Source organism: Mycoplasma paraquilae, assembly GCF_048284415.1.
GTDB lineage: Bacteria > Bacillota_I > Bacilli_A > Mycoplasmatales > Metamycoplasmataceae > Mycoplasmopsis.
This window is the reverse complement of record NZ_JBLVZU010000003.1, coordinates 1-57,671: the sequence shown is the minus strand read 5'-3', so window position 1 is coordinate 57,671 and position 57,671 is coordinate 1. Positions and strand designations below refer to the sequence as shown.

The 57,671-nt window shown below is 29.3% G+C and carries 44 protein-coding genes and 2 rRNA genes (1 of these 46 running past the window's edge); 26 read left to right on the top strand and 20 right to left on the bottom strand.

Annotation, left to right across the window (positions count from 1 at the left end):
- From ACNQ12_RS01945 to ACNQ12_RS01935, 3 genes are all read right to left on the bottom strand, one after another.
- On the bottom strand, positions 1–761 hold the 5' end (the start) of the coding sequence (locus tag ACNQ12_RS01945; RefSeq protein WP_418037117.1) for a lipoprotein 17-related variable surface protein. Its footprint begins 949 nt before the window's first position; the window shows 761 of its 1,710 coding nt (coding positions 1–761); the start codon lies at positions 759–761; the stop codon falls past the left edge of the window.
- Positions 762–845: 84 nt separating this feature from the next.
- Positions 846–2,753, bottom strand: a complete 1,908-nt coding sequence (locus ACNQ12_RS01940) for a M13 family metallopeptidase (protein WP_418037119.1) — start codon at positions 2,751–2,753, stop codon at positions 846–848.
- Positions 2,754–2,884: 131 nt separating this feature from the next.
- Entirely contained in the window at positions 2,885–3,847 is a 963-nt protein-coding gene (locus ACNQ12_RS01935; protein ID WP_418019263.1) for a hypothetical protein, read from the bottom strand.
- A gap of 427 nt (positions 3,848–4,274) precedes the next feature.
- Between ACNQ12_RS01935 and ACNQ12_RS01930 the strand changes: the two genes are divergently transcribed.
- From ACNQ12_RS01930 to eno, 3 genes are all read left to right on the top strand, one after another.
- A complete protein-coding gene (locus tag ACNQ12_RS01930; protein WP_418037121.1) occupies positions 4,275–5,183 on the top strand; it encodes a hypothetical protein in 909 nt (302 codons plus the stop codon).
- Between the two features lie 15 nt (positions 5,184–5,198).
- Positions 5,199–6,014 (top strand): hypothetical protein, encoded by an 816-nt coding sequence (locus ACNQ12_RS01925; RefSeq protein WP_418037122.1) that lies wholly within the window; start codon positions 5,199–5,201, stop codon positions 6,012–6,014.
- Positions 6,015–6,982: 968 nt separating this feature from the next.
- Positions 6,983–8,344 (top strand): phosphopyruvate hydratase, encoded by a 1,362-nt coding sequence (gene eno / locus ACNQ12_RS01920; RefSeq protein WP_418019606.1) that lies wholly within the window; start codon positions 6,983–6,985, stop codon positions 8,342–8,344.
- Positions 8,345–8,539: 195 nt separating this feature from the next.
- Here the strand turns inward: eno and plsY are convergent, their stop codons facing one another.
- The gene (gene plsY, locus ACNQ12_RS01915) at positions 8,540–9,391 is read right to left on the bottom strand and encodes a glycerol-3-phosphate 1-O-acyltransferase PlsY (protein ID WP_418037123.1); all 852 of its coding nucleotides are present in this window, start codon (positions 9,389–9,391) and stop codon (positions 8,540–8,542) included.
- A gap of 63 nt (positions 9,392–9,454) precedes the next feature.
- Here plsY and def point away from each other — a divergent pair, with 63 nt between their 5' ends.
- The 4 genes from def to ACNQ12_RS01895 are packed head-to-tail and all read left to right on the top strand — an operon-like array spanning position 9,455 to position 12,798.
- On the top strand, positions 9,455–10,012 hold the full coding sequence (gene def / locus ACNQ12_RS01910; protein WP_416754564.1) for a peptide deformylase: 558 nt from the start codon (positions 9,455–9,457) through the stop codon (positions 10,010–10,012).
- Positions 10,012–11,331: a hypothetical protein gene (locus ACNQ12_RS01905; RefSeq protein WP_418037124.1), complete on the top strand. Its 1,320-nt coding sequence runs from the start codon at positions 10,012–10,014 to the stop codon at positions 11,329–11,331. Before def ends, ACNQ12_RS01905 begins: the two co-directional genes overlap by 1 nt.
- Positions 11,332–11,344: 13 nt before the next feature.
- Positions 11,345–12,238: an MSC_0882 family membrane protein gene (locus ACNQ12_RS01900; protein ID WP_418037126.1), complete on the top strand. Its 894-nt coding sequence runs from the start codon at positions 11,345–11,347 to the stop codon at positions 12,236–12,238.
- Complete coding sequence (locus ACNQ12_RS01895; protein WP_418019270.1) at positions 12,238–12,798, top strand: DJ-1/PfpI family protein; 561 nt, start codon at positions 12,238–12,240, stop codon at positions 12,796–12,798. The genes ACNQ12_RS01900 and ACNQ12_RS01895 overlap by 1 nt, the downstream gene beginning before the upstream one ends.
- Positions 12,799–12,897: 99 nt before the next feature.
- Here ACNQ12_RS01895 and ACNQ12_RS01890 read toward each other — a convergent pair whose 3' ends face one another.
- The 5 genes from ACNQ12_RS01890 to ACNQ12_RS01870 all read right to left on the bottom strand — a co-directional run bounded on the left by ACNQ12_RS01890 (position 12,898) and on the right by ACNQ12_RS01870 (position 18,579).
- On the bottom strand, positions 12,898–13,704 hold the full coding sequence (locus ACNQ12_RS01890; protein ID WP_416754558.1) for a PQ-loop domain-containing transporter: 807 nt from the start codon (positions 13,702–13,704) through the stop codon (positions 12,898–12,900).
- A 102-nt stretch (positions 13,705–13,806) separates the two neighbouring features.
- Positions 13,807–14,646 (bottom strand): HAD family hydrolase, encoded by an 840-nt coding sequence (locus ACNQ12_RS01885; RefSeq protein ID WP_418019602.1) that lies wholly within the window; start codon positions 14,644–14,646, stop codon positions 13,807–13,809.
- A 104-nt stretch (positions 14,647–14,750) separates the two neighbouring features.
- Positions 14,751–15,083: a histidine triad protein HinT gene (hinT, locus tag ACNQ12_RS01880; protein ID WP_416754554.1), complete on the bottom strand. Its 333-nt coding sequence runs from the start codon at positions 15,081–15,083 to the stop codon at positions 14,751–14,753.
- Entirely contained in the window at positions 15,083–16,357 is a 1,275-nt protein-coding gene (locus ACNQ12_RS01875; protein WP_418027521.1) for a HinT-interacting membrane complex lipoprotein P60, read from the bottom strand. The genes hinT and ACNQ12_RS01875 overlap by 1 nt, the downstream gene beginning before the upstream one ends.
- Positions 16,357–18,579, bottom strand: coding sequence for a HinT-interacting membrane complex protein P80 (locus ACNQ12_RS01870; RefSeq protein WP_416754551.1), 2,223 nt, complete (start codon positions 18,577–18,579; stop codon positions 16,357–16,359). Before ACNQ12_RS01870 ends, ACNQ12_RS01875 begins: the two co-directional genes overlap by 1 nt.
- A 72-nt stretch (positions 18,580–18,651) precedes the next feature.
- On the opposite strand from ACNQ12_RS01870, the gene ACNQ12_RS01865 reads away from it, so the two are divergent.
- Positions 18,652–19,203, top strand: coding sequence for a hypothetical protein (locus tag ACNQ12_RS01865; protein ID WP_416754549.1), 552 nt, complete (start codon positions 18,652–18,654; stop codon positions 19,201–19,203).
- Positions 19,204–19,261: 58 nt separating this feature from the next.
- Here the strand turns inward: ACNQ12_RS01865 and rrf (ACNQ12_RS01860) are convergent.
- The 5 genes from rrf (ACNQ12_RS01860) to rpmH all read right to left on the bottom strand — a co-directional run bounded on the left by rrf (ACNQ12_RS01860) (position 19,262) and on the right by rpmH (position 22,509).
- A 5S ribosomal RNA gene (gene rrf / locus ACNQ12_RS01860) occupies positions 19,262–19,367 on the bottom strand.
- 298 nt (positions 19,368–19,665) lie between these two features.
- Positions 19,666–19,771 (bottom strand): 5S ribosomal RNA (gene rrf, locus ACNQ12_RS01855).
- Positions 19,772–19,950: 179 nt separating this feature from the next.
- On the bottom strand, positions 19,951–22,029 hold the full coding sequence (gene yidC, locus ACNQ12_RS01850; protein WP_416754548.1) for a membrane protein insertase YidC: 2,079 nt from the start codon (positions 22,027–22,029) through the stop codon (positions 19,951–19,953).
- Complete coding sequence (gene rnpA / locus ACNQ12_RS01845; protein WP_416754547.1) at positions 22,010–22,354, bottom strand: ribonuclease P protein component; 345 nt, start codon at positions 22,352–22,354, stop codon at positions 22,010–22,012. Before rnpA ends, yidC begins: the two co-directional genes overlap by 20 nt.
- An 8-nt stretch (positions 22,355–22,362) precedes the next feature.
- The gene (gene rpmH / locus ACNQ12_RS01840; RefSeq protein ID WP_416738532.1) at positions 22,363–22,509 is read right to left on the bottom strand and encodes a 50S ribosomal protein L34; all 147 of its coding nucleotides are present in this window, start codon (positions 22,507–22,509) and stop codon (positions 22,363–22,365) included.
- A gap of 374 nt (positions 22,510–22,883) precedes the next feature.
- On the opposite strand from rpmH, the gene serS reads away from it, so the two are divergent.
- On the top strand, positions 22,884–24,149 hold the full coding sequence (gene serS / locus ACNQ12_RS01835) for a serine--tRNA ligase (RefSeq protein ID WP_418027497.1): 1,266 nt from the start codon (positions 22,884–22,886) through the stop codon (positions 24,147–24,149).
- Between the two features lie 143 nt (positions 24,150–24,292).
- A complete protein-coding gene (locus ACNQ12_RS01830) occupies positions 24,293–25,516 on the top strand; it encodes an HAD family acid phosphatase (RefSeq protein WP_418037129.1) in 1,224 nt (407 codons plus the stop codon).
- A 66-nt stretch (positions 25,517–25,582) separates the two neighbouring features.
- On the opposite strand, the gene ACNQ12_RS01825 is transcribed toward ACNQ12_RS01830, so the two are convergent.
- The 3 genes from ACNQ12_RS01825 to ACNQ12_RS01815 form a co-directional block, all read right to left on the bottom strand.
- A complete protein-coding gene (locus ACNQ12_RS01825; protein WP_416754544.1) occupies positions 25,583–25,807 on the bottom strand; it encodes an RNA-binding S4 domain-containing protein in 225 nt (74 codons plus the stop codon).
- A complete protein-coding gene (locus tag ACNQ12_RS01820) occupies positions 25,807–26,934 on the bottom strand; it encodes a DNA polymerase III subunit beta (RefSeq protein ID WP_416754543.1) in 1,128 nt (375 codons plus the stop codon). Before ACNQ12_RS01820 ends, ACNQ12_RS01825 begins: the two co-directional genes overlap by 1 nt.
- Positions 26,935–27,068: 134 nt before the next feature.
- Positions 27,069–28,466 (bottom strand): DnaA ATPase domain-containing protein, encoded by a 1,398-nt coding sequence (locus tag ACNQ12_RS01815; protein WP_418019279.1) that lies wholly within the window; start codon positions 28,464–28,466, stop codon positions 27,069–27,071.
- A gap of 284 nt (positions 28,467–28,750) precedes the next feature.
- On the opposite strand from ACNQ12_RS01815, the gene ACNQ12_RS01810 reads away from it, so the two are divergent.
- From ACNQ12_RS01810 to ACNQ12_RS01775, 8 genes are all read left to right on the top strand, one after another.
- Positions 28,751–30,976 carry an ATP-dependent DNA helicase gene (locus tag ACNQ12_RS01810; RefSeq protein ID WP_418037132.1) on the top strand — a complete coding sequence of 742 codons (2,226 nt, stop codon included), beginning with the start codon at positions 28,751–28,753 and terminating at the stop codon, positions 30,974–30,976.
- Positions 30,977–31,528, top strand: a complete 552-nt coding sequence (gene pth, locus ACNQ12_RS01805; RefSeq protein WP_416754538.1) for an aminoacyl-tRNA hydrolase — start codon at positions 30,977–30,979, stop codon at positions 31,526–31,528. It begins immediately after the preceding gene.
- Positions 31,515–32,414, top strand: coding sequence for a tRNA lysidine(34) synthetase TilS (gene tilS, locus ACNQ12_RS01800; protein ID WP_418037134.1), 900 nt, complete (start codon positions 31,515–31,517; stop codon positions 32,412–32,414). Before pth ends, tilS begins: the two co-directional genes overlap by 14 nt.
- Before the next feature lie 84 nt (positions 32,415–32,498).
- A complete protein-coding gene (ftsH, locus tag ACNQ12_RS01795; RefSeq protein ID WP_418027490.1) occupies positions 32,499–34,634 on the top strand; it encodes an ATP-dependent zinc metalloprotease FtsH in 2,136 nt (711 codons plus the stop codon).
- Between the two features lie 33 nt (positions 34,635–34,667).
- Positions 34,668–35,318 (top strand): alpha/beta hydrolase, encoded by a 651-nt coding sequence (locus ACNQ12_RS01790; protein WP_418037136.1) that lies wholly within the window; start codon positions 34,668–34,670, stop codon positions 35,316–35,318.
- On the top strand, positions 35,318–35,563 hold the full coding sequence (locus ACNQ12_RS01785) for an alpha/beta hydrolase (RefSeq protein WP_418037138.1): 246 nt from the start codon (positions 35,318–35,320) through the stop codon (positions 35,561–35,563). The genes ACNQ12_RS01790 and ACNQ12_RS01785 overlap by 1 nt, the downstream gene beginning before the upstream one ends.
- Before the next feature lie 367 nt (positions 35,564–35,930).
- Positions 35,931–44,384 (top strand): ABC transporter permease, encoded by an 8,454-nt coding sequence (locus ACNQ12_RS01780; RefSeq protein ID WP_418037140.1) that lies wholly within the window; start codon positions 35,931–35,933, stop codon positions 44,382–44,384.
- The gene (locus ACNQ12_RS01775; RefSeq protein WP_418019285.1) at positions 44,384–45,373 is read left to right on the top strand and encodes an ABC transporter ATP-binding protein; all 990 of its coding nucleotides are present in this window, start codon (positions 44,384–44,386) and stop codon (positions 45,371–45,373) included. The genes ACNQ12_RS01780 and ACNQ12_RS01775 overlap by 1 nt, the downstream gene beginning before the upstream one ends.
- A gap of 93 nt (positions 45,374–45,466) precedes the next feature.
- Here ACNQ12_RS01775 and ACNQ12_RS01770 read toward each other — a convergent pair whose 3' ends face one another.
- Positions 45,467–45,679: a TM2 domain-containing protein gene (locus ACNQ12_RS01770; protein WP_416756208.1), complete on the bottom strand. Its 213-nt coding sequence runs from the start codon at positions 45,677–45,679 to the stop codon at positions 45,467–45,469.
- Positions 45,680–45,771: 92 nt separating this feature from the next.
- On the opposite strand from ACNQ12_RS01770, the gene lysS reads away from it, so the two are divergent.
- The gene (gene lysS, locus ACNQ12_RS01765; RefSeq protein WP_418019593.1) at positions 45,772–47,235 is read left to right on the top strand and encodes a lysine--tRNA ligase; all 1,464 of its coding nucleotides are present in this window, start codon (positions 45,772–45,774) and stop codon (positions 47,233–47,235) included.
- A 237-nt stretch (positions 47,236–47,472) separates the two neighbouring features.
- Complete coding sequence (lepA, locus tag ACNQ12_RS01760; RefSeq protein WP_418037142.1) at positions 47,473–49,281, top strand: translation elongation factor 4; 1,809 nt, start codon at positions 47,473–47,475, stop codon at positions 49,279–49,281.
- A 101-nt stretch (positions 49,282–49,382) separates the two neighbouring features.
- Here the strand turns inward: lepA and ACNQ12_RS01755 are convergent, their stop codons facing one another.
- Complete coding sequence (locus tag ACNQ12_RS01755; RefSeq protein WP_418037143.1) at positions 49,383–50,195, bottom strand: hypothetical protein; 813 nt, start codon at positions 50,193–50,195, stop codon at positions 49,383–49,385.
- An 80-nt stretch (positions 50,196–50,275) separates the two neighbouring features.
- Positions 50,276–50,821, bottom strand: a complete 546-nt coding sequence (locus ACNQ12_RS01750; protein ID WP_418042120.1) for a hypothetical protein — start codon at positions 50,819–50,821, stop codon at positions 50,276–50,278.
- Between the two features lie 513 nt (positions 50,822–51,334).
- Between ACNQ12_RS01750 and rpsL the strand changes: the two genes are divergently transcribed.
- The 6 genes from rpsL (at position 51,335) to rpmB (ending at position 57,504) form a co-directional block, all read left to right on the top strand.
- On the top strand, positions 51,335–51,745 hold the full coding sequence (rpsL, locus tag ACNQ12_RS01745) for a 30S ribosomal protein S12 (protein WP_078747258.1): 411 nt from the start codon (positions 51,335–51,337) through the stop codon (positions 51,743–51,745).
- Between the two features lie 61 nt (positions 51,746–51,806).
- A complete protein-coding gene (rpsG, locus tag ACNQ12_RS01740; RefSeq protein WP_305938017.1) occupies positions 51,807–52,277 on the top strand; it encodes a 30S ribosomal protein S7 in 471 nt (156 codons plus the stop codon).
- Between the two features lie 14 nt (positions 52,278–52,291).
- Positions 52,292–54,382, top strand: coding sequence for an elongation factor G (gene fusA, locus ACNQ12_RS01735; protein WP_416754523.1), 2,091 nt, complete (start codon positions 52,292–52,294; stop codon positions 54,380–54,382).
- Positions 54,383–54,488: 106 nt separating this feature from the next.
- Positions 54,489–55,124 carry a hypothetical protein gene (locus ACNQ12_RS01730; protein ID WP_418037147.1) on the top strand — a complete coding sequence of 212 codons (636 nt, stop codon included), beginning with the start codon at positions 54,489–54,491 and terminating at the stop codon, positions 55,122–55,124.
- Positions 55,125–55,297: 173 nt separating this feature from the next.
- On the top strand, positions 55,298–57,223 hold the full coding sequence (locus ACNQ12_RS01725) for a DNA gyrase/topoisomerase IV subunit B (RefSeq protein WP_418037149.1): 1,926 nt from the start codon (positions 55,298–55,300) through the stop codon (positions 57,221–57,223).
- A gap of 89 nt (positions 57,224–57,312) precedes the next feature.
- A complete protein-coding gene (gene rpmB / locus ACNQ12_RS01720; RefSeq protein ID WP_416738512.1) occupies positions 57,313–57,504 on the top strand; it encodes a 50S ribosomal protein L28 in 192 nt (63 codons plus the stop codon).
- The last annotated feature ends 167 nt before the right edge of the window (positions 57,505–57,671 follow it).

The following is a 57,671-nucleotide window of genomic DNA, read 5'->3' as shown; positions in this document are numbered from 1 at the left end:
GATATTGAAATAAAGGCATTAAATTTTGTGCCACTTTTGCTAATGTTAAAGGTGTCAATTTTGAAACTTGAATTTGTTAAAACATTTATTATTTTATTATTTAATAAAAGTTCTAAATTTTTTAAATAAGGAATAACTTCATCAGGTTTTTTATTTAGTAAAAAGTCAGGATTTTTTTGTTCTGACATTAATTTTTCTAAATTTCATTCAATTTTTAATGAACCAAAATCTGTTCCATTGATCACATACAAATGACTTATATGTAATGTCACATTGTCTAATCTTTTTCCTTTGTATGTTCCTTTTAGAGTAAAATCTAACGTTCCTTTTTTATCATCAAACTGTACAACCTTTACATTTTGTATTTTATAGTCTTCGTTTTCAAATAATTTTCCATTTATTTTTTCAAACACTTGACTAGCAGTCATATTGCTATTAATATCTAATAATGGAATTATAGTTTTATAAGCATCAATACTTATTCCATTAACTGTTCCGCCTAATGTACTGTCATCAATTGTAACAGGTTCCGTTGGTTCTGGTTGAGTTTGAGGATCCGGATTTAGTGGAGTAGGTTTAATTGGTTGTGCAGGTGGCACAATCGGTTTGCTTGAAGTACCTCCAGCGGTGCTGGGTGGTGTATCTGGTTTAGGTTGAGAATTTTTACTCTCTTCTTTTTTCGCCCCACAAGTTGCTGCCATCATAGGCAATGTTGCGACTAAAAGTGACCCTAACAATGTAAATGCTTTTATTCTTTTCATCGAATCTCCTTTTATTGGTTTGTATATTTTATATAAAAAAGTGAATTTCCAAAATAAAAATGTCCCAAAAAGGAACATTTTGTATTATCAAATTTTAATTCTCTTTTCTGGAGCTAAATACATCTTGTCTGATTCTTGAATTTTGTATGTGTCTGCAAATAAATCAAGATTCATCATTAAGACATTACCTCTTTCTTTAGCCGGTGAGTGAACATCTGTTTCAAGTAATCTTCTTGCGTATCCTTCTCCTGCTTTTAGTCTTCAAACTCTAGCTCAGTTTTCAAAGAATTTTTCTGGTGAAAAATCAGGTTCTTTTTGAGCAGCTTCTAGGGCACAGGCAACTCCGCCTATATCAGCTATATTTTCAGATACAGTTAATTTACCATTTACTTTGCCATATGGTGTCATACGTGTATCATATAAATCAATAACTGCTTGAGTTTTTTCAGCAAATTTAGTTCTATCATGATCAGTTCATCAATTTACCATTGATCCATTTTCATCAAATTGAGCACCGTTATTATCAAAAGCATGTGAAATTTCGTGTGCTATAACTGCTCCAATTCCACCAAAGTTTGCTGATGAAGATTGATTTATGTCATAGTATGGGGCTTGCAAGATAGCAGCTGGAAAGACAATATGATTTCCAAATGGGTTAAAGTAAGCATTAATTGTATCAGGTGACATTCCTCAGTATTTAGGATTTACATGTTCTAAATATTGAGACATTTCATATTCATACATTATTTGATCGAATGCAAGGATATTTTCGAACACATTTGAACCTTCTTCATAAGTTTTTACAATAAACTTAGCATAAATTGGTTTGATTTCTTCTGGATATCCAACCATAACACCTAGTTTAGAAAGTTTTAAAATTGCTTTGTCTTTAGTTGCTTGAGTTAATCATGTATTTTCTTCGAGACGTTTTTTATAAACATCAATCATGCTTGAAACCATACGTTCAACATCTTTTTTGGCTTTTTCTCCAAAATATTCTTTAGCATAATACATACCAAGAGGCATGCCAAAGTATTTTGTAGCAACATCATAAGCGTATAATTCTAAATCACGAGGTTTTGCAATTGAGTAAAGAACATTCTTAAAGTGTGAAGCTTTAAATCTTATCTCTTCTGACATAAATCCAGCTGCATATATTAAGTTTTTAATAAATAATAAAGCTTTATATGCTTCAAAGTTAGCATCAGTATAAATTTTGTCTATATTTTCTATAAATCTTGGGTTTGAACATGAAATTTCTTTAACTTCTTTTTTAACTAATTCTTGTGCAATTTCTTGAATATCAAAAGTTTTAACTGTTTCTTTATATCAAGCAATGTCTTTTAAATTGTATAAAGAAGTATAATCAGCTTTTTCTTCATTTGAAAGAACAAATTCTACTAAAAAGTTGTCAAATTCAAGAGCTTGTGCAACTAATTTATTAGCTTCTTCAGTTGTTTTACCGTATGAAACTAATAAGTCAAATGACATTTCTTTTCAGGCTGTTAAAAGTTTTTCTTTTTGTACTGGATTTCCATAAGTTTCTTTAGAACCTAAAATTAGTCTTGGGTCATCCATTCATAAAATATATTTTTTATTATCGATAAAATCTTCACCAATACCAAATGGTAAAGGTAATGAAGAATATTGCTTATCAAATTCAAAATAATTTTTAGCTAAATCTTGAAAACTTGTTAGTTTTTCAATTTTGTCTAAGTGTTTTCTAGCTGGTTCTCACCCTAATTGGGTTCTTTTATCAGTGTTAATTAACATTTGATATAGTTTTACATATTCATGAATCATTTTATCAGCTGGTAGAGCTTTCTTTCCAGCAGCTCATTCTGCTGTTAATCCTTTTAATAATTTTTCAATCTTAATATCTAATTCACCGAAACAAGAAATTGAAGCACGATCTGCTGGAATTTCAGTGTCTCTTAATCATTCAAAGTTGACATATTCATAAAAGTCATCTTGTAATCTAGGTTTATTCATTTTGTCTCCTTGTTTTTAAATAATAATATTTAAATTATACTTTACTTTTGAGTTATGAAAACACAGTATATAAATCATTAGTATCTGCTTCACTTAAATACTTTATCACTTAAAATAAGCATACTCAGTAATTATTGCGATAATAATAGTAATAATTTATGCAGATTAATACAATACTTATTGTTTTTAAATTCAAGGGCTTGCATCGCAAGTAATGATTTACTATTATCACTTATTGTCATGTGTGCGACAATATAACTGAAAATTTGTAGAGTCTTTTCATCAGTTTCAAACCAGTAATAGTAACCATATCTTTTAACATCAATAATCCTCATTTTCGTCATTGACATATCTATATAAACACGAAATTCTTTTTTTAATTGAAAAATATTTTCAATTTGTTTTATTGTTTTGATTATTTCTTCATCATTTTTTAATTTATTAAGTAAATCAAATACTCGACTCAAGGTTTCAACATATTCTTGGTTTGGTAGAATACTAATCAAAAACTTGTGAAAATTTTCATTGATTAAATTACTATAAGGACTATTTTTATATACATACATTTCATATGGAATATTAAAAAACATAGATTCTTTTACTATATTTATGAAATTCATATTTGGCAGTTTTTCTAGAATTTTATTCAAATCCAAAAGGCTATTAATTATTTTTTTAGTTCTTGGTTTTGTTTTATTAATAACATAGCTTGTGAGTAGCTGGCAAACTTTAAAACCAACCATCATATCTAGTTTAATTACTTTAATATCACCAATTTTTTCTATATATGAATCAGGTATAGTTTTGAATTTCATACATTCTAGGTTTAATATTTTATTTTTATTACCGATGATTTTTATAGAATTATAGAATTCGTGATTAATAGATTCTTCAGCTACTTTGTAATTCTTTTTACATATTTCTCAATATTCATTTCTTTTATATAGATCATTATCGTTAAACAATAAAATATCAATATCATTTGGCATTCTTTCTATAACTCCTCTAATATATAAGGAATAGCTTCCTTGAAGAATATAGTTTTTATCTCAATATCTTAAATCCTCGATCAAATTAATTATCTTTTCTTTCATAATTAAATTATATTTTTATTTTAGATAATTGCTAATAAGATAAATAACATATACACGCTTATCCAAATGTATATCTTATATAAATTAAAATTTTTGACATTTTTATCAAATTTTTCACTTATATTCAATTAAAAAGATTTAATTAATAAACGCCTTAAAGAAAGATTTTTTATTAATTAACAAAATAATATAAATTATATTTGCTTGAATTTTTTAAAAGTACTAAGAACTATTTTTACTAAAAATATGAATATAAAAAATTGAGTTTTCTTTTCTCAAGCACTTTTATGTCTATTTATTAGTATAAAAAGTTATGCATAAATATTATCCTTAGAACAGAAACCATTTCCGGAACAATCCCCTTGATATGACATGTAGGCTATATTATTGCTATAATAAAATTGGACAATTGTCCGAAAGGAGTAAGATGAAAAATGAATTAATAAATTTAGTTGTTGCTGTCGCTAATACAACAAATGCGATTAATCCAATCAACACAAAAGCCACTGAATCAGACAATGAGCTAAGTTCAAAATTAAAACAATATATTAGCTCTTTTTCTGAATATGAAAAAAACGTACTATTATCCTACTATGATGAAGTAGATGAATTATCTAAATCTCATTTTTTGAGAAATTTATGAATCTATAAATTTACAGAATCTACGTTGACTACAAAGAGATATAATTTTGCCACTAGAAATCTTCATGAATCTGATTTAAATAATTCAGATAAATTAAAAGAACTCGCAAGTAAGCTAACAAAGATTCTTACCAATAAAGCTAACGAATACCAAGCTGAATCAGATAAAAAATATAAGGATGGTGGAGCTACATTAGGTGCAGGAAACGCTGGCGTAGCACTGCTAGGGGCATTTTTGTGGTTTGCACCATGAATTGCTGCTATTGCTGCCATTCCTGTAAACACAGCTGGTGGAGCTTTACTTTCTGAAGCAAAAGACTTAAAAAATAAAGCTAATCAATTAAATAAAAAAGTTGCTAATATAAATAAGACTTTTTCAGATCTAGGAAACGATTTTGCAATTGTTTCCGCAATGCAAACAACAGCATTTAAAAATATGACAGATTCTGAAAAAAATAAATATAAGACCATACTACAAGAAATCATAAATAATTGTGTGCTTGTTGTCTCACAATTGGAAGGAATTGCTGTAGAAATAGATGACAAAAATGCTAAAAATCAAATTAATGAAGTCAAAAATATTGTTTTTGAATTAAAAAATTCAATTATTAATGAAATTGACTCAATACAGCCAAAAGTCGTCCCATCAACATATTCAACCTCTAATTCAGACGATTACGATGAAGGTTATTAATATTTTAGGAGAAATATGATCGCTTATACATATAACGTAAATAATGATAAAAATAGTGATAGCCCATATATATTGTATTCAATTGCTATGAATGCATTTTTTAGGCTTTCTGACAAAGATAAAAATAAAATATTAAATAGCCTTAATATTACCATTGATAAATTTAATAGTTTGTTTCCAGGATGGTTGCGCATTAAAGAAAAAACTCTCAGTAAAGATGATACTATATCAATTATTGAATTTAATAAGCTGTTAAAATTAATATCAGATAAATTACAACAAATGAATAATGATAATTCTGCAATTCTTAATTCACATACTGACTCTGAATATGCAAAGCTAGGAAATGATCTAATTTCAGCTGCCTCTTCATATTTAGAACATTGTGGAAGTTTAGCTTTAACTCGAGTAGGGGCTAAATGAGTCAATTGATTAAGTTTCATTTTAACATTGAAAGATGCACAAGATTTTAATGCAGATTATCTTAAATTTAAAAACTTAATTGATAATTCTAATAAATTTTATGAGTTAAATTACAATCTATCTATGTCAATAGCAAGATACTTTGTCTATATTAACGATAATAAAGAAAATTCGATTTCCACTTATAGTGAGACTTTAGAAAGAGTAAACAATATTTTGATTAATTTAAATAATTTGTTCTTATTTCTCAAACAAAATGGAATTCCATACGAAAAAAAGTCAGATGTACTTTCAGCACTATTGCAAATTAATGAAATATTTATCAATGAAAAAAAACAATTAGTTACAAAGATAAATGATTTAAAAGAAATAGTTAATGATGATGAAGATTATGGATGAGGATATTAAAATGAAACGTGAAAACTCCTGAATAATATTCAGTTTTTTACTCATAAGCTTTGCCTATATAGCAATATTTACTGGACAATTCGGGGCAATATTTGGACTATCACATTTTAATTGAAAAGACAGAAATAATACAATCGGGAACATTATTTATCTAATCGACCTTGCCTTTGTCTTTGTCACTGAACTTTTATATTTTATATATCGTGTTATCAGCGATTTTAATGTACAAGTTAGATTATCTAGAAAGTTTAGAAATCAAAAATTTTGTTTTAAAAACAAAACGACAAATAAATTTATAGGTTGGATCTATAAATATGTTTATTTCAAAAAAACAGATAATACTGAACAAACAAATTTAAAAGTACCATCACTGAACAAAAGTAAAATTAAGCTACATATTTATTTAGTTTTTTGATGTTCAGTTGTTATCAGTTTATTATCATTGATAATGAATATATCATATACAGCATGATTCTGTAGTACAAATCAAAATGCATATCAATCTATATTTATATATACTATTTGAGTGTATCAAGTAGTTGCAGTATTATGATTATTTTCTTATTTGCGCTTTCGTACTTATTACTATTGTAAGAAATATAATTTACAATATAATATGTTTGATGAAAATAACCATTTAATCAGATGAGTTCTAGACAATTATAGTAAATGACCTTATCTACATTTTTCAACTGTGTACAATGCATTTGGTTGAAATGACGAATACAAGTAAGAAATATAGATACTATATTAAATGAAGCTGGCATAACTGTCAGTTTTTTTCTTAGCCTATAAAAACGATTGAATAAAAGTTACAGTATTAGTATTTTTAATTGTCATTTTATAAAATATTTTTCTAAAAATACAAAATTACCACTTTTATAATAATGCTATAATTCTAATAATCTTTAATAAAGATTAATTATTTGCAAATAAAACAAAATCTTAAATTTAAAAAGGAGACAAAAATGTCAGCAATTACAAAAATTCATGCACGTGAAATTTTAGACTCACGTGGAAACCCAACAGTTGAAGTTGAAGTATTCACAGAATTTGGTGGATATGGAATCGCTAAAGTTCCATCAGGCGCTTCAACAGGTTCACGTGAAGCTCTTGAATTAAGAGACAAAGGATCAGAATTTGAAGGTAACTGATTTGGTGGTAAAGGTGTTATGTTAGCTGTTAACCACGTTAACAACGACATCGTTCCTCACATCTTAGGAATGGAAGTTACAGACCAACGTAAAATCGACATGAAAATGATCGAATTAGATGGTACAGAAAACAAATCTAAATTTGGTGCTAATGCTATCTTAGGAGTTTCTCTTGCTGTTGCTAGAGCTGCTGCTAATGAATTACAAATTCCTCTATACAAATACTTAGGTGGATTCAATGCACACGAATTACCAGTTCCAATGTTAAATGTTATTAACGGTGGAGAACACGCTTCAAACACAATCGACTTCCAAGAATTCATGATTATGCCAGTTGGTGCTAAATCATTTAGAGAAGCTTTACAAATGGCTAACTTTGTATTCCACAACTTAGCTAAATTACTTAAAAAACATGGACACGGTGTTCAAGTTGGTGATGAAGGTGGATTTGCTCCTAACTTCAAATCACACGAAGAAGCTTTAGACTTCTTAGTAGAAGCTATTAAAGCAGCTGGATATACACCAGCCAAAGAAGGTGAAAACGCTGTTGCTATTGCTATGGACTGTGCTTCATCAGAACTATATGAAGATGGTGTTTACACATTCAAGAAATTAAAAGCAGCTATTGAAGCTAAAAAACCAGGATTTGAGCACTTAGAAGATGTTAAATTATCATACACATCAGATGAAATGGCTGAATACTTAAAATCACTTGTTGCTAAATACCCAATCATCTCAATCGAAGATGGATTTGCAGAAAGTGACTGAGCAGGATTCAAGAAATTTACAGCTGAAATGGGTGATAAATTACAAATCGTTGGTGATGACTTAACAGTTACAAACACAGCTATTCTAAAACGTGCTATTGAAGAAAAATCAATGAATTCAATCTTAATTAAGATTAACCAAATTGGTTCAATTACAGAAACTTTTGATGCTATTCAAATGGCTCAAAAAGCAAACATGACAGCAGTTGTTTCACACCGTTCAGGTGAAACAGAAGATACATCAATCGCTGATATTGCTGTTGCTATGAACTCAGGACAAATTAAGACAGGTTCATTATCACGTACAGACAGAATCGCAAAATACAATCGTTTATTAGCTATCGAAGAAGAACTTGGTTCATCAGCTGAATTCAAGGGAATCAAAGCTTTCTACAACATTGTTAAATAATTTATTCAACACAATAATTACGTTCCATTATATGGAGCGTTTTTATTATCTTTATTTCAACATCTTAGGGATAAATGGCATAAAAAGTGAAAAAAACTAAATTTTTTATTTCAATTATTTTATGTTTATTTTTACTTAGATATGATTATAAACTTAGGATAAATATAGTTCAAAAAAATTTAAGTAAAAAATGCACTATTGTGCATCTCTTTGTGTTTTCTTACTTCTGCTTCATTTTCTTTCTTCACCTTTTATTAGGCGTTGGATATTTCCTCTATGGGTAAATAAGATAAGTGCCACAGCACCTAAATATATAAATCCCGTGTAAATAGAAGCATAGTTAACAACATATGTTCCAATATAATGTATTAATCCTCTTTGATCTGGGGCAATTAGTTGTAGGCTTATTGTTTTAGTTCAATTAAGCCATTGATAATTTGTGGCCCATGCAATCACACTATTACTCATTCATGGAACAAATACAAATGGAATTAGCAATACAGCTGCACTCATACTTGCAAGAGAAATGTATTTCTTTCAAAATGCTACTGCAAAGAATATAACAGCCGCAATTGGCAATAGCACAATGTTATAGCTGATTATTAACCCAATGCTGCATGCTACTCCTTTTCCACCTTTAAAACCGAAAAAGACTGGAAAACAGTGACCAAGCACAGCTCCAAGGCCAGCTAACATTGGCACAGCAATAATTGCTTGATATTGTTCAAATGAATATTGGCTTACTGGACCTTTTGAAGAAACCTGTGGTGCAGCATTAACTCAATAAGCAATTCCTGTCGCTATTGCAACTGCTGCTATTGTTTTAAAAACATCTATGAGCAAGATTAAAACACCAACTTTTACACCAAAAACTCTTGACGAATTTGTGGCTCCAGCATTTTGTGAATGCTGTTCACGTACATCTTTCTTTAAAAACTTACTAAATATGATTGAAGTATTTAACGAACCGATTAAATATCCCATTACTAAAAAAGCTATATTTAGGACTACAGTGGTAAAAACTACAATATTATAATTTCCGTTCATATTCACCTTTCTATAATTAATATATTAATTATAGTAATTTTCTATATATATTATAATTTAAATATGAATAAAAAATATGATATTAAAATAGTACAGCTACCAGACCCTGTACTTAGAAAAAGATCACACGATGTTCCAATTCCTCTTACAGATGAGGATATTGATTTAGCAGAGAGAATGATCTACCACATTGATGATTCTCAAACTGAAGGAACTCAATTCCGTCCTGGAGTTGGCGTTGCTGCTGTTCAATACGGAATATTAAAAAATGTATTTTATGTTTTTGTCCAAGACGATAAAGGAAATGTTTTATTTAAAGATGTTTTATTTAACCCACGTATTGTGACAAAAAGTGATAAAAAAATAGCCCTAGATGAAGGAGAGGGTTGTTTATCAGTTGATGAATCATGGCCAAACCAAGAAGGTTATGTACATCGTTCAGAGCGTGTTGTAGTTGATGCTTACAGCTACTACAATAGAAAATGATTACGTTATGAAGTCTCAGGCTACATTGCAATTGTTTTCCAACACGAATTAGATCACTTAGATGGTCATTTATTTATTGATCGCATTTCTCGTAAAGATCCTTGAAAAAAATTACCAAAGGCTAAATATCTATAATGAACTCATTACTTGAAACTACTATTAATACCTCAGCACAATCTAATGCTAATCCCTCAACAGGAATACAGCAATTAGATGACATTGTTAAAACTTTAAAAAACATTACAAACTCAGTTGGTAATGCGGGAATTTGACTGCCAATTGTAATTATTGCATTATTCGCAATAGCATTCTTAATTGGATTTTGGTTTAATTACAAATGGTCAATTTTTAAAGTTGTTGCAATTATTTTAACAATGATTATTTCTGCTGTAATTTATAAATATGGTTCTGAGGCAGTCCACTCTCAATTAAAAGATCAAAAAGAAATGGATCAAATAATTAGGTCAGGCTTACCATTTGCCTTGACTGTTTTAGCGATAATAATTTATTTATCAATTAGAGGATTCTTTTTTGTTATTACTTTTATTATTCACTTATGCAGAATCAAGAAGCGTAAAGATAAGAAAAATAAAAGAATTGCCTCAGGTAAAAGAGGAAATAGAATTTGAACTAGATTTTTATTTGGTACCACAAATGCTGTTTTAACTTTACCTGGAACACTTTTATTAACCAATGTTGTAACCACAGCTATGGTTAATGACACTTCAGCATCTAAAGCCACAACTTTTGGTGTTAAATTAATGACTGCTGGTAAAGGTGCTTCACTTTCAGGAATAGGAGTAGGGGCTGTTTCACTTCTTGAATTATTCCAAAAAGGATCAAAATTATTTGAAACACTTCAAAATCCTGAAAATAAATGAACTAAAGAACAGTTTAATGAAATCATCGATACATTGCACTCTTCAGCTGCTTTATTAAATAATCCAGATGTTAGAAAAGTTATAGCTCAAGCAGCAAAAGAAATAGCTACTGATAAAGCTTCAACAATAGCTCATGAATCAGGCGCTCTTGATTATATTGATAAAATTAAACGTAATCTAAGAGAAGAAAATCCATTATTCGATACATTATCAGCACAAGAACAATCTAAACAAGTTACAGACTATGCTATAAAAGAAATTAAATCAATTGAGAACTATGAAAATTTAGGTGTTAATAAAAATGTTGTTGAATACTTAAATGTATCAAAATATGTGATTTCATCAGTATCTCCTGATACTAGAAAATCACTTGCACATATTCTTGCTGAAACGCTTAATGCAGATAAAGATATTAAATCACAAATCAACACAGAAGCATTTGTTAACGCTTTATTTGACAGCTTATCAAAATTTACAATTTCTAAGAATCAAGATAAAAAAGATGTAGAACCAGAATCTCAACCAACTACAAACCCAAACAATAGTAATCAACCAGCTATAACAAGCAATTAGGAGAATGTGATTTATGAATTATTCACAAAATAACAGTGATTTACAACAAATCACTACTCAAGCACCACAAACGCTTGAAACAACCGTTGAAGCACAAGTTGCTTCTGATCCACAAAGAATCATTGCAACACCTGTTTATAATGTAATTAGAAGAGAAAAACGTTTAACTATAATGCAATTTTTTTTCTGGTTTACTTTATTTCTAGTTTCAATAGCAGGTATATTAACAAACTATTTTTTAAATACTAGAGTAGATAAAAACCAAGGTATTGCTTGATACGTATTAGTTGGTATTGTCTTTTTAGTTTCTTTAAGTTTATTTGCAAAAGCTCTAACTAAGAATAAAGCTTGAAGACGTACTGAACAAATGTGCCGTGATAACTATCGTAACGGAAATTTAGCTGCTGTAACTGTTATTTCAGATACTTATCGTGCTATTCGTTTTAAATTATTAAGATTATCATGACTATTTGCTTTCTTTATGACATACTTTGCTCTTTTCAATGGCGTAATTTTATTACTTCTAAACCTATGAGATGGACATTGAGTAATGAATGTTGATAAAGCTAATTTGAAATTTAATTTAGATTTAGATTGAGAAAAAATTCTTAATGGTGCATTTGGTGATGTTTATGTTTTACTTTATATTGACTTAGCTGTTGCTGTAGGGTTTACATTCCTATTTGTTTTAATGGTTATGTATGATCGTAAACGTTATATGGAAGCTTCAACCTTTCTTGGGACTGATGCTACTGCTATTAAGAATGCAGTTAATGCTGAACTCAAAAACGAAAATAAAGCTTGAATTAAGGCTTATATTATTGTATTCATTATTGTTGTCTTATTGCCTTTAGCCTTGCTATGTTACTTGATTTGAAAAGGTATTTTACGAAGAGGTAAAAAATAATGAAACTTAAATTACTAGTTATAATAGAAGACAAATTTAATGACGTTGAGTTAACTTCAACTTTATCAGTTTTAAAAGTGGCTGATGTAATAGAATCAATAACTTATTATGCTCCAAAAATTTCAAAAGCTTCAGGTCAATTTGACTTAATTCATATAAATGACATAGTTCATGAATATAATTTAGATGACTATAATGCAATTTTTATTCCTGGTGGAAAAGGATGTCAAACATTAAGAAATAATCCTGAGTCACTTGCTGTAATTAAAGAATTTTATCAAGCTAATAAATACTTATTTGCTATCTGTGATGCTCCAAATGTATTAATGGAGGCTAAAATTTTACCACCTTATCTTCATTATTCATCATACCCATCTCAATGAAGCCTACCGACACGCGGAGGAAATCGCTCAGATGAAATGACAAGCTGCGATGGTAAAATTATTACAGGTAAAAATGCCTTTGCTGCGCCAGAATTAGGCCTTAGAATTATTCATGAATTATTTAGCGAAGAATTATCATTACGTACCTACATTAAAATTAATGGAGATCAATACTAAATATAATTTCTGCCTTTGGGCAGATTTTTTATACTTACTGGCAATTATTAAATATAAAAAAATCACTATCGCTAGTGATTTAATTACTATATCAAGCTACTATTTGTTAGCTTGAAGTGAACGATTTACCCCTTTACTTAATAAATGCTTATCATAAAGAGTGAATCCAAGTTGGATGCCGAAGATTGTTAATGAAATTATTTGTCAACATAATCCAGCAATCAATGAACCATAGTTTGGTTTTGCTTCATATGATTGTAATCCCATTCCAAGTCCTCATCAAATAATTCAGATAATGTTGTTTACAACATATAATACATACATTCAGTATGTAACACCTTGTCATTCATTTGTTTTGAATGAGTGATACAATTGTGGTGTAAATGCTAATGTTGTAGCAGCAGGGAAGATAAATCCCATTACTGTAGATGCTGCATCTGGTACTTTAAATAAGTAGTTAGTTGCTTCTCTGTCGTAATCTACAATGTAGAAAGCAATGAATAATGCACCAATTAAATATGTTGCAAGAACACCGATGTATCCTCACATTTTTTTCTTAGCTGAAAATTCTTTTTTATGTTTGTAAAGTAAAATAGTCATAATTCCATTTACATATAAGCTGATTCCGTCAGCAAGCATAACATTAAGCATAGCTTTGTTTAAGTTGTTTGTTGCACCCCAGATAACTCATAATAAGATTCCAACATGGAAAATTCAGAATGAAGTGAAACTTACGTTTCCTGTTCTTTTATCTTTGATAAGTTTAATTAATTGAGGAACACTTAAGGAAATAATTAAAAAAACAGTTAATCAAACAAATACATTAAATGATACATCTAAAGCTTTAGGTGCTTTAGTAACTGCTGTTTGTGCTCCTTCACTAAAAAATTTAACTATATTTTGCATACTGTTATATTTTAACCTATTTTATTTTTTGTATGAATTTATTTTAAACTTATTTCAAAGCAAAATCATCCTTAAAATAAGCTTTAAAAATAAAAAAGATGCTTAGAATAAAGCACCTTCTAATATCTGGTTTAATGTATCCCCAATTGTTCCTGTTTGATGGTCTCCAATAACTAATTTTGCAGCTGCTTTTGCCTCTTGCGTTCCATTACCAACAGCAATTCCATATTTAGCTCCAGCAATCATATTTACATCATTTCCGCTGTCTCCAAAAGCTATTAAGTTTTCTTTGCTTAACCCTAATACTTCTAATACCTTTTCAACACCTGAAAATTTAGAAGCATCTTTTGGGTTAACATCAGTATAAACAGAGTTAGTTAAATAAACAATACATGGTAATCCTTTAGTAGCTTGTCTAATTTCTTCTGTAATTTTTTGTGCTTTATCTGATGGGTTTCTAAGAGCTATTTGGGTAATAACGCTATCTTTTGCTAAAACAACATTTTCTAAGTGTTCTAAAGTAGCAATATTTAAAATATTCATATCCATTATTTGTTCTTGAGACATTCATTTAGGAAAATGATTATTTGGGAGATATGATCCATTATAATCTAAAGTATCTACACTTAAAATTAAGTCGTTTTCTAATGCCTTTTCTTTTAAAATATAGAACACTTTATTAGGTACTGTATTAAGTACATTCACTGTTTTTTTATTAACATCATAAATTAATGCTCCATTTGAGCAAACAATATAATCTACATATTTAATTGTGCCATCTTTTAATATCGGCAATACTTTTTGCAATCCTCTTCCTGTTGCAATTATATTAACATGGCCTTCTTTTTGAACACGTTCTAGTGCCTTCATAGTGTCAGGGTGAATAGTATTATCTTTTCTCAATAATGTTCCATCTAAATCATATGCAAATGCTAATTTCATAAGCCTTCTTTCTATAGTATTTTACTTTATTTTTGCATTTTTAAGCTTCAGCATAAAAAAACCAAAACAACTAGTATATAGGTATTTTGGTTAAAATTATGCAATTATTTATAATCTGATTCACGATATGGTATTACATGGATGTGAGTATGGAAAACAACTTGGCCAGCTGTTTTTCCTGTGTTAATTATTATTTTAAAACCAGGTATTCCTTTTTGAATAATTTCTTTATCAGCCAATTGACGAGCTATTTTCATAGCATATAGAAAATCATCTTCACTATTAGCTAGAATGTTTTCCTCTTGAACTTTAGGTATAACTAGAAAGTGTCCTTCTGTTTGAGGAAAAGCATCATAAATAGCTATTACCTTATCGTCTTCATAAAGAATTTTGCTCGAAATTTCTCTTTTAATAATTTTTGTAAAAATTGAATCCATTATTTAGCAACAATTGCCATTCCTTCTGTTTTTGATTTTAATGCATCATTAACTTTAACGACATATCCTAAAGCTACAAATGCACTTTGTGCTTTCTTGTATAAGTTATCATCACTAACAGCAAGTAATATTCTTAATTGATTTAGATCACTTGCAAATGGTGTATCATCAAATGAAAGAATCTTATTTTCCACTTCTTTTTCTTTGCCATCTTCAGTGGTCTTAGTTTTTACAGTTTTACCAATTGGGGCAATTTGACTCATGTATGCTACATTAATTGTTTTTCCATCAGTAGACGCATGAATTGGACTAGTTAATTGACCTGATTCATTAACTGAAATAATTTTATTATTAATAGCATCATAGAACCCGACAAAGATCTTTTCTTTAGGTGTATTTAATAAATCATCAACTGAATATGATATTTTAAATGAGCTAGGCATAGCCATTAATCCTTTAAATCCACCCATTGTGCTTTGATATGGAGCGGTTTGATTTAGTAATAAAGCACTTGTGGCTATATCACCAGCTGTAGTTGATTTCTTAATTAAATCTTGATATTGGGTGATAGTATTAATTTGGTAATTTCCCATAGTAAAAATGTTGTTTGCATTACTATCTTGATATTGTCATAATTGCACTGTTTTGTTATTTACAACATAGTTAATTAAATTGAATTGATCTAGTTGGAATTTTGTTTTATATAGTGAAGTTGATGAAGAATCAATCTTTTCTAAATCTGCTAAATTGCTGATTTGGAAGTATTTGTTGATTAATAGAATTTTATTAACAGTATATGCTACATTTGTTTGAGGATTGTTATATAACACATTAAATTGGTCTTGATTCAAGTTAGCTTTGTAGTATTTGTTCGCATTTTGTTGAGTATTGGAACTGTCTAAAAAACTGACAAAAGCTTTTTGATCATCACTTGAAAGAATTCCAGCAGCCGCTCAGGTGTTTAATTGTGTTAATAAATAAAATGGATTATGTTTTAAATTCTCATTCGCTACATAAGCTTGATAAGCTGCTAATGCATCAGCTTTATAAGCATCATTTGATGTTAATTCTTTGTCTTGCCCAACTTTATATAAGCTCTTTAAAGTTGCTTGAAGTCATTTTCCTTCAATAATTTGTCCTATAGAATCTTTTGTAAAATCAGCATCTTGCTTTCTTTTAGCATCTGTATCTTTATCAATACCACAAGAGACCATAGCCACAGGCATGATAGCTGCAGGAGCTAATAATAAAGCATGTTTAAATTTAAAATTCATTATTTATCTCCTTTAGCATTTTTTCATAAATTTTGACTTAAATATTGGTAAATTGTATCAAGTGCTGATTTTTCACTCATAGTTGGCTTTTCACCATATGAGTAAACTAATTTAGCCAGACCATCCACAACTTCAAAATTGTAGCTTGTTCCAGTAGCAAATTGTGTTTTAACTCATTTATCAACATTTTTTAATAAATCAAGTAATTGTTGTGTTTGTTTTCCAACAAGCACACTAGCAACTTCTGTTTTGATATTATCCACATCTATATCAGAGTATTTTTTGTTATCGTTCGAAGCATTGTCTTGTGTTTTGATATATGTTAAAAAGTCTGCATTATTTACTAATCCATTTACAATAATTTCAGGTGAAACTTTAGTTGATAATTTATTTGTAACATTAAAGTAAGTCTTGTTACCTGCAGCATAATTCTGAGCATCTTTAGTAATAAATGCTTTAAAGTCTTCTAATGAATTAATTTGATTGTATCTAGCTAATAAAACATCTTTATCAGTTAATAATACATAAGCATTTTCCATGTCACTAACTTTTAGAACTACAGGGACTTTTTTGCTTGCTGCATTACCTTTAGAAGTTTCTACCGCGAAATCCCAGTTATAAAATTGTTTAAAGAATGTAGTCATATCAGCAGTCTTAATATTAGCTACTACTGTGTCAACAACTTTGTTAAATTCATTGACTTTAGCAATTGCTTCTTGCATTGTTTCAGCAGCTTGTGCTTCTTTTAATATCTTTGTATAAGCTGCAATCATTGCTGGTTGTACTGTTGAAGCTGCTGTGATTTCAGTTAATTTTCCAAGCTCAATTGAAGGAATATTATTTACTTGATTATTTCCAAAAATTGCAGTTGCAAATATACCTAAACCTTGATCAATTGAAGTTGCTAATAATTCTTCTGCACTTGTTAAACCACTTGTACCAAGTGTTGAAGCATCGCTTTGTGTTAATGCACCTAAATATGTTTGATATTCAGAAATAGCGTTATTATAAGCATTTAATTCTTGTCCTTGAGCTTGCATTGCATAGTCTTGAGCTGTTTTCATTCCTAATAAAATTGACATATTAGATTTGATTTCAAACTTGTTTCCATTTGGAATAACACTATATTTTAATAAATTGGCAAGCGTTGATTTTTCTTTATCGTCACCTAAAATTCATGGTTGATAAATGTCTGACTTATTAGTTTTTCCTGCTAATTTATAAACTGTAGGTAAAACAATTTTATTCTTGTTAAAGTAGTTTTCGATAAATGGAGTAGGTGATTTTAAATCTTTTACAATTGTAACTTTTCCATCAACCATTTTTGTTTCTACGACAAATGATTTAGTTAATAAAGTTGTTACATTGTTTTTATTATTTGGATCAACAAAATAGTTAACACCTTCTTTAAAGTAAGGGAATACTTTATCACCTTTATTAAATAACACAATTGGTTGCCCATTTGTATCTTTAATTTGATTTCCATTTTCATCTAATTTATAAATTGTTGTATTGGCAGTTCTGTTAATGTAATCCATTGTTTGTTTTTTGTATTCAAGTTGATATCTTCTTTGCGCTTCTGATTCGATTTGCTTAAAGACTAAGTAACTTACAGCTTGAGCTTCATTTAAGCTTTTACCATATTCTTCTTTGCTAATAATTTCATTGAATTGCTTTTCTCAGTTTTCGAATCCATAGTTTTTCTTTAAATTAGATTTTAAATCATCAATTTTAGCTTGAGCATCTTTTTTGATATCACTTAAAGATTTCAGAGCGATTGAGTTATTAACACTTTCTCCTGAAAGCAATGAAGCATTTCAAATTCTTTGGAATTCTTGAGAAGCTTTATATTCTTGTTCATAAAGATATTCAATTGATCTGTGGTAGAAGTCATCAATTTCTTTAGAAACTGTCACATCTTTTGAATTTACAAGTTCTTGCAATGTTCCTGCTGTTGTAGAATTTAATTCTTTACCATCTGGTCCCAAGTATTTCACTACAGGTGTTTTGTTATCAATAGCATCTTTGTAATTTATTTTAGTTACATTGATTGTTAAAGGAATGGTAATAGCTGCAACAATCCCAACAAAGATTGTTGCTCCTATTGCGATAGTGGCCTTATTTCTTTTGGCTTTGTTTGTAGTATTCTTATCATGTTTTTCATCATGTCTATCATTTAGTTCTGTTAAACGCTCAAAGAATGATTTTTGTCTCTTTGCCATTAATACCTCGTTTTCTTAATTTAAAATAATATATTTTAAATTATAGCAAATTTATTAATTTATAATTCTATTATGGAATATAGAGAAATAGTAGAAGCATTTAAATCATTAAATGCTTTGGCAAAAGAAGAAAAATTTGTTTACTCTTTAACTTCTTACTCCTTGCAGCAAGCTTTAAATGGAGAAAAGTTAACTAGCCCAATTACAATAGCAATTTCGTTTTCAGCTTTATTGAAATTAAAGTTTTTTTATCAAGAAAAATTAAATTTACCACCTGATAATTGTTTTGATGATTTCTTTCCCAGTTTACAATTGGGAAATGTAGCTTTTAATTTATACATTCTAACTGAATCTAGTAGAGATATTATTTCTTCTCATTTAATCAAAAAAATACTAGCAAAAGTTAATAAAGGTAAATGATGTGATATTTTATTAGTTTTAGATGAAATTTTTAGTGAAGAACCTTCTATCTGATCATATTTATATAGAGACAACAATGAAATAATTAGATTAGATGGAATCACTCGAATAAATCCATATTATTACAACGTTGTTAAAATTGAAGATGAAGAAGTACCTTATTTAGACTATTTTAAAAATGAAATAAAAAATGGTGTTGTTTAGACACATAACTGTAGAGTAAAGCTCTACTTTTTTATTTCATTTTTAAAAAAGGTAATAAAAAAAGCGACGCCCTATTTTCACATCTCTGCTATCGTCGGCGCTAGAGGGCTTAACTACTGAGTTCGGAATGGTATCAGGTGATCCCCTCTGCTATAATCACTTGTATATATTTTAATACAAAAGTAAAAATAGCAAAGTATTTTTTTAATTTTTTTATATGAAATATTATTTGCTTTTAGACGTTATTTAGATTGTTTTGGAATTTGTTTAAAATAACATAAATTTTAGAAAGAATTTCTTCAAAAAGTTCTTTTTCCTTTAAAAGCAAAAAAGCTATTTTTAAAAAACTTATAAGAATCTCTTATTTTCTTGATTTGATTAGAAATTACATAAACAAGTGTAATGTTGCCTTTTTAATTTTAATTTTTTTATAAAAAAATTATCGCTGTAAAAAAGCAATAAAAAAAGCGACGCCCTATTTTCACATCTCTGCTATCGTCGGCGCTAGAGGGCTTAACTACTGAGTTCGGAATGGTATCAGGTGATCCCCTCTGCTATAATCACTTGTAAAAAGTATATATGAAAATTTGAAATTTCCAAATATATTTTTTTGTTTTTTTCTCTAGTCAAGAGTAGACTTATTATAACACAAGTTTTTAAAATTTTTTAGCTTGTTAAATTAACTTGACATAATTTACAAGTCTATGTATAGCATAAAAAAAATCTAGCCAAAGCTAGACTTTTAAATTATTTTTTTAAGGTTTTAGGCATGTACTTTTGTTTGAATCATCTTGATTGAGTTAAATAATGAATTGCAATCGTTTGTAAGATTGTTCAGATAGAACCGAAAATTCAATAAACTTGCACACCAGCTGAGAACATAACAGTAATTACTGTGAATACAATCATCATAATACGTTGTGTTCTTTCTGATTTCTTCAAGGCTTCAGCTTCTGCAATAGTTGTTCTTCTCTTGAATTTTTTCTTGTTTAATATTCTTGGAATTAACATAGAAAGAATTTGGAAGATAATAACTGCCGCTAATACTCATAAGTAGGCTAATTGTCCATCAAATAGTCTCTTGTATGAAATTGAAGCGAAGTTAACACCAAGTCATGTGGTTTCCTTAATTTCTGGAATACTTTGAATAACCCTTCACATAGCGAAGAAAATTGGCATCGAAAGTATCATAGTTCCGAACTGATCGGCAGGGTTAATATTATACTTACCATATAAAGCTGAAAGTTCTTGTTGTTTTTTCATCTTCATAGCTTTATTTTGTTCTAAGCCTTTATATTTTGCTTCGATAGCTGCTTTTTTGTATTTTAGTTCTTCCATTACTTGTTGCATAACAGTAGCTCTAAAAGTGATAGCTAAACCAATTAAACGTGTTAGTATAATAGCGATTAAAATAGCGATAATTGAGGCTCAACCATCTCATCCAGGCATTGCTTGACGTAATGATTGAATTAATACAGAAAGTGGATAAACTAATAATCCATAGAATGGACCATATGCCCAAGCTTCACCTCAAGTTGTTATTGGTTGGATTGCATAATCACCAGCAAATGGTACTACACCAGCATTTTGTGAATATAGTAAATTTTTATTGTAATCAAATTTAAAATCTGCATTGGCTGATTTTTTAGATTCATTAAATCAATTTGTTGCATTCTCAGGACTTCTGTTAAAGTATTGCAATTGACCTAAGTATTCAGTCATTGTTTTTTGATATTGAAGTAATAAACTATATTGTTTAGGTGTAAGAGTAAATAATGGAGTTTTTCCATCACCTCCATTTAGCTGCCCTTTCTTTTGCTCTTGAGGTATTCCATCTACAAGATTTTTTATAAATTGTGATGGTGTACTTCCTAATTCTTGAGCGAATTTTGAACCTTCACCAAATGAGTATTCATAAAATACTTGAAGGATATCTCTAGCAAACATTCTGTTTGCATTGTATTGAGCTTCAGCTAAGTTGGTTTTATCATCTTTAACTACAATATTATCTGGTGTATTTACTTTTTGAACACCTGAAATATTAGAAATTAAGATATTTCCATTTGAATCTTTAACAGGAACAACTACTGATGAAACTTTGCCATCTTTATCTGTAACTGACATTGTTTGTCTTAATGGTACTAAGAAAAGTTGGTCCATGTTCGCTAAAAGTTGTCCTTTTTTGTCACCTTCTACTTCATATTTGTAAGCAAATACATAAATATCGCTTGTTTTTGCGTTTGAAACATATTGGTATTGTGATGATGTTTGTGATCTGAATAAATATTTTGGAGTTTCATTACCATTTGCTTTTGTTCCAAAGATACTATTTTTAGCAGTATCTAAATTTAAATCTGTTAAGGATTTAGCATTTGGTAGTTGGAAAGCAACTAAATATTTTCCAGGATCAGCGTATGTCCCACCATTTGTTTCTGTTTGTTTTCTTAGTGCTTCTAAAACTTTAGAATCACGTAAAAAGAAGTTAGCTTCTGTATCATTTGTTAGCAAACTATAAGTGTAATTTGACTCTTGCTTATTGTCACCATTTTCGTTAGATACATAATCAACTTTTTCTTCTTTTTCTTTTAAAGTATTAACTCTAGGGGCGATGTCGTTTGGATTTCTATAAAACTCAATCCCGTTCCCTACGTTATATGAATTTTTTAATGCAAACGCTTGCACACACCCTGTAATTGTTAATCCAAAGACAAAGACATAGAAGACAATCTTAAATCATTTTAAGAATTTCTTTCACCCTTCTTTTCTTTTTTCTTTAGGATCATTACTATTGGTAAAATATTGAAAATTATTGTTTGCTTTTTTCATTTTTCCTAAATTTCTCAAAGATTTTAGTGATTGCATCTTTTTTAGTTGCATAATCTGTTTCAATAAAATCTTTGCGAACAATTAACACAAAATCATAATTTAAATCATATAAATTTAATTCGTGTACTATTGCCCTTAATTGTCTCTTGTATAAATTACGACCAACTGCATTAGCAAACTTTTTAGGAACTGTTATTCCAGCCCTAAAAGATTTGCTTTTTATTGAATAAACAATTAGATATTTATTCGCCAGACAATTTTTCTTGCCTGAGTTTAATACATTGTTAAATTCTCAGTTTTTTCTAAGTCGATATTGTTTTTTCATTTTAGAAATTATTTATCAGAAACTGTTAATCTTTTTCTACCTTTAGCTCTTCTTCTAGCTAATACTTTTCTTCCGTTAGCTGTTTCCATTCTAGCTCTGAAACCATGTACTTTAGCATGTTTACGCTTGTTTGGTTGGTAAGTTCTTTTACTCATATTTTCTCCTCCTATTGTGATGATTTTTCAATAATTATATAAGCGTGTTTATATTATACACAAAAAGACTATTTTAATATATACAAAAAAGCTAGTATTCTGGGTTGTTTTTTAGTATTTTTATAACTTATTCCTAGAACTAAAAATTTGTGACTTCTTATAATAAGAAAAAAATATTTTGAAATATATCTCTTTTTCCACTTATCACTACATAAAAATATTCAGCCTATGAAAAAAAGTTATTTTAATGGTTTTTTAAAACAATTTTATCTATTTAAATCTCGATTTACCAATAATAAGTAAAAGCTAATAATGTAAGCTCTTTATTCTATTTAAATTGTTGTATAATATCCACATTAGAATAAGAGGTTTAAATGTTAAATTTAAAATATGTTTTAAACAATGAAGAAAAAGTTAGAAAAAACCTAGAAAATAGAGGTTTTGATATAAAAATATACGATGAATTTGTTTCACTAGCAAAACAACGTGGACAAATGATGAATCAAGCTCAAATGAAGAAGGCTGAATTAGGTAAATTGTCAAAAGAATTTGGAACATTAAAAAATCAACCTGAAGCTCTCGCTCAATTAAAAGAACAAATTGCTCAAATTAAAATTCAAGAAGCTAAACTTACTTCTGATGCAGATGCATTGAACAGCAGAATTGAAGAATTAATTTTACAAATCCCTAATGAAACTTTACCCGAAGTGCCTGTTGGTGCAGATGAAAATGATAATATTGTTTTAGCCGAACACCCAAATTTAGGACGTGGATTAGTTAAAGGTGTTTTACCTCACTACGAAATTGCTAAAAATTTAGATATCATTGATTTTGAACGTGCTGTTAAATTATCAGGGTCACGTTCAGTGGTTTATAAAAATGCTGGTTCAAAACTTGTTAGAGCATTAATTAACTTTATGCTTAACTTACATACATCAAAAGGGTATAATGAATTTAATACTCCTGTAATTGTTAAAGAAAAAATGTTATACGGAACCGGTCAATTACCTAAATTTAAAGAAGATCTTTATAAAATTGATGGGGCAGACGAATATTTAATACCAACAGCCGAAGTTACATTAACAAATATTTACAATGATGAAATTGTAGACTTAAGTACACCTTTTAGAGCTACTGGATACACAGAATGTTTCAGATCAGAAGCTGGATCATCAGGTAAAGATACTCGTGGAATTTTAAGACAACATGAGTTTAAGAAAATTGAATTAGTTAAGGTAACAAATGAAAAAGATGCTATTAGAGAATTTGAAGCAATGCTTGAAGATGCTAAAGATGTTTTAGAAAAACTAGAAATCCCGTACCGTGAATTATTATTATGCAGTGGTGATTTAGGATTTTCATCACGTAAAACCATTGATTTAGAATTATGATTACCTTCAGAAGAAAGATATAGAGAAACATCTTCTGTAAGTTACATGGGTGATTTCCAAGCTCGTAGAGCTATGATTAGATATAGAGATGAAGATGGAAAAACTCAATACGCACACACAATGAATGGTTCTGGCCTTGCTGTAGATAGAGTTATTGCTGCAATCTTAGAAATTTATCAAAATGCTGATGGAACTATTACTGTGCCTAAAGTATTAATACCTTATATGGGGATGGAAATTATTAAATAGTGTATTATCAACACTATTTTTTTATATTTTTGCTTATTTTTAAAAATGTGGAACAAAAAATTTCCACATTTTTTTATTTTGTTATACAAGCCTACAGAAGTAGTAGTATTTAATTGTAATGATTTATTTACAAGGAGAAAAAAATGAATAAAATTACAAAATCATTCATGACACTAGCTGCTGCTGGTGTTACAATTGCTCCAGTTGCTGCAGTTGTTTCATGTAATGATACAGAATCTAAAAAAGTTGATGAACTTAAAAAAGAAATCGAAAAAGTAAAAGCTGATAAAACAGCTTCAGAAACCAACTTACAAAACCAAATTAACACACTTCAAGCTGATAAAAAAGTTGTTGAAAGTAAATTAAAAGATGCTATCGATCGCTACAACACAGTTTCATTAGCATCTTCAAATGCGTGAAATAGTATTTCAGCCGAAAAAGAAGCTATGGGGCGTGAAGTTTACGCACATGCAACAAGATTATTTGATAAAATGATCACTCAACCAAATGTTACACTAAAAAACATTAATAAAGAAGGTGACAAAGTAGTTGTAACTGCTACAGAAGAAGGTAAATTTATTCCTGTTGTATTTATGGATTTAGATGAAACAGTTTTAAATAACTTTGCATTTCAAAACTACTTAGTTACACACAACACATTCTTCTCACCCGCATTATGAGGAGACTTTGTATCACAAGCAATTTCTAAAGAAGTAGCAGGGGCAATTGATTTTATTAAACATGTTTGAGATAAAGGTGGAGTTGTTATGTTTAACTCAAACAGAGATCAAGGGCCTCAAACCCAACAATCGTTAGATAACTTAGTTAAATTAGGATTAGATGCTAAATTAATGCCAGATTGAATTTGGTGAATGCAAGGTACGGATAAAGTTGATGCTAAAACATTTGATCAAGCACACAGAAATGTAAGAGTATCTAAAGAAGAAAGAATGCACTGAATTAACACACACAAATTAACAATTGATAATGTCCAAGCACAATTTAAGGTTGTTATGCGTGTTGGAGATGATATTTCAGACTTTAATGACAACTTCAGTAAAAAAGCTAAAATCACAAACAAAGAAGTTGTTGCTGCTTTAAAAAACAAAGAAATTAACTATGGTAAACTATTTGGAAATGATAGTTTAGATGTTAAATCTGTTTACTATGATAAAGATAAAAATGAATGAGTTAATGAAGACTTCGCTGCAAGTTATATTTTAATCCCAGGAAACACTTCTTATGGTAGTTGAGTTAAACAAGCAGTTGGATCAAGCAAATTTAACTTTGATAAAATCAATGAATCATTAGAAAAAGAAGGTTGAGTATTCACTCCTAAAAGTTCTACAACAAACTCAAATAAATAGAGTAATTCATTAAGGTACAGTTGAGACTGTATCTTTTTTATATAAAAATAAGCCTATGCTATAGACTTATTCGTTATTAGTATCTGCTGAAGCTATTGTATAAAGTGAATCATTAACTCAAACAACATCACCGACTTTTATTTTAGAACTTCTCCCTTTAGGAATTTGACCATTTATTTTAATTTCATTATATTTAATAAAATCCTTTGCTTGACCACCTGTATCAATTTCATCTATTTTTTTAAGGAATTGAGATAGTTTAATACTATTTCCCGTAATTCTGATAGTCATTATTTATTGTAATACTTTCTCATAGGTGTGATTAATTGAATGTGGTTAGGATCATTTTCTGAAATGAATAAGATTTTATCTTCATTTTGAGATATGAATATATTTAACATCCCTGAATCTAAAGCAGAAACTGCTTCTTTGACATAAGTATAGTTAAAGTCTATTTCAACTTCTTTTCCTTCTACTATTTCTAAGGCATTTGAAACTGCATTAGCTGTTCCAATTTCAGGTACATCATAAATAATTTTCAATTCATGATTTTCAAAATAAAATTCCATTTTCTTATCTTTATCTGTTTGATAGAATAATGCTTTATTTAATGTTTTTAAAAGTTCTTCACGTTCAATTTTAAAGTTTCTTGTATATTTAACTTGGAACAATGATGAAACATCAATATATTGAGTTTTATTAACCGAAGTTCAAATAACAGTGTTTTCATACGCAACCCCAATTTTATCTTTATTAAAGAATAAATCAACTTGTTCAGGCGCATCTTTTGTAATAAGTTTTTTTAGATTTCTTGCATCAATAGTTAAATCAATTGTAACTGGTTTATCTATTTGAATAATTTCAGTTGATAATCTATATGAATCTGTAGCTAAAAATCTTAATTGTGTTGAGTTATTAGCAGAAATATTAATACATTTATATATTAATGAATTTAATCTATCATTTGAAGCACTTGTTGATGTAGAGACATCTGAAATAACTTTTTCAAATAAATGAGATTTAATTGATACTCTATTATCTGTATCTTCAAAATCAATATCAGGATAAACACCTGCATTTAATTTAGTTAATGTAAATAATGTAGAACCTTCATAAATATTAATTAAATTTTCTTTAGCATCAAAAGTAATTTCTTTATCAAATTTTTTAATAATATTTTTTAATAAATTTGCTGATAGATAAAAGTTACCTGATCTTTCTACTGTAATCTCTCTATTATCAACTGAAATAACTTTTTTAGCTGCTAATGTAGAAGAAGCACCAATTAATGTTAGTTTTTCTGAATCAATTTTCATATAAACACATCTAAATGGTATAAATGTATCATTGCTATCTATATAGGTAGATAAAAATTCTACTAGTTGGTCGATTTTAGGTTTTGAAATTGTGAATTTCATAAAACCTCCTTTATATAAATAATATATCTTGTGGATATGTGGATAACTACAAAATGCTTAATTTAAGACTTAATTAATGCAAAAAATAATCTTTTTACTATTTTTTAGCCAAATAACATCTTGTGGATATCTTGTTAATTAATTTTATAAATCTGATTTTTTAATTCTTGTATTGTACGTTTTAAAGATTCGTCATCTGATTCTTTGAATTTACGTAAAGCATTTAAAACTGTTGAGTGATCCTTTTTAAATACTTTTCCGAGTTCAGTAGATGAATAGTCTAACTGAATTGATATCATATACATTGCTATATGACGAGCTACAACTATTTCAGCCTTTCTAGAGTTAGATAAAATATCTTTAACTGGTATTTTATAATATTTGGAAACAGCTTTAATAATTATATCTGGTGTGATATTTTCTTGTTGCTGAATAACATCTTCAAAAATATTGGTAATAGTTTTATAAACATATTCTTGTGGTGTGTTTAAAATATCTTGTTTATAGTGAGAAATCCTTTTAACTGCACCAAGTAATGTTCTAATTGAAGCAGTGTGATTTCGGATAATAAACTCTTTAGCTTCTTCTGAAATTAGGTTATTACTTAAATCAATATCATCTAAGAAAAAGTCTAATAATTTTGATAAATCATCAATATCTGGTTGTTTAATTTTAGTAATAAATCCTGATTGAAAGCGAGTGATTAAACGATTGTCAAACATAGATGAAATCTGATTAATGTCTTTATCACTACAAAAAACAGTAATCTTATTTCGCTCCATACGACCATCTAAAATTTGAAAAATAAAATCCTTAGTTGATTTTTTATTACCTTCTCCAAAAAGCTGAAAATCATCGAATAACACTAGGTCATAGTTATAAACGAGATTTTTATGAATAGAAAGTAATTTCTTTTGATCATTCTCTTTTAATAAGCTAGTTAATGAATTAGTAAAGGTATTAGGATTAACTAAGAAAACTTTTTTATCTTGTTCAATAAAGCTGTTTTCTAGTGCTTTAAGTAAATGAGTTTTACCTAAACCAGAATTACCAGAAATAAATAAGACATTAAATGTATATTCTCCATCAGCAATAGTCTTACAAATATTTAAAGCTTCGCGATTAAATTTACTTTCAACATAATTATCAAAAGTGTATTGCGGATTAGTTTGATTAGATTTCTTAACAAGACTATCAGCTTTTTTAATAACTTTTTCTGCAGTTTTGGCTGCTTCTAAATGTTCTTTATCAACAATCTTGAATGAAACTCCTTCTCCGAATACTTCGTTTACAGCTTTAACAAATGTGTTGTTGTAATATTTTTTAAAGTTGTGTAAATCAGGGTAAACTTTTGGAAAAAATATAACAACTTCATTGTTTTCAAATGACATAATTTTTAAGTTTTTAAAAAATGTTCTAAAGAGCATATTATCTTGAACCTCGTTCTTCATATACTCAATAAATACATCATTATAAACATTCAGTTTTACGGTGTCATTATCGATTTCATTGTTTTTTTCTAATATATTCATGTCTAAATTTTATAAGTTTTTGCATAGTATGTTAATAAATATATAATTAAAGAGATAAATAGTGAGTTATTCACAAGATTATTCACAACTTATAGCCCTAAAAAACAGACTTAAAGGTTATTATCCACAATTATTTAAAAATAATTTTATTTACTTGTGAATAAAAAAGATTTATCCACAGTTTAAAAAGTGGAAAAACTTGTGGATAACTATAAGGTATAAAGCTGTGATTAAAATATTTTTTAGTAATATAAAAAAATAAAAACATTATAATTTAAATAATTATGGCAGAATCAGTATTTAGAGGAAAATTTGCAAAGATTTTAAGTGGCTCAAAAGATCAAAATTGGGCATTTTTATTATTCAGATCAGATAGTTCAAATATGAATTATCCTGTTTATTGTAGGGGTAATGTACCTGATTTGTTTACTGAATATGAAATCACAGTTAGTGAAAGTCCAAAAAATAAAAATTCATTTATTTTAAAAGCCTATGTACCTGTTATGGAGGAAAGAGAAATTAATTGAGAAGACTTAATTTCGAAAAATGTTCCTAATGTCGGAAAAATGTCTGCCAAAAAGATGGTTGATGCTTTCGGAGGTAACTTATTTAAATTAGTTGCTGATTTAGAAGTGAATGAAGATAAATTACTATCAGTTATGAGTAGTAAGCAATTAAATTCATTAGTTAAGTATTATAGCGATAATGAAACACGTATTAAAGCTCTTATGGGTGTATCTGATGAAGAACACAATAATATTCAATTTTTCTATTCAAGAAACATGTCCGACTTACTAGAAGTGTTAAAAAAACACCATAAAAATGAAGAAATGGACTTTGTAGATTATTATAAAAATCAAAACCCTTATTTACTTTATTTAAATAAAGTTTATCCTTCATTACCAGTAATTGATGAATTTGCTATTGAAATTGGTTGAGATTTGGGTTCTATAAATCGTTTTGAAGCTTATTTAGATGATATTATGGAACAACTTGAAAATGATAATTCAACTTTAATCCCATATGAGTATATTGTGGAACAATTGAGATTTATATTCGATTACGATATAACTCGAATTTATGAATATATCGAATATTTATCAGCGCATGATAAATTAGTTAAATCATTTGACCAAAATCATAATGTTTATTTATCACGTAAACAAACAGTCGATAAAGAGAAGTTTATCGCAGCGAAACTAAAATTTTTAGCATCAGGACCAAACAAAATTCATTTAAATTCTAAAAGTGATTATGAATTAAGTCAATTATCCGAAAACCAAAAACAAGGATATTACAATTTTATTAATTCTAATGTTTCTATAATTTCAGGTGGGCCTGGAACAGGGAAAACATTTATTATCAAACATATTTTTGATACTTTAGAGAAAAGTGAGTTAACTTTAGATGTTGATTACGCTATTTTAGCGCCTACTGGTAGGGCTGCAACTAATATTACTTCTAAAATCAATAGTAGAGTAAGAACAATACATAGTTTTTTAAGAATCGCTAATACATCAGAAGAAATTTCATTAGATCACTTAGAAACTTTAAAAGAAATGAAAGTAATAGTGATTGATGAGTTTTCAATGGTTGATATTAATTTATTTGACAAGTTATTAAATGCGTGTCCAGCACTGGAAAAAATCATTTTAATTGGAGATGTTGATCAACTTCCTCCGATTGGACCTGGTGATTTATTGAGAGAAATAATTAAATCTAATAAATTTTCAGTAACATTTTTAAATGAATTTTTTAGAAGTGATTCTGTTTCAATTTGAAAACACTTTACTGAAATCAAGAATAATGGTATACCTGAATTTAAAAAAGATGAAGTTGATTTATATCAAGCAGAAGATGAATTAGTTACTGAAAAGATTGTGCAAATTTATAAAAAACAAGTTGAAAAACATGGTTTAGAAAATGTTATACTCCTATGTCCAACTTATAAAGGTGATTTTGGGCTTTTTGAAATCAATAGACTCATTCAAGAAGAAATCAACCCAGATAATGAAACATTTTTATCATATAAAAGAAACGGGAGAAGTGTTAATTTTAGAATTGGTGATAAAGTTATTCAACTCGAAAATAGACTCGATGAAGATATTTGCAATGGAGATATAGGGTATATTGATAGCGTTGAATATACAGTGGGTAAAAACAAGAAAAAAGAAGTTTCACATATTTTTGTAACTTTTAAACGAGCTAACAATTGAAAGACAACAATTAAATATTCAAAAGGTGAATTTAATGAACAAATAAGCCTTGCATATGGAACAACAATACACAAATTCCAAGGTAGTGAGCTCGATGTAATTATCTTTTTAGTCCACCCAAGTCATAAACGTATGTTAAGTAAAAAATTACTTTATACAGCAACATCCCGTGCAATGAAAAACTTAATTATTGTAACAAATACACAAACAAATTACAGTGAGGTTATTTTAAGAAGTAATGTATATGAAAAACCTATACTTACTCACTTTGCCTATTTTGTTAAAGGAGATTAAATGAAATTAATAGTAGGATTAGGAAATCCAGGTGATCAATATAAATTTACTCGTCATAATGCAGGGTTTCTCACAATTGACAAAATTTGTAAGAAATTACAAGTTGAACTTAATAAAAATAAATTCAATGGTGTTTATGCAAAAGTTGATGATTTAATCATCGCTAAACCTTTAACGTATATGAATGATTCAGGTTTATTTGTTGCTGGAATTTGTAATTTCTTCAAAATCTCACCAGATGATGTAATGGTTATTCATGATGAAAAGGACTACCCACTAGGAAAAAGCACGATAAAAGTGGGTGGATCAGGTGGCTCACATAATGGTGTAATAAGTATTATTAATGAGCTAGGCTCACAAGATTTTAAAAGGTTAAAAATAGGAATCACAACCCCTCACCAATCAGCTCTTAGAGATTTTGTTTTAGGTAAATTTACTACTGAACAAATGCAAGTTTTAGAACCAATTCTAGATAACGCCGCAAATGCTGCTATATCATTTGCTTTCAATGATATTTACACAGTAATGAATAAATACAATGCTAAAAAATAAATTTTTAAATGATTCAAATAATAAATATTTAATAGCAGTAAGTGGTGGTTCAGATAGTATGTTCTTGCTAGATAGATATAAAAAATACAATGTCGTAGTAGCGCATGTTAATTATCATCAACGTGATGATAGTGGAATCGAGACTGATATTGTTAAAAAATATTGCGCAAGATACAAAATTCCTCTTTTTATCTTAGAGTTAAATAAAGAAGACTATACAAGCGGGAATTTTGAAGATTGAGCACGTAAAAAGAGATATCAATTTTTTAAACAGGTTTATGATGAACAAAAATGTAATTATTTATTAATCGCACATAATAAAGACGACTTTTTTGAAAGTGCTATGATGGCGCGTGAGTCAAATCGTCAAAAAGATTTTTTTGGAATCAAGAAATACAACAACATTTATGGAATGAATGTTTATAGACCATATGTTAACAAGTATTGAAAAGATTATATAGCCCACAAATGTATTTATGAGCGAATACCATTCCACATTGACTCATCTAATTTAAAACAGCAATATACTAGAAATAAAATTAGAATGACATATCGCAATCATGTTTTACTAAAAAGCGTGTGAGTGTGATATTTTAGAATTAAAAATAGTAAATTAAGAATAAAGCAAATTAAAGTTCAGCATGAGTACAAAAAATGAGAAAAAAGTCTTTATTCTCAAGATACATTTAAAAAATTAAACTTAAAAGAAGAGCTTATTTATAAGTTTATAAATTCTAATTATGATTGTGTTAATCTAACATCTGGAAAAATTCGTTCAATTGTAAATTTTGTATTATCCCACAATCGAACTGCAACTTACAAATTAGATAATAATGATTATATTTTTAAAGAAAAAGGCCATTTAATAGCAAAAAACAACAAATAATATTAGCAAGGAAATAATTCATTTGCTAATATTATTTTTTTAAATAAAAGTATATAATTGAATAATAAAAAAAGAAAGGACAAAATGGATACAAAAAAGAAAAAAAGATGAACTGGTATTATAACAACTATTGTTATTTTATTAGCACTTGGAATTATGACTTACTTAATTGTAACCAAAGTTAATGCTGCTACAGTTTGAACTACATCTGAATTTGTTAATAAATTAAATACTGCTAACACTTCTATGATGAATGTTCCTGGGGCAGGATATTTCCAAGAAATAGTATTTAATCCATATCAAAATTCTATATCTGGAATTTATGTACATAGTGAGACTGTAAATAATCAAGTGATACAAGTTGTAGATAAATTTACAACTGGAGGAAGTTCTGCTTTATTATCCGACTTAATTAATGGAAAATTAGCAGACAAATTGGCTACTGCTACAAATACATATAATGTGTTACCAGCACCTAGTCAAAGCTTTTTTGCTGCATATATCTTGCCATTTTTACCTACTTTAATCTTTATTTTACTTATGGTTCTATTATTTAGATACCAAATGAAGATGATGAATGGTCAAGGGTCAAGTATGTTCGGTGATAAAAGTCCTGCTCAAATTATTAAATCAGACAAAAAATTCTCTGATGTTGCAGGAAACAAAGAGCCAATAGAAGAAATTAGTGAAATTGTTGACTACTTAAAGAATCCTAAAAAATACGAAATCTCAGGAGCTAGAATGCCCCGTGGTATTTTACTTGGAGGACCTCCAGGAACTGGTAAGACTTTACTTGCTAAAGCAACAGCTGGAGAAGCTGATGTTCCATTTTTCTTCGTATCAGCATCTAACTTTGTTGAGTTATTTGTTGGTATGGGGGCTAAAAGAGTTAGACAAGTTATTGCAGAAGCTAGAAAGAACGCTCCTGCAATTGTGTTTATAGATGAATTAGACGCAATCGGTAGAACTCGTGGAAGTGGTATTGGTGGAGGTCACGATGAACGTGAACAAACCTTAAACCAATTACTTGTTGAAATGGATGGTATTAAAGAAAACTCTGGATTACTATTTATTGCTGCAACTAACCGTACAGATGTTCTCGATCCAGCATTAACAAGACCTGGTCGTTTTGACAGAATTATTACAGTTGGATTACCTGATGTTAAAGAACGTGAAGAAATTTTAAAACTACACGCTAAAGGTAAACGTTTTGCAAGTGATATTACATTTGACAATGTAGCAAGAAGAACACCTGGATTCTCAGGTGCTCAATTAGAAAATGTTATTAATGAATCTGTGTTACTTTCTATTCGTGAAAATACTGGAGTAATAACAAGAGATCAAATAGATGAAGCTATTGATAGAGTAATGGCAGGACCTGCTAAAAAATCTAGAACAATTACTCGTGAAGAATTAACAATGGTTGCTTACCACGAAGCGGGACATGCTGTTGTTGGTATTAAGGTTCCCGGAGGAAATAAAGTTCAAAAGATTACTATTATTCCTCGTGGACAAGCTGGTGGATATAACTTAATGATGCCAGAAAATGAAAAATACAACTACACTAAGGAAGAATTATTAGCTTCTATTGCAAGCTTTATGGGTGGTAGAGCAGCAGAAGAAATTATTTATGGTGAAGATAAGATTTCAACAGGTGCTTCTGACGATATTGCTAAAGCCACAACAATTGCTCGTAGAATGGTAACTGAATTTGGTATGTCTGATTTAGGACCTATTAAATATCAGGAAGAAGAAGGATCACCATTCCTTGGAAAAACATTAGCAACTTCATCTTCACTATCAAACCAAATTAGTCATGAAATTGACTTAGAAATAAGAAAAATCATGTTGGAAGCTAAGAGATTAGCAACACAAGTTATTAAAGATAATCCTAAATTACTAGAATTAATCAAAACATTACTTTTAGAAAAAGAAACTATTGTAGCAGAAGAAATAGACTACATTGCTACTCACTTAGAATTACCTCCTAAGAAGGTGGAAAATAAAGAAGAAAATGCTCAACCTTTAAATTTGGATGAATTAATTAAAATGACATCTCAATCAGGAGAATTAAATCAAAGTCAAACTGAAGCTAAAACATTTAATAATGATGAAGAGGCTATTAAAGCCAGACAAGAAGAAATATCAAAAGCTCGTGAACAAGCAAACCTTGATTTAAGAGCTAAAGAAATTGAAGACGCGAGAAATAAAGACAAATAATTCTATGTTGCTTTTACAACATAAGGAGTAAATATGGAAGAAATTATTCTTGAAGCACATGATGGATACAAATTATCTTTGCGTTTATATGAGGTGGCAAATCCTAAAGGATATATACAATTAATACACGGCATGGAAGAACACCAAGGACGCTTAAGTTATTTAGCTAATAAACTGAATGCAGCTGGTTATACAGTATTAACTAGTGACATGCGTGGTCATGGTCCAAATGCTCCAATTCATGGTTTTTTTGCCATAAAAGATGGTGATAAAGTGTTACTGGATGACTATAAATTGATAACAAAATGATTTGCTCAACGTTATAACCAAGATCAAATTATTATTTATGGTTTTTCTCTAGGAACCTTGATAATTAGAAACTTATTAAAAACAGAATCTAAATACTATAAAAAAGTTATTTTAGCTGGTTATCCACCGTATCGTAGTGCAATTCCTTTTGGGATAGCACTTGCAAAATTATTACAAGTCATTAATGGTCCAGAAGCATACTCAAACTTAATTAATGTACTCGGCTTTGCTTCTTTTAATAGAAAAATAAAACATCCACGAACACCAATTGATTGGATGTCAAGAAATCAACAAAACATAGAAGACTATTTAGAGGACAAAAATTGTGGATTAGGCTTTTTAGAGTTGCTGGGTTTAAGGATATTTTTAAGCTAATGAATGGCATCAAAAATACAAAAGAATATCGCAATATTAATAATTGTCCAATTCTTTTGATTCGAGGTTCAGATGATCCAGTAACTTATGGATTTAAAGGCGCAAAATGATCTCAAAATCAACTAAAAAGTATTGGATTTACTAATTTGCAAGCAATTGATTATCCAAATTGCAGACACGATATAATACATGAAGAAATTAAGGACTATGTAATAAAAGATATAATTGATTTCATAGATAAATAAATATCATAGATTGGCTCAAGGTTACTTGAGCTTTTCTTTTTACTAAAAAATTATCAAAAATAAATACGCTATTTTAAATACTAAAAAAGTCCTCAAATTAAAGGCGTCTAACAATACTGCGCAAAACCTAAAAGGATTGCTAAAATAGCAATTTAGCGCTTTAAATAAAACAAAAACTTCTAAGGTGTGAATAATTTTTATTACCAAGCTTTATTATAAAACAACTTTTATCCCTAATTTATAGGTTTAAAAATAACTTAATGATTTGAAGACTGCTTTTTTAGCCCGCTTTGCTGGAAAAAGCTAACTTGTAAAAAAATAGCTATAATTTAAAATATTAAATTATAAGCAAGAAGAATGGAGAGATATGAAAAACCTTTTTAAAGAAGTTTTTAGGTCTTTATTTAGAAATAAAGCTACTGTAGCAGGTTTAACTATTTTGGTGTTTTTAACATCTGGGATTTTTACTTTGCTACATGATACAGCACAATCAATGAAATTACAATACAATAAAATTAAAGATAAGTCAATTTCTCATGACTTGACAATTGATTTAAATTTATCGACAAATGCCAAAGCATATAATGATGGTTACTTAATTAATGGATTAGCTCAAGCTGATGCGCTACCCGAAGCATATAACAAGCCAATTTTATATGTTGACAATAATTATAAAAAAGCAGTTGACATTATTGATCTTCGCAAAGTCGAGGATGATTTTGTTCCACTTAAAAACTTTATTGATGATCCTAAATACGCTGATGGATACATAAAGAAAACTGATTTCATTAAAATGTATAACTTACTTAAAAGTGATGACGTTGAAAATAGTGTACTTAAACTAGATTACAGTAAAGCTAAAAAAACATTCACTCTTGCTTCTAATTATTCAATTGATTTATTTACTAGAGGTATAAATGATGATTTTGTACCTGCTAAAAAAGAAGTAGAACTTACTTCAGATACTCAACTTCATTTTGATAAGCATTATCAAATTAGCGATATAGCTTATGTTACTGAATCTTTAGAAGGTAAAATTCTTTCTCAAGTCTCAACCATGTTTATTAATGTACTTTCAAAAGAAATTACATTTAATTTAATTAAAGGTCAAAATTGAAAGAAAACAGCCCCGGTTATTGAAGTTCAACCTAGTGAATTTATTTGAACATTAGGCTTCAAACCATATAATGATCAAAAGCTAGTTTTTGTGCAGGATAATAATATTGTTCCAACTTTAATTAGTGGTATTGATAATGCTTCAATAGCGCAATTAATGCAAACTAAGTTAGCTGATAATATTGCTTATGAGCAACTTTTTGGGAAAAATAAAAAATATACTACTACTGTAGAAAAAGAATATTTCCAATTTAACAAAGAAGAAACATATAACATACCTTTAAAATGAGCAGCTAAAAGAGAAACAGTTACTTACTACCAAAGAAAATTATATGAATCTACTTATATAAAATACAGCGATAAATGAGAAGGTGCTTATGTTACTTTCATGAAGCATTTAATTAGCAATAACCCTGAAGGTAATAATTCAATTCCTGCTATGTTTAAGGAATTTTCATATTGATCAAAGAATATATCAAATTATATTTATAATTATGATAACAATGGGTCTTTAGTGGAAAACAATCCTGAACTTGTGTCTCAACAAGAACCAATAGTTTCAAAAGATGAAATTTTAAAAACACCTTTAATCCTAGCACCAATTGAACGTCAATATGGTGTGGCCACTGTAGATGCTGAAAAATTAGCCTTTGTTAAAGGAATAATTGATAAAACAATAATCCTGGCTCAAGATTTCATTAACAATAATAAAACAGATACAAAATATAGTAACCTTATTAGTAAAGTGCAAGATATTTTAGATACTTACCAATCTAAAATAAAAGCATTAAATAATCCAAATTACGATGAGTATAAAGCGATTTATGATGAACTTTCAAATGATTTAAGAGAAGTTATTAAAAATCAAGAAAATGTTTTTACTATACCTGACTTTAATAATCATAGTGGAACAGAAATTCCAAATTATGCAGCATATAAATACCCAAACACAAGAACAATTGCTTTTATGGAACATTATGATGAAAGCACATTAACAGATGCTGCTTATACAAGACTTATAAATAAAAATATTTTATATGATACATTTAGTCAAATTAAAAAAGGTGCTTTAGCTATCGTTAAACAAAATATATATGACAAAGTTAAAAAAGAAGTTGGTGCTGATAACATCGGTATCAAGCAACAATTAACAATTGATTCTTTTGATGAAAAAACCCAAGAAAAAAGCGTTTTCCAATTTATAAATGTGGGAAATGATAAAGAAGAAATTAATGGAATGGCAAATAACATAAACAAGTTAATAAATGAAAAAGACAAGCCCACTGGATTAAACGGAATGGCTTTAGAAATTGATGACTTTTTCAAAACTAAACAACTTGATTATTATGTTTCTTATATTATTTTATTAAACGCAGCATCTAACGTAGTTCCATCTCCTACATATATTAAATCTGATTATGGATTTGATAAATTTGTTAATGTTGATTATAATAATCCAAATAAACCTTCAAATACAGTTTATGGTCAAAAAATTTATAAATTAGCTAACTTTGTAAAAGATGCTAACAGCAATACGCCAGAAAATGAATTTAATAAATTTGCTGAAATTGGTATTACAGCAACTACCTATAAAGCTAAAGATGGAGTTTATTACTATATAGTAAAACCAGTATATAAACAAGATGGTTCAATTGACTATTGAACTAATGTGCCAATTTCTTCTTCATCTAATGCAAATGCAGAAGAAGCAGCAAAATATAAAAATGGGTTAATTCCAACAATTGATGTATTAAACTTCTTAAAAACAAATAATTTAATCCTTAAAGCAACTTTAAACCCTAATGGTTGAGTAGAAAAGAGCTCAGAGTTTAATAATGTCGTTTATGTTCCTTTTGGATATAGAGCTCCACTTGCGGAAATCATGAATGAAGCAATTAACCAAAAAACAATGAGTAAAGCTGTAGAAAATATCCAAAAAGGATTATTGGATATGGATATTGTTAAGCAAGGATTTATAACAAAAGATACTGTGTATGCAATTACTGATGCTGCTCAATATACTTTTGATAAAAATGACTTTGCTGGAGTTTTTGCTTCTGGACAAATCAACTTGAACATTGTTCCTGAATTAGTTATTGATGCTTTATATAAACTTTCTCACAATATTAATGGTGATTATGTTAATAAAATATTAACTGGAATTTTCGCGAAAGCAAAAGCCTTAGTTCTACAACAATCTACAATAGAAGAACAACAAAAATATCTAGAAGCTGAAATCCAAACTTTATACAACTTTTTTGGATTAATTGGACAAAATACATTAGCTCAATATATTACACCGCAAGCTTTAGTACATATTACTAAAGATCCTGTAAAACTTATTGACAGTATTATTAAAGTTATTAACTCAATAGATTTTGTAAATTATACAGATAGCATTATTAATTTCCTTAGCGAAGAATATAACAAAATTAAGGAAGAAACTGTCAGTGACCCAGAAACTGGTCAACCAAGAATAATTAAAAGACAAAGAAAATTATCATCACATCAAATGATTATCTGATTATTAAAATCAATTGATCAAGATACTTTAAAAGAAGGTTTAAAAGAAATTATTAATAATGTTAACCTTGAATTTATTCAAAATAGTGAAGATAGCAATAATCCTTTATATTATGTACTTAAAGGACTACCTTCATTTGTAAATAACATTATAAATAAAATTAATGCTTACAAAGATAGTAAAGAACAATACAAAAATGTACTTGATGGGATTAAATATTTAATTGATGCTTTTGATATTAACATGTTTGCAAATACATTAGAATCAAAATTAAAATTAGAAAAATTCCAAACTAGTTCATTAACATATAACTATATTTTAAATCGTAATGTAGTTACATATTATTTCTATTTAGCTGATTCACTTTCAAATATTGATTATATTTATGCAGCCCTAAAAGCTTTATTTTCAATACCAGGTTCAAATAGAAGTTTAAAAGAAGAATTAATAAAATCTTTAAACCTATCAGACAAAGGTACAAGTATTAAGATAACTGATGATAGATACTTAACGATTCCTGCAGCTGATAATGAAAAATTAGGTTACTTTGATTTGTTGGGCGCTATGTCAAGTAAGTCTGAAAGCGAACACGCAAATAGTGATTCTAATGTTAATAATACACCAGTTGCGGCTCCATTTGGAAGATACAACTTTAATTCAATTTATACTTTTATTAGAAAATTCCAATATGCCTTAATGCAAGGCACAATTGAACAATTAGACTATACAAAATTAAGCCATAATGATCGTTTATTAGCTCATGATATTCTAGGAATAAGCATAGAGCAGCCAATTATAAAAGGGCAAGAAGCTTTAAATAAATTAAACAGTATGCTTAATGCATTTGAAGCATTAAAACAAACTACTATTAATCCTGTTTTAGGCGAAAAATCATCGCTAGCAGATATTATTACTTGATATCAAAACATAGTACCAGTTGCACAAAATCAAACTTATGGATTATTAAGAGAAATTTTAGGAAAATTCCTTAAACCTAATAATGTTACTGGGGATGACTTTGCATCAATAGGAAATGGATACTTGTTATACAAGTTCTGACTTTCAATTTTCACTTCAACTTTAAATAGTGATGCTACATTTGAAGATAAAATAGCATTTGCTAACAATTTACTGGATTTAGCTAATAGCCAAGCTGTTTTAGATGACTTCAATAGCTTTGATTTATTCCAACCTTCAGCAAACAATATTATAGGTTATGAAACAACAGGATTTGGAATTACACGTTCAATGGCAAATATTTTTGAAATGAAAAATCAGTTTTTTGCTACTGATACGAATGGAAATTACAAAAACCCAATCCTAGCCCAATTTGTTAGTCAAAATAGTAAATTTACTAACTTTATAAAAGAAAATGAAATTAATATAACAAAAACATTTGCATATATTGGTTCATCTCATTTATATACAAAAGTTACTTTAAATCCTACAAATACTGCACCAACAGTAGCGGAGGATGATAGGCATTTTACAAGTTATAAATACGACAATGCTGATTCCAATGTTATCTACACATTTATCAATTCAGTTTTAACTAATAAAGCAATACAAGACAACTTTAATTATGTTTCATTCTTGATTGATACCAACTATAATAAAATGCCATCATTAATTGCGCTCGGCATTCCAGATTTAATATTTTCAAACATCTTGGTTATGAATCACCCTGAATTTATAGTTTGATATCTTACAGATACTAATAAAGTTGGTGATTTAGCTAAAAATAATGCTAATATAGCTTATTTAGTGGCTAATAAGATTGTAAATTACGAAAGTTTAATTGCACAAAACCCAGAATATATTTATCAGCTTATTCAAGCCTCAATTGAAAAAAGAGTCCCAAACCCTGTTTTTGAACGTGATAAAGATGTTTCATTAGCTATTGATAATGACATTTTATACAATTGACTTGATAAAACTAAAAATGATACTAGCGTAAAATACAATCCATTTGAAGTTAATTTAATGGATGTGCTTCTAAAAACCTTTAATACTATTACAGGAGTTAATAAATTAACTAATGTTCTTAAGTATGATCAAGTTGGTTCTTACATTGCAAAAGTCAATTATGCATGATTACAAAGAAATAATAAGAAAATTTTTAATGGTCAATTACCAAAAGATCCAAATCAAATGTTAGCGCTTCTTTCATCACTACCTGAAGAATATAAGATTAGCGTTAATGGATCTGAATACATAATTATTGGTGATGATTTAACATATGACAATATATATCCGGTATTAGACGAAAACAATTTACAACTAAACCCTAAATCACAAGCTATAGTATATGTTAACTCACAAGGATTTGATAGAATTAAGCAAGCTTACAGAGGTAATGTTGTTAAAGAATATTTACTTGTTAAAAATTCAACCACTAAAACTAACGCTGTTTTAAAATCAGAGCTTGATAAAATTATTAAATCAGAAACAATCAATAAAGATGACTTCCAAAGGGTATTTTTAGATGATGAATTAGACATGCTAAACCCAGAAAGAAGCATTAGAATAACAGCCATGAAAGGTATTGTACGTTCAGTTGATTACTCAGCCAAAGTGCTTCTTTCAATTTTGGTTACTTTAGTTGCTATATCAATTATCTTTATTATTAAACGTTATATTTCAAATAAAAATAAAGTTATTGGTATTTTAGTAGCTCAAGGTTATACTCCTTTAGAAATTTCACTTTCAATGACTGTATTTGCTTTCTTCACAATATTTATTGGTGATATTTTAGGATATATTACTGGATTCTTACTCCAAGGTGTTGGAATTAAGATTTTAGATAATTATTGAACTGTTCCAATAGAGACACTAACATTCTCATGAATATCATTATTAGTAAATATTGTTGTGCCTTTATTTGCTATGTCACTGTTAATTATAATTGTGTCATTGCGTTCATTAAGATTTAAATCAATAGACTTAATGAGTGGAATTGTTGAGGTTGCAACTGGAGAAGTTTATAAAAAATATGCAAAAGCCTTTAAGAAGAGAAATGTTAAAGGTAAATTCTCTGCTTCATTGGTATTTAATAGTTTTTGAAAACTTTCTTCATTTGGTATTAGTATTATTTTAACCTCGTTAACAACATTATTTGGATTTGCGACTTTTGGTGTCTTTGAAGAGTCAATTAATAAGACATATCAAAATAGAAACTATAACTATAGATTCGACTTATATTCACCTACTTTAGAAGGCGGACCTATTAACCCATATCAATCTAATAATTTAGAAAATAATTTATATGTTCCGATTGGAAATATCTCTGAATTAGACCAATACCAATCAGATTACTTTAAACCAGGATATTCTACAGCAGTTAATATTCTTGGCAAAAATGGTAATCCAAATGAATTTGATGGACATGTTATTTCACAGTTCTCAGTTAATATTATTATTGACTCAGTTGTTGGGGTTGATCCATGAACTTCAGTATATAATTCATTACCTGATTCACAAAAATCTCGTATTTTAAAAGTTAGAGATAAAATCGGAAAAGCTCTAGAAAAAACTCAAGCTGGCATTGTTTATGATGAATATGGTGCAGTTGATATTAATAAAACATCTATTACTGGCTTAGAAGGATTCTTTGAATACTTCCCAGACAAAGAAAACACTATGAATGGTAAATTCTACTATATGCTTTTAAATAGCTCACGTACCGGTTATGATATGAAAGCAATTAACACAACAAACTATAGAGATGCATATAGAGAATTTTTAGTTCAAGGATATAAAACAATTGCAGAAAATAATGACAAAGCAATTGCTAAGGATCCTAAATCAGAAACAATAAATGATTTCTTTATCTCATTTGGTGGTTTATACTTTAATCCAATTTATGATGAAATTTACACTTATGTAGACGGAAATATAATAGCTATCAAGAATAAGGAACTTAAAGAAAAATCAAATAATCAAAACATTAGACTTTATGGATATTTACCTGATTCTAAAGAAGTTAAAATTATTGGAACAAATGGTGAAGATTTACTTAAAAAGATTAATGATCAATACAACCAAAATCCTAATGATAATAAGATACCACTAATTATTAATGAGGTGGTAGCTCAATCATATGGACTAGGAATTGGCCAAAGCATTGAAATTAAGGCTAATAATACAGTTGATCGTTACCAAACCACAATCAATAAAGAGGTAGGCTTAACTGGCGATTTACCACTTAAAAATAAAACTTATAAACTTATAGTTACAGGAATTAATCCTTCATATATTAATAATGAATTTATTATTCCTAAGGCAGCTGCCGATAAAATTGTTGGAATTAATAATATTACTTTCAATCCTGCTTATAATAATGGAGCTGCATTTAATGGGGTATTATCAAACAATCCATTACCAATGCAAATATTAAACTCAGCTTCATTATACTCAATTAGTGGTTACTGAGCAAGTATAGATTCATTTGATACCGAAAGATTAACAGCTAAATCAATTGGTGAATTGTTTGATGGAATTTTTGGATCAACTACAACTGTAGAAAATTCAAAAATCAATGGTGCAATGCGCAACATAGGATATAGTGATGTTGAAATTGCTAAATTCTTTAATCCAACATATAGTGGCAGTGCTGATGTTAATGCATTAAAAGAAAGCTATGCAGCAGCAAAAGCAGATGCAACTAAATATATTCAAAAATTTGCACGTATTTTTGAAGATAAACTTTATGTGCCTAGTGCAGCTTCAATTGATTCGAAAGACATTGAGGTTAACTATACAATGACAATTGCCAAAACAGTGCAAATAGTTGTTACAATCATCTCTATCTTAACCTTTATTGTTTCGATAGTAATTCTAATTATTATTTCAACAATTCTAATTAATGAAAATGAAAAGAATATAGCTATTTGAGCTGTGCTTGGATATAATGAAAAAGAAAAAATAAAGATTTTCTTCGGTATTTATATACCATTTATAGTTACTTCAATTTTAATTTCACTCCCAATTGCATACGGATTAATTTCTGTCTTTAGCTCATTCTTAACTAATGCTGCTAAGATAGCCATCCCTCTAGCAATAACAGCAGCTAATGCATTCTTAACTATTGGGGTTATCTTATTTGTATTTATTTTAACAGCTTCATTAGCTTGAATTGCACTTAATAAAATAAAAGCAATTGATTTATTGAAAGGAAAATAATGAATTTACATCAAGAAGAACAAAACAATAAATTAACTACCAATACTAATAATGTTACTCAAGAAAACACAATCGAAACTCAAATGGATGAAGTGGTTTTAACTAAAAAAACTTCAGATGTTAAAATTACTGTTAAAAATGTTTTTGAAGTATTAGATGCTGACGGTGGTGCTAATAAAATAACTGTTGATAGATCGATTGCTAAAAAACTTAAAAAGGCTTCTAACAAGAAAAGACCAAAAGACGATCATAAAGATCTCAAGAACTTTGATGGAAATATCATTGATGTACGTGATGTATCTAAATATTATCTTGCAGGTAACAGTGTCACTCGTGTGCTTAAAAATATCTCTTTAAGCATAAAGAAAGGTGAATTTGTTATGATTTTTGGTAAGTCAGGAGGTGGAAAGTCCACACTTCTAAACTTAATATCAGGGCTTGATCGTCCTTCGCGTGGTGATGTTATTGTGTGTGATGATAACTTGCCTTACATGAGTGATACTCAGCTTACTTTATTTAGAAGAAAGCATGTTAGTTTCATTTTCCAAAATTACAACTTGTTACAAAACCTTAATGGTTATGATAACGTTGAAACTGGTGCATTCTTACAAACAGATAAAGATAAGAAATTAGACATTGATCAATTATTTGAAGAATTTGATATTGTAGATATTAAAAACAAATTCCCTTCTCAAATGTCAGGTGGACAGCAACAACGTATTTCAATTTTAAGAGCCCTTGCTAAAAATGCTGAAATAATTTTCGCCGATGAGCCAACAGGAGCTCTTGATGAGGCTACAACCGAAATTGTACTTTCATACCTATATGATATAAATAAAAAGTATGGAACAACAATTGTTATGGTTACCCACAACCCTCTCGTTGAGCCGATTGCTGATAGAATTTTCTATGTTAAAAAAGGTAGAATTTCAAAAATAAAAACAAATAATAAAACAGTTCATCCAAAAGAATTGAATTGAACTGAATAACATTTAGCCAGCTTGCTGGCTTTTTGTTTACACCTTGCACCAAGGCCTAAAAGGCAAAATTAAAAACCTAGGAACCCCTAGGCTATTTTGTAACTAAGGTTTAATGTATAGGCCTTGGTTATCTTTTTGCATTCCCGCTGCAGCTAGGATAAGGTCAATTAATCACCATACTCCAAATCCACCACCAGTAAAGAGCTTAAGAAGGAATAATCCAATACGTCCACCGTATAAACGATCAATTCCTAATGCTCCTAGGAAGATTGAAAGCAGTAGGTTTACAACATAACTGCGATTGCTTTTAACCATAGCGCGTCTCCTTTTAAATATTATATATTTAATATAATTATAAAACAAATTAATGTATACTTTAAATACTATTTTATTTTAGGAGATATTTTATGGAAAAATATACTGAACAAGAACAAATTAGACGCAATAAATTAGATTTTTATAAAGAAAATAATATTGAAGCATTTGCTAAAGCAGATGGATTAAAAGAATTAACATATTCTGACCAAATTGAAGCTCAATACAACGCATTAAGTAAAGAAGAATTAGATGAACAAGCTATTCCAGTAGCTATAACAGGTAGAATTTTAACTATGAGAGGACCTTTTATCTTATTAAAGGACTATCATGGAAAAATGCAAGTATACTTTAATAAAAAAGAACACAGTGAAGAATTGGCAAAATTAGTAGCTTCATTTGATTTAGGAGACATTATTTATGTTGAAGGTCTTGTGATGAAAACTCACACAGGTCAAGTTACAGTGAAAGCACAAAACATTAAGTTACTTACAAAATCTCTTAAACCACTTCCTGATAAATATCATGGGCTTGCTGATGTCGAAGAAAGATATCGTCACAGATATGTAGACTTAATTGTAAATGATGAGTCAATGGCGACATTTTGAACTAGAACAAAAATTATAAGCGAAATTCGTAGATATTTCGATGAACAAGGATACATGGAAGTTGAAACTCCATTCTTACATGATTATTTATCTGGAGCTTCAGCTAGACCATTTACAACTCACCACAATGCATTAGACCAAGAATTTGTACTTAGAATTGCAACTGAAATTCCTCTTAAAAAATTACTAGTAGGTGGTGTTGATAAAGTTTATGAAATTGGACGTATTTTCAGAAATGAAGGAATTGATACAACTCATAATCCGGAATTTACTTCTATTGAATTTTATGAAGCTTACTCAAACCTTGAAGGTATGATGCAACACACTGAAAAATTATTCAAAAGACTTGCACAAAAATTAGGTAAAGAAACTGTAGTAAACAAAGGTGTAGAAATTGATTTAACTAAACCATTTGCTAGAGTTGATATGGTTGAAGCAGTCTCTAAAGCGACCGGTGTAAACTTTAGAGAAATAAGCTTTGAACAGGCTAAAGAAGTAGCAAACAAATACGGAATTAAAGTACAAAAATTCCACCAATTAGGTCACATTATTAATGAACTATTTGAAGAATTAATTGAAAAAACTTTAATTCAACCTACATTTGTTTACGGGCATCCAATTGAAATATCTCCACTAACAGCCAAAGGAAGCGATCCAAGATTTACAGAACGTGCTGAATTATTCATTAATACAAAAGAATACGCTAACATGTATACAGAGCTTTCAGATCCAATTGACCAATTACAACGTTTCCAAGAACAACTTGAAGAAAAGAACAATGGAAATGACGAAGCTAGTGATATTGACTGGGACTTTGTTGAAGCTCTTGAATATGGAATGCCTCCTACAGGTGGATGTGGAATTGGAATTGATCGTTTAACTATGTTACTTGCTGAAAAAGATTCAATTAGAGATGTTTTATTATTCCCTACAATGAAAAGAAGATAATTATTTGCAAAGCTTAGGCTTTGCTTTTTTATACTTTTTTCACTAGCGTGTAGACAAAAAAGTGCAAAAAGAAAACTCGCCGTGACGAGTTAATTATTATGCGAAAGGCGTGTATATTTAACGCAAGCAGCGATACCTTATAGATATCTCATTCTTGATTTCTCAAGCACTGACATTATTATACACCAATTTGGAAATTTACTAAAAAATTAACAGAAAAAATATAAAATATATAACATGAACAAAGACAAGATTAGAAACTTCTCAATAATTGCACATATTGACCATGGAAAAAGCACACTTGCAGATAGAATTTTAGAATACACACACACTGTTGCAAATAGAGATCTAAAGGCTCAATTTTTAGACTCTATGGATCTAGAACAAGAACGTGGAATTACTATTAAACTTAATGCTGTGCAAATTAAATATAAGGACTATATTTTTCACTTAATTGATACTCCTGGGCACGTGGACTTCAACTATGAAGTATCGCGTTCTTTAGCTGCCTCTGAAGGAGCTTTATTGTTAGTAGATGCAACTCAAGGGATTGAAGCGCAAACATTAGCTAATGTTTACTTAGCACTTGAAAATGACCTTGAAATCTTACCTGTCATAAATAAAATCGATTTACCAAGCGCTAATGTAGAGGAAGTTAAAGAAGAAATTGAAAATGTAATTGGGATTTCAACCGAAAATGCTATTTTAGTTTCAGCTAAAACTGGGCAAGGTGTGCCTGAATTATTAGATGCTATTGTCAAATATATTCCAGCACCTAAGAACGCTTATGATAGTAAGCCTTTAAAAGCGCTAATTTTTGATAGCTACTTTGATCCTTACCGTGGAGTTGTTATGCTAATTCGTGTCTTTGAAGGAAAACTAAAAACTGGAGATAGATTTATCTTTATGTCTCGTCCAGCTGAAGAACAAGCCTACCACGTAATTGATTTAGGGGTAAGAAACCCTTATGAAACTAAGAAGGATGAATTAGTAGCAGGTGAAGTTGGGTGAGTTTCAGCAGCAATTAGAGATGCTAAAGAAGTGCATGTTGGGGATACAATTACTCTAGCTGAAAACCCTACAGATAAAGCTTTACCTGGATATAAGAAGATGAAACCAGTAGTCTTTACTGGATTTTACCCAATTGATACTAGGGATTACATGGATTTAAAAGAATCTCTTGAAAAAATTTCTTTAAGTGACTCATCAATTACTTGAGAACAAGAAACCTCAAAAGCTTTAGGATTTGGTTTTAGAGTTGGGTTCTTAGGTATGTTACACATGGAGATCTTACAAGAGCGTTTAGATCGCGAATATAAAGTAGGAATTATAGCTACTTCTCCCTCTGTAGAATATAAAGTAACTACTACAAAAGGTGAAGTAGAAATGATTTCTAACCCTACATTATTCCCTGATCGAACATTTATTGAAAAAATAGAAGAACCTTATGTAGAAGCAAGTATTTTTGTACCTAATGAATACATTGGAAATGTAATGGAATTATGTCAAAATAAACGTGGAATTTATAAAGCATTAGAAACAGTTGATTCAAGACGTTCAAAAGTTGTTTATGAGTTGCCTCTAGCTGAAACCATTTTTGATTTCTTCGACAGATTAAAGAGCGCTACTAAAGGATATGCTTCATTTGAATATGAATGAATCGGATATCGTGAATCTGATTTAGTTAAAGTAGACATTTTATTAAATGGTGATAAGGTGGATGCTTTCTCAATTATTACACACCGTGAAAAAGCTTATGAAGCAGCAAGAGAACTATGTCAAAAACTTAAGGATGCTATTCCTAGACAAAACTTCGAAGTCCCTGTGCAAGCTACAATTGGTGGAAAAATCATTGCTAGAGAAACAATTAAAGCTTATCGTAAAGATGTTACTGCCAAATTATATGGTGGGGACGTAACTCGTCGTCAAAAACTTCTTAAGAAACAAAAAGAAGGTAAAAAACGTATGAAAAAACTTGGGTCAATTGAAGTACCACAAGAAGCCTTCTTATCAGTATTAAAAACTAATATTGATCCTAAAAAATAATATTAATCAAAGAATGGAACATTAGCTTCCATTTTTTCTTTGCCCTAGTAAAGAAAAAAAGAAAAAACCTCTTATCGAGGTTAGTTTAGAAATTATAGGCACTATGAATAATTAATGTGACCTGATGAAATATAGATTAGAAATTGATCACTTGAAATAGTATCTAAGTATTCTTGTATTGCACCAGAATCAGAGTGAGTGAGGACAAAATAATTTAATTTTTCGTCATGAGTCATATCTACAACTCGATTTAGATATACTTGTGCCATAATTGAACGCATATATCTAATTAGCATACCTGAAATGAAAGGCATCAAGAAACAGACAATACAAATAAGGACAATAGACCAAGTTGGATAGCGATAAATATTATGGTTTGCTACTAAAAAAATACTCATTGTGACAAAAAAAGCATGAGCAAAGCCGATAAAGAATGGCATAAAAGTAGCAAGAACAAAAAGTTTTTTGCAATTAGCTTGGTCCTTATAATTTAAATAGTTCTCTAATTGAGAAGTATCAATAGACTTCCATTTATCAAGATTATAAATAGTTTCAGGATCTTGGTCAAAAGTAGGGCGACCACCTAGTTTCCCGATTGAATAAATAAATGAAAAGACTTGTCAGATGCAAAGCCAAAAAGGGTGCTTAATTATTTGATCTTTTTTAGTATAAGAATAATTAATAGAATCAATTCTTAAAATTTCTTTATGATTAAGTGCTAAATTAATGAGATGAAAAAGCAAAAAGAAGCCTGAAATAGAAGCAAAAGCTATGATTCAATTTAGGATAGAGTTGATTTTATTAAAATGATACATAGTCAAGATTGATAGTCCTACATTAAGGCAGAAACCTGATATAGCAGGGAAACAAATAGGCACTACATAAAGTTTAAAAATCTTACTTTTAGTTTTCATTTTTACTCCTTTCCTTTATTTAACTAATATTTTTAAGATATAAGAAATAGCTATTTAGGTATTTATTTTTAGCATGCTTGCTAAATAAATTCTTTGAATTCTTTGAATTCTTTGCTTGCGATTGTTTGCAAATACTTTTTAGATCTATCGGGAGAGATAAAATAGCATTCAACCTTTCAAGCTATGTCAGTATCATGTATTCTATTTAAACTTATTTCTAAAAATCATTGAGATATTGTGCTCTTAAAATAAATTATTATAAACACCATCATAAATAAAAAGCATAATAATGCAACAGCTATAATAGGACTAGTAATGCGGAGTCATGAATATGATACTGTATCAATCAGTACTGTTATAAAAGATAAAATCATTCCTAATAAAAGTCCCATAACTAGAGGCATAAAAAGCATTAGATGATTAATTTTTTTAGAGTTAATATAATCTTTATATTTAAAGTAGCGATTTATTTCATTTTCATCTGTAGGCTTGAATATTTCTGATTCAGTTAAATTGATTTTTATTTTCCTTATAAGCGTTTTGACATAACAAAATAGAACATGTGGCTTTATAAAATGGATGAGCAAAATAAAGTTTCTCTCGATTTCAATCATAATGAGTTGCATTAATTCTTAAAACTGTTTTGGGATAACTTACTCAATTTATAATATAAAAAATTAGAAATAGACCTAATAAAATAGAAAATACTATAGTTAGATATTTGAAAGCTATTTGATGCTTAGTTAAATGCAAAATTAAGCTAGTTGTATCAATACATAGTAATAAGCCTATTAAAAATTGAATTCATATAGGCATCCAGTAGCAAAATATGGTCTTAGTTTTTGACATCAAACCCCCTTATAGTATGCCTTTTATTAGCCTAATTAATAAATGATACATGATTCTTAACCTTTGTAAGCAAAATGAAAAATAAAACAATTTAATTTAGTTTATTTTGAGAAATTAAAAGGTACTTTTAGTAAAGTATCCCTAAAAATAGGAATAAAAAAAATAAAAAAGTTTGACACACTCGGCTAAGTTGTTATATAATAGTTTTGCTATTTTAGATAGCCTAAAATTTTTATTAGAATTAATCTTATTTTTATTACAAACATAAAATAAACGAAAGGAAGCAAAAAATGCCAACAACTAATCAATTAGTTACAAATGGTCGTAGCTCAAAAACAAGAAAGCAAAATGCTCCTGCATTAAGCTTAAGCTACAACTCATTAATCAAAAAAGCTAAAAAAATGGCTTCACCATTTAAACGTGGTGTATGTACTCGTGTTGCAACAATGACACCTAAAAAACCTAACTCAGCTTTACGTAAATATGCTCGTGTTAAGTTATCAAACGGAATGGAAGTTACAGCTTACATCCCTGGTGAAGGACACAACTTACAAGAACACTCTGTTGTTTTAATCCGTGGAGGTCGTGTTAAAGACTTACCTGGGGTTAGATACCACATCGTTCGTGGAACACAAGATGCTGCTGGTGTAGCAAAACGTAACCAAGGACGTAGTTTATACGGAGCTAAAAAAGCTAAATAATAAAAGCATAATTTTATTGAATTAATAACATAAAACACATTAAAAAATTAGGAGGACAATTATGTCAAGAAAGAAAAGTGCACCTATCCGTGAAGTACTTGCAGATCCAGTTTTTAATTCTGTAATCGTTACAAAATTAATTAACCAAATTATGCTTGACGGAAAGAAATCAATTGCTCAAGATATTTTATATTCAGCATTTAACATTATCAAAGAAAAAACAAATAGAGAACCAATGGAAGTTTTCTTAGAAGCTGTGGAAAACATTACTCCACAATTAGAAATTAGAACAAGAAGAATTGGTGGAACAAACTACCAAGTTCCTACAGAAGTTTCTCCACGTAGAAAACAAACATTAGCACTTAGATGATTAGTGCAATACTCTAGATTAAGAAACGAAAAAACAATGGACGTTCGTTTAGCTAACGAAATCATTGACGCATCAAACAAAACAGGTGGAGCTATCAAGAAACGTGAAGACACACATAAAATGGCAGAAGCTAACCGTGCTTTCGCTCATTTCAGATGATAGTTTTATAGGAATATATGGCTAGAGAATATGAATTAAAAGATTACCGTAACATCGGTATTATGGCCCACATTGATGCAGGTAAAACAACAACTACAGAAAGAATCTTATTCCACACAGGAAAAATTCACAAAATTGGTGAAACACACGATGGTGCTTCACAAATGGACTGAATGGCTCAAGAACAAGAACGTGGAATTACAATTACATCAGCTGCTACAACAGCTTTCTGAAAAGGAAAAAGAATTAACATTATCGATACTCCAGGGCACGTTGACTTTACAGTTGAAGTTGAACGTTCACTTCGTGTATTAGATGGTGCTGTAGCTGTACTTGACGCCCAATCAGGTGTTGAACCACAAACAGAAACAGTTTGAAGACAAGCTACAAACTACAAAGTTCCACGTATCGTTTACGTTAACAAAATGGATAAAGCTGGTGCAGACTTTGCTGCTTCAGTTGCTTCAGTTAAACATCGTTTAGGTGGAAACGCAGTTGCTATCCAATGACCTATTGGTGCAGAATCAGACTTCGAAGGAATTATCGACTTAGTTACTTTAGAAGCTATTAAATACAACGGTGAAGCTCAAGAAGAAGAATTCCCAACAGAAATCCCAGCTCACTTAGTTGACATCGTTAAGGAAAAACGTCAAGAATTATTAGAAGCTGTTGCTAACTTTGACGAAGACATGATGATGGTTGTTTTAGAAGGTGGAGATGTTACAGTTGAAGACTTCAAGAAAGCTATCAGAAAAGCTACATTAACATCAGAATTCTTCCCAGTAGTATGTGGTACATCATTCAAAAACAAAGGTGTTAAGAGAATGATTGATGCTGTAGTTGACTACTTACCATCACCACTTGATGTTCCAGCTATCCCAGCTTACGATGGAGAACACACAGTTAACGTTGAAGCTACAGATGATGGATACTTCGCTGGTTTAGCATTCAAAGTTATGACTGACCCATATGTTGGATCATTAACATTCTTCAGAGTTTACCGTGGAGTTCTAGAAAAAGGAAGCTACGTATACAACTCAACTAAAGAACAAAAAGAACGTATCGGACGTATCTTACAAATGCACGCAAACAACCGTGTTGAAATCGATGAATGTCGTGCAGGAGATATTGCTGCTGCAGTTGGACTTAAATATACAACAACAGGTGATACTTTAATTGATGAAAAATCACCAAAAATCGTTCTAGAAAAAATGGTTTTCCCAGAACCAGTTATCTCACAAGCTCTTGAACCAGAATCAAAAGCTGCTACAGAAAAACTTTCATTAGGACTTCAAAAATTAGCTGCTGAAGACCCTACATTTAGAACATACACAGACGAAGAAACAGGACAAACAATCATTGCTGGTATGGGTGAATTACACCTTGATATCATCGTTGATCGTTTAAAACGTGAATTCGGTGTTAAAGCTAAAGTTGGAGCGCCTCAAGTTTCATACCGTGAAACAATTACAATTCCAGCTGAAGTTGAAGGAAAACACATCAAACAATCTGGTGGTAAAGGACAATACGGACACGTATGAATTAAATTTGAACCAAACCCAGATGGTGGATTCGAATTCGTTGATAAAATCGTTGGTGGTAAAATTCCTAAAGAATACATTAAATCAATCCAAAAAGGACTTGAAGAAAAAATGGCTGCTGGTATTTTAGCAGGTTACCCAATGATCGACATTAAAGCTACATTATTTGATGGATCATACCACGATGTCGACTCTTCTGAAATGGCTTACAAAATTGCTGCTTCTAAAGCACTTACAAAAGCTAAAGACAAAATTGGTACAGTATTACTTGAACCTATCATGGATGTTGCAGTAGTTGTTCCTGCAGACCACATGGGGGATGTAATTGGTGACTTATCACGTCGTAGAGGACTTGTTAACGACCAAGAACAAAGAAACGATGGAGCTGTTATTGTTAAAGCTATGGTTCCACTTTCAGAAATGTTTGGATACTCAACAGAACTTAGATCTATGACAAGTGGTCGTGGAACATACCAAATGCAATTCGATCACTATGAAAAATGTCCTAAATCAATCGCTGATGAAATCATCAAACGTAGAAACATTCAAGATAAAGATGAAGATTAATTATCATTCATTTAATAATTTAGGTTGGCTTTAGCCAGCCTTTTTTATACTTTTTTCACTATCTACTTGTTTTTTTTGTAGAATCGATTTGGAGGAGATCTATTTTATGGGATTAACATCAATACAAAAACAAAGATTAATAAATAACTTAGATGAAACGATTAGCCAAATTAATTATAAAAGAAAAAATGAATACAAAGTAATTGACGCGCTTAAGAACAAAGCATGATTTTGAACATTTGTGATAATAATGCCGATAATTGGTTTCTTAATATTTATTGCAGCGGTTGTATGATTTGCAGAATTACAGTCTCAGCCTGGTGCGAAATTTGCTAATAAAGTTTTTGGCGCATATAATGATAGCCAAATTTTATGTATTGTAATTATGGTGCTAGGATGTGCATTAATAGTTTTATCACTATTAGAATATATTGGGGGAATAAAAAAAGCTGGAAAGTTAGCTGTTTCACTAAATGATATTATTACAAATAATAAAGCTTTTAAATTTTATGGAAAAGTTGATAGTAGAGTTAAAAAAATTTGTGATGTCACATCAGTAGATTTATCACGTCAAACAGCAAAAGCTAATTTTTGAATTGAATTAGATAAAGATTTATCTCAAGCAGTAGATGCATTAGAACAACTTAAAAATCAACTTATGCTTAATTCTGATGATTTTATTGAACAAATTTCTAGTAAAACAGGTGAAGATGCGTTAATATTTTTTTCTGACACAATTTAGTTAAATATTTTTTATACACTTACTATGCCATTTTAAAGATAAATGGCATTTTTCTTTATAAATAACAAGATTTAAATGTATTAGATTTTTTGAAATCGATATTTTAGTTAGACGTCCACAATTAGTAAGAAATGATATAAAAAATAAAGCAAAAAAGCTTTATAATTAATTTTATGAGTAAAACACAAGAATATAATGCAAGTAGTATTCAGCAATTAAAAGGATTAGAAGCTGTTAGAAAAAGACCAGGAATGTACATTGGAGGAACTGATGTGCATGGTTTACACCATTTAGTTTGAGAAATTGTTGATAATGCAATTGATGAGGCACTAGCAGGATATGCTACAAATATTGATGTTATTTTACATGAAGATGACTCAGTGGAAGTTATTGATAATGGACGTGGAATCCCAGTTGATAAAATGAAGGGCCAAAATCGTACAGCAGTAGAGTTAATTTTTACAGAATTACATGCTGGTGGTAAGTTTAATTCAGGAGCTTATAAAACTTCCGGAGGATTACATGGAGTTGGTTCTTCTGTAGTTAATGCTTTATCAACTAAACTAGTTGCCACAGTAGCTCGTGATAAAAAAGTTTATGAAACTATATTCCAACAAGATACTATATTAGTGCATACACATGAAATTGGAGTAAGTAAAAGCAATTGAACTTCAATTCGTTTCTGACCTGATTATGCATTCTTCAAGCGTGCTAAACTAAGTTTTGATAAAATTTCTGAAAGATTAAAAGAAAGCTCATTTTTAATTTCTAATTTGAAAATTACTTTAGATGATCGTAAGAATAATAAAAAAGAAGTATATGAATATTCAAAAGGTCTTGAATCATTTTTAAATTTTATTAATGATTCAAAAATTAGCATTACTGCACCAGTCTCATATAAGGATAGCAAAAAAGATATTGAAGTAGATTTTGCTTTCCAATGAACCGATTTATATAATGAAATCATTTTAAGTTTTGTTAATAATGTTAAAACTCGTGATGGTGGAACCCATGAAATGGGACTAAAAACAGCTTTTACTAAAACATTTAATGAGTTCGCAATTCGTGAAGGTATTGTTAAAAATGGTAAATTATTTGAGGGCGATGACATTAGAGAAGGACTTTCATGCATCATCTCATTAAAGATTCCTGAAAATTTACTTGAGTTTGTTGGACAAACTAAAGATAAATTAGGCACCCCTGAAGCAAAAAATGTAGTTGAAGAAGTAGTTTCTAAATATTTAGAAATTTGAATTAATGAAAATAAAACAGCTGCAAAAGATGTTTTAGACAAAGTAAAACGAGCTTATGAACTTCGTATGGAAGAAAGAAAGCTGAGAGAAGAAAGCCGAAAAACTAAAAAGATTGCAAGTGAAAAATTGATCCTAAGTGATAAGTTAACCCCAGCAACTTCTAAAAATTCTGAGGAAAAAGAATTATTTCTTGTTGAGGGAGACTCAGCTGGTGGTAGCGCCAAAAGTGGACGCGATAGAAAATTCCAAGCTATTTTACCTTTAAGAGGAAAGGTAATTAATTCTGAAAAGAAAAAGATCAGTGAAGTGTTAAAAAATATTGAAATTAGTACAATTATTAACACAATTGGGGCTGGTTTTGGGAAAGACTTTGATTTAGAAAAAGCACAATATAATAAAATAATTATTATGACCGATGCTGATACCGATGGTGCCCATATTCAAGTTTTACTATTAACTTTTTTCTATCGTTTTATGAAACAATTAATTGAAAAAGGGCATGTTTATATTGCTCTCCCCCCTTTATATAAAGTAAGTGGAAAAACTTCTAAGAAAATTCAGTATGCTTGAGATGAGGAACAACTTAAGGATATTTTAGAAACTATTAAAGAACCATATGAACTGCAAAGATATAAAGGTCTTGGAGAAATGAATGCCGATCAATTATGAGAAACGACAATGAACCCAAAGACCCGTACTTTAATCCAAGCAACTATTGAAGATGCTTCATTAGCTGAAAGAAGAGTTAGTGTACTTATGGGGGAAAATGCAGAATTCAGAAAAGATTGAATTGATAACAATGTAGATTTCTCAAATGAAGATGATTTTTTTGAACAAGTTTTATAAAAAAAATTTTTTTGTTATAATAAATGCAATTTAATTTATAATAATCTCGATAATCGATTTTAATTAGCTAACTAAAGAAAGGATTATTTATGTCAAGAAGAGATGTTCTAACAGGAAAAGGACCTCAATCAGGAAACAAACGTTCTCACGCTTTAAATGCATCAAAGAGAAAATTTAATCCTAACTTACAAAAAGTAAGAGTAATGATTGATGGTCAAAAAATGACTCTTAAAGTTAGTGCTAAAACACTAAAGACTTTAAAAAACAAAGGAATGATATAATAAAAAAATCATTCGTTCGAACGATAATAAAAAAATACCAAAAAAGGTATTTTTTTATTTTGCATTTTAAAAATCTGTTATATAATAATATCGCTTGTTAGATAAACAAACACAAAAGTTCTTTGAAAACTAGATATATACAATGTACATGACAGTCAATTTTTTCG